This is a genomic window from Methylobacterium guangdongense, assembly GCF_038442355.1.
Classification (GTDB): Bacteria; Pseudomonadota; Alphaproteobacteria; order Rhizobiales; family Beijerinckiaceae; genus Methylobacterium; species Methylobacterium guangdongense.
Genome location: NZ_JBBXMX010000001.1, coordinates 279,095 through 334,437, shown reverse-complemented (window position 1 = coordinate 334,437; position 55,343 = coordinate 279,095). Strand labels below are relative to the sequence as shown.

The following is a 55,343-nucleotide window of genomic DNA, read 5'->3' as shown; positions in this document are numbered from 1 at the left end:
CGGCAAGGCGCAGGGCGCCTACGACATCGCCGAGCGCCTCAGCGTGCCGGGCAAGCGCGTCGCGCCGGTCTCGGTCTACCGGGCCCTCGATTTCCTGATGGAGCAGGGGCTGGTCCACCGGATCGCGAGCCGCAACGCCTTCATTCCCTGCGCGCACGATCATGCCCCCGGGGAGGGCGTCATCTTCCTAATCTGCCGGACCTGCGGCACGGTCGACGAGGCCTCCACCGAGGAGGTCGAGGGCGGCCTCGAGCGCACGTTGGAGCGGGCGGGCTTCACCCCGTCCCACAGCATCCTGGAGGTCGAGGGCGATTGCGGCCTGTGCCGGGATCAGAAGCGCGCGCCCTGATCCCGTATCCGGGGCTTCAGAACGCGTTCCTGTAGGCCCGGCGCGAGATCAGCGTCTGGATCATGATCTGGATGTCGAACCAGATCGACCAGTTATCGATGTAGTGCAGGTCGCAGGCGACGCGCCGCTCCATGTCGAGGTCGGTCAGCGTCTCGCCGCGGAAGCCGTTCACCTGCGCCCAGCCGGTGATTCCCGGCCGCACGTTGTGGCGGCGGGCATAGAGGGCGATCCGCCGCTCGAAGCTCCGGTCATGCGCGAGGGCGTGGGGCCGCGGACCCACCAGCGACATCTCCCCCTGCAGGACGTTGAGGAGCTGGGGCAGCTCGTCGAGGTTGGTCCGCCGGAGGATCGCACCCACCCGGGTGATCCGGCTGTCGTTGCGCGTGGCCTGCCGGAACACGGTGTTGGTCTCCGTCCGCATCGAGCGGAACTTGAACACCCCGAAGGGCTGCTGATTGAAGCCGTAGCGCTTCTGGCGGAAGAACACCGGGCCGGGGCTGTCGAGCCGGATCGCCAACGCGATCACGGCGAGCAGCGGCGAGAGGGCGACCAGCGCGATCGTCGCCACCGTGAGGTCGAACGCGCGCTTGAGCACGACCTCGCCCAGGTTGAGCGGCCGGCGGCCGATGTTGATGCCGGAAACGCCGCCGACCCGGGCCACCTGCAGGTCGGGGAAGCGATCGAGCATCGCTCCGGGCCGCAGGTGCAGCGCCGACGGCACGCGCAGGAACGCGTCGATGCAGCGCTCGACCTCGGCGTTGTCGGTCCAGGGCACGAGGACGAACACGTCGTCCGGGCGCAGGAAGCGCACAACCGAGACGGCGAGGTCGAGATCCTCCTGCAACTGGTCATGTCGGGCGGCGTTGTCCGCGCCCGGATCGACGCGGCGCAGGTAGCTCGTGCCGACGATTCGCAGGCCGAGCCGGTCGATCGCGTTGCTGGCGTAGAAGCGCGTGATGTCTTCCTCGTAACCCACGAGGTGGACGCGGCTCACCGAGGCCGAGCCGGCCGTGAGCCGCCGCCGCACGAGGCGGACCATCGCGGCGCGGGTCAGGATCAGGGCCGGCAAGCCGGCGACGAAGGATCCGAGCGAGACGAGGCGCGAATATTCACCGGTGGTCTTGGTCATGAAGCCGACCACGAGGACGGCGGCCCAGGCCACCAGCCACAGCGAGGCCGCCTGCTGCACGTTCGGCTTCTGGGCGATCACGGTGTCGAGGCTGTATTCCGCGCGCAGGGCGTTCGTCGCCACGATGATGAGGCCGAGGAGCGCCGCGAGCTGCACGCCGCGGGCGATGCCGGCGACCAGCATCCCGTCCGGGTAGGCGATTTCGTAGGTGAGCTCCATGACCAGCGTGACCCCGAGGATCGCCGCGAGATCGGTGGCGGCCAGCGCCGACGACAGGACGACGCGCGCCGCCGCCCGGCCGCGATGGGGCAGCAGTCCCGACCAGACGCTGCGACGGCGTTCGGCCGAACTCGGCACAGCCTGGAACGCTTCCGGGATCCGTTCGTGAAACATCTGGCGCGCCACGTCCCGTCTTGATCGGACTTTGTACCAGTCTGAAACACGAAGCGTTTCAGTGCCGGCCTGTACCGGTAACGGAGCAAGCGGCGGGCCTTGAGAGCTGCAAACCCGCTCCCCTCGAGAGGCCTCGATCTAGTACGCGTCGCATAACGCGGCAATGAACAAGTTCTCGAAAACCGCTGTTCGTCGTCTTCGACCGTACGGAGATTCAGCTTCCTTCTTTGCTCACCGCCCGTATCTCAATTTAGGCGAGTTCGTTTAGCTTCTGTTTACAACCAAGAAATGGCGGTTCGGCGGACGGGAGCGCGTGCGGCCGCGGCTCCACCACGGAGGAACACGAGCCCCTGCGAATCCGGGCGTTCAAGCCCTCCGAGCCGATTGGGTCTCGTATGACCTGCCCGCACACATCCAGTGTCGGCACAGGTGGCGGTCCGCCTCCGCCGTGAAGACCGGTGCAACGATGACCGGCTTCACGGCGGAGGCCGCCCGCGGCCGGTCAGACCGCGTCGGCGTGTTCCCGGGTGTCGCTCGATCCGCCGACGGTCTGGATCGCCTCGAAACCCTCGAACTGCGGATGGCCGATGTAGAGCGGCTTGGTCGTCGGAACGCGGCCATGGGCCTTCCGGAACTGCTCCGAGCGGGTCCACGCCTCGAAGTCGGCCCGCGAGCGCCAGATCGTGTGCGACGCGTAGAGGACATGGTCCTCGTGCTCGGGGCCGCGCAGCAGGTGAAACTCGACGAAGCCGGCCATCTCGCCGAGGTGGCTGTCGCGCCCCAGCCAGACGGCCTCGAAATCCGCCGTCGCGTCCTTGACGACCTTGAAGCGGTTCATGGCGATAAACATGTCATTCTCCTCTGCCGCGACGGAGCTTACTAGCGTTTGCGCCACCCATGCGACCCGGCGCGGCGACAGGGCGCACCCTGACAATCGGAGCAGAGATACAGGTCGACATTTAAGCAACAATGTTGCAAAGTTGTGTGTTGTTAAACTAGAAGCTGTAATCTCAGACTTGCGAAGCTTGATAACTTGGTGTCCTACTGTGGTGCGGCCTATAAGTCCGGCAGATCGGCCTTTCGCCCTCTGCGTACGACGCGCCGCTTGAACACATTCTACGGTCTCGGATGGTGGGGCGGACGGTGAAGCGGCGCGACGGCGAGGGGAGCACAGCGCACCCGCAACAGGATGCGCTCACCTCCGGCGAAAAGGAAACCTCTGCCCAGCCGATGCCGAAGCAGACCACGGATGTCGATCGTCTGGTCGGGATTCGGATCACCGCCCTGCGCAAGGCCCGGGGTATGAGCCAGACCGCCCTGGGCAATGCGGTCGGCGTCACGTTCCAGCAGGTGCAGAAATACGAGAAGGGCCAGAACCGGGTCGGCGCCGGCCGGCTCCGCGAGATAGCGCGCCTTCTCGACGTCCCGGTCTCGGCCTTCTTCGAGGAGAGCGAGCCGCGCGCCAACACGCAGGAAGACGTGTTCGGCTTTCTCAGCGGCCAGGGCGCCATCGAACTGCTGCGCGCCTACGCGCAGATCGAGGACGAGCAGATGCGCCGGGATGTCCTGGCTCTGGTCCGCAGCGCCGCGCGCCTCGCGCAGGTGCGCGATATCCCACCGCCGAGCGAGTCCGCCTGAGCGGCCAATCCGATCGCGGGACGCGATGAGGCGACCCGGCGGAATGGTCAGGCCTGATCCGTGGCCACCAGGTGGAAGAAGCTTCCGCTCACGGTCCCGATCCGATGCCCCGCGAAGCCGAGATCGGTGCCCTCCGCGTCGGTGACCTGCGCCAGGGCGTCCGGTTCCGGGGCCGCCGGCGACAACTCGCTGGCATAGTGGAACTCATGACCGATCAGGCGGGTACCGCGCAGGCCGAGCAGGCCAGCGCCGCAGAGGCGCGCGACCCGATAGCCGAGGTGCAGCTTGCGGCGGCGGTACGAGGTTTCCACCGGCAGGAGGCCGGCCATGGCGTGCGTGACGCCCTCCGCATCCTCCAGGGTGCGGCCGAGCACCATGTAGCCGCCGCACTCGCCATGGACCGGCCGGGTACGGGCAAAGCCGCGAAGGCCGTTCAGGAATCGGCTCGCTTGCGCGAGGCGGCCGGCATGCAGTTCAGGGTAGCCGCCGGGAAGCCAGCATACGTCGCATGCGTCGGGCGGCGGCTCGTCCGCCAGGGGCGAGAACGGGATCAGTTCGGCCCCCGCCTCACGCCAGCCGGCTTCGAGATGCGGATAGAGGAAGCTGAAGGCCGCGTCCCGGGCCACCGCGATCCGCTGACCGGGCGGAACGGGCAGGCTTCCCCCCGATCCCGACACGCCGCCGCCGGCCGCCGCGAGGACGGCATCGAGATCGATGCCCGCCCCCGCGAGATCGGCGAGGCGATCGAGGCGGGCTTCGAGATCGGCGGTCTCGCCGGCCTGGACCAGGCCGAGATGCCGCTCGGGCAGCACGAGCTGCGCGTCGCGCATCAGGGCGCCGAGCACCGGGAGCCCCGCGCGTTCCATCCCGGCCTCCACGAGGCGGCGATGGCGGGCGCTGGCCACCTTGTTCAGGATCACGCCCGCGATCGTCACACGCGGATCGTAGAGCCGGCAGCCCAAGGCCACCGCGGCGGCCGATTGCGCCGCCCCGGAGACGTCCACCACCAGAACCACCGGCCAGCCGTAGCGGGCCGCGATGTCGGCATTGGCCCCGGTCCGGCTCTCGCTCGGGTCCGTTCCGATGGCGTTGCAGTCGGAACGGACCCGAGCGCCCTGTTTCGCCGCGCTCTGTTGCGCCGAACCGGTATCCACTTCGGCGGAGAGCGCTCTGGCCCGGACCCCGTCGAACAGGCCCATGGAGCCCTCGGCGATCACGATGTCGGCATCGGCCGTGGTCGCGCGGGCCAGGGCGTCGAGCAGGGGCGGCGCCATGGCGAAGCTGTCGAGATTGAAGCTCGGCCGGCCCGTCGCCGCCTGATGGAAGGCCGGGTCGATGTAGTCCGGCCCGCATTTGGCGGCGCGCACCCGCAGGCCCCGGTGGGTCAGAGCCCGCATCAGCCCGAGGGCCACCGTCGTCTTGCCGGAACTCGACCGCGGGGCCGCGACGATGAGACCGGGGGCGCTCACGACCGCCCTCCGACCGCGCCGCCGGGCCGATAGCGCCTGTCGTAATCGACGGCGTAGAGCGCGCTCTCGCGAAAATTCTCTGCGCCGAGCGCCGGGCCCACGAGGATCAGCGCCGTCCGCTCCAGGCCGGCCTCCGCCACGCGGGCCGGCAAGGTGGCGAGATCGGCCGTCAGCACCCGCTCGTCCGGCCAGGAGGCGCGGAACACCGCCGCGGCCGGGCAGGACGGCCCGTAGAACGGGATCAACTCGGCGGCGACCTTTTCGACCACGTGGATCGAGAGATGGATCGCCAGCGTGGCGCCGGTGGCCGCGAAGGCCGCCAGGGTCTCGCGCTCGGGCATGGCGCTCGCCCGGCCGGATGTGCGGGTCAGGACCACGGATTGCGCCACCCCCGGCACGGTCAGCTCCCGCCGCAGCACGGCCGCCGCCGCCGCGAAGGCCGGGACGCCGGGCGTCACCGTAAAGGGGATGCCGAGCCCGTCGAGCCGGCGCATCTGCTCGGCGAGCGCGCTCCAGATCGACAGATCCCCCGAATGCAGCCGTGCCACGTCGTGGCCGGCGTCGTGGGCCGCCGCGATCTCCGCCATGATGGCGTCGAGGTCGAGGGGCGCCGTGTCGACGATCCGGGCATTCGGCGGACACCAGCGGAGGATCTCGGGTGCCACCAGGGAGCCGGCATAGAGGCAGACCGGGCAGGCGGCGACCCGGTCGCGGCCGCGCACCGTGATGAGATCGGCCGCGCCGGGCCCGGCGCCGATGAAGTGGACGGTCATGCTGGGGGCATCGGGGTCTGGCCGCGGGCGAGCGCGCAGGTGGCGCCGCCGCTGGCGATCCGGGGGAGGGCGAGGCGGCTGTCCGGGCCGGCCGCCGCCAGGGCAGCTGCTTCCGCCACGGAGCCTACCCCGCGCAGGTGCTCGATCCGCGCCGATCGCGTTGCGAGTTCGGCGTCGCGGGCCGCCAGCGCCTCCGCGATGATGGGGCAGGGCGACAGGCCGTAACGCGCCGCCGCGTCGGTAATGGCCGGCTCGGTCGCTCGGTCGGCCGCCGTGGCGATCGCCGTCAGGTCGCCGGGTACGGCGCCGACCTGTCCGAGGGCCTGGGTGATCAGCGCCGCGATCTCGTCGGCTCGGGTGCCGCGGCGAAAGCCGATCCCGGCGGCGAGGGTATTGGTCATGGCTTGGTCCAGGCCCATTGGGTCACCGGCATCGCCGGTCGCCAGCCGTGCAAGCCACCCACGGGGCTTGCCCGATCGACGGAGAAGCGGCGCAGGCTGCCACCCTGCACGGCGAAGGCCGCGAGCAGGGCCGCCTCGCCCTCCAGCGTCACCGCGTTGGCGACGCAGCGCCCGCCCGGCTTCAGGGCCGACAGGGCCGCCGGCAGGACACCCGGCTCCGAGACGCCGCCGCCGATGAACACGGCATCCGGCCGCGGCAGGTCGGTCAGGGCATCCGGCGCGGTCCCGGTCACCACGGTGAGGTCGGGCACGCCGAGGTGCTCGGCATTGCGACGGATGCGCTCGACCCGCTCCGGCCGTTCCTCGATCGCGGTGGCGCGCAGGCTCGGATGGCGCAGCATCCACTCGATGGCGATGGAGCCCGCGCCGGCCCCGATATCCCACAGGTGCAGGCCGGGATGGGGCCTCAGGGCCGCGAGGGTCAACACCCGGATCTCGGCCTTGGTGAGCTGACCGTCATTCTCGAACAGGGCGTCGTCGAGTCCTGGCGCGAGGGGCAGCGCGCGGCCGGCACCCGCTACGGCAATCGCCACGGTGTTGAGCGGATCGATGTCGGCGAGATCGAAGGCCTCGGCCCGCGCCCCGCGGATCCGCTCGCGCGGGCCGCCCATCGCTTCGAGAACCAGGATCTCGGACGCGCCGAAGCCGCGCTCGGCGAGCAGGGCCGCCAGCGCGGCCGGCGTCGTGCCGTCCCACGACAGGACCAGCAGCCGCGCCCCCGGCTGGAGATGCGGCACGATCCGCGCGAGCGCCCGGCCATGGAGGGTCACGAGTCCGCATTCGGCCAGCGGCCAGCCGAGGCGCGCGCAGGCGAGGCTGAACGCCGAGGGCTGCGGGAAGGCCCGGATCTCGGCTGGCGGAACAAGCCGGGCGATCTCGGCGCCGATGCCGTAGTGGAACGGATCGCCGGTCGCCAGGATGCAGGTGGGTTCGCCCCGGCGGGCGAGAATGTCCGGATAGGCTTCGTGGATCGGGCTCGGCCAGGGCCGGGTCTCGGCGGCAAGGGGACCGGCCAACGCGATGTGACGGCGTCCGGCGTAGACGACGCGGGCGGCATCGAGCGCCGCGGCGGCAGCGGGTGTGAGGCCGGAGCGCCCATCCTCGCCGATGCCGATGATCGACAGCCAGCGTCCCGGTGCATCCCGGCTCGACAGGGCCTCACCGCTCATGGACAAGGCCGCCATGACGGATGGTGTGATGCGGATCCTGATCCTCGGCGGGACCGGCGAGGCCAGCGCCCTGGCGCGTGCGCTCGCCGGGCGGAACGACCTGTCCGTGATGCTGTCGCTGGCCGGCCGAACCGCCGCTCCGAAGGCCGAGCCGGTCCCGACGCGGAGCGGCGGATTCGGCGGCGCCGAGGGACTCGCGCAATACCTGCAGTCCGAAGGGATCGACCGCCTGATCGATGCCACGCATCCCTTCGCGGCCCGGATCTCGGCCAACGCGGCCCGCGCGGCGGCTCTGGCCGGGGTTCCGCTGCTCGCGATCCGCCGGCCGGCCTGGAGCCCCGAGCCCGGCGACGTCTGGACCGAGGTCGCGAGCGTCCCGGCCGCCGCTGCGGCGCTCGGCGCCGAGCCCCGGCGCGTGTTCCTGACGGTCGGCCGGCAGGAGGCCGGCGTCTTCGCGGCGGCCCCGCAGCATGCCTACTGGGCGCGCACGGTCGAACCGCTCGGCGATGTGTTGCCGGTGCCCCGGCTCACGGCCATCGAAGCGCGCGGGCCCTTCGACGCGGACGCCGAGGCGGCGCTGATGCGGGACGCCGGCATCGAGATCGTGGTCAGCAAGAATTCCGGCGGGGCGGCGACCTACGGCAAGATCGCGGCGGCGCGCGTCCTGGCGATCCCCGTCATCATGGTGCGCCGGCCGGACAAGCCCGACGTACCATGCGTCCCCGACGCGGCCGGGGCGCTCCGCTGGCTCGACGCCGCCGCTCACGCGGCCTCGACCTTGCGCGACGTGTAGACGAACGGCAGGCGGCCCTCCCGGGGGATCAGCCGCGTCGTCGAGGCGCCGAGGATCACCATGGTGGCCATGTCGGCGGGTGCCGTGGGCGCCTCGGCCAGGGTGGTCACCCGGATCGCCTCGTCCGGCCGGCTGATCGCCCGGGCGAACATCACCGGCGTCCCGGGCGGGCGGATGCCGGCCGCGATCTCCAGGGCGGCGCCGAGCTGCCAGGGCCGGGCGGACGAGATCGGGTTGTAGAGGGCCACGACCAGATCGGCCCGCAGCACCGCCTCCAGCCGGGCGGTCACCACCGGCCAGGGCTTCAGGTTGTCGGAGAGCGACAGGGCGCAGAAATCGCCGCCGAGCGGGGCGCCGAGCCGCGCCGCCGCGGCCAGCATGGCGGTGATCCCGGGCTCGACCGTGATGGTGAGGTCGCGCCAGCTCGGCTCGCCGTGCTCCACCGCCTCGAACACCGCCGCCGCCATGGCGAACACGCCGGGATCGCCGCCGGAGACCACGGCGACCCGCCTCCCGGTCGCGGCGAGCTGCAGGGCGTGGCGGGCCCGGTCGACCTCGACGCGGTTGTCGCTGGCGTGCCGGATCAGACCCGGTCGCTCCGGCACGCGGGCCACGTAGGGATAGTAGCCGATGAGGTCTTCCGCGGCGTCCAGGGCCCGCCGGGCGGATTCGGTCAGCAGACTCTCGTCGCCCGGGCCGAGGCCGATAACCGTGAGAGTTCCGCCTGCACCGGGATTCACCGCGCGTCCGCCTCTGAGGTCAGCAAGAGGGCAGGGATGGCCTGCGCACCCAGTCGTTTAACAGCCAACCTGTCGAATGACACGAAGGTCTCGCCACCGAGGCGACGTCCTTCGAACGCGATGACACCGTCCGCGAAATCGCCGCCGTCCTCCAGCATCGCCAAGCCGGCCTCGACCGCCGCCCGATCGGTCACGACGTGACGGGCCGAGATCAAACCTCGTATCGCCGCTGCGATCTCCGCGCGGGGCATGGCGTAGCGACTGCGCAGGACCCAAACCAGTTCGCACACCGCATGGACGCTGATCGCGACCTGTGCCGCGGATTCCAGCATCCGAAGGGCCGCCAGCCCCTGTGCCGCGTCATCATTGACGATCAGGCGGAGCAGGACGTTGGTGTCGGGCGTGATCTTCACGGCTTGTCGAGACCGGACAACCCGGCTTCTGCCCCGGCCTGCGCGATGGCGTCACCGATCTCCTCAATGGAGCAGCGGGCGTCGTTGCCTTTGCCCGCGAGCATCCCGTGCAGTCGACGCCACGAGCGCTCGGGCTGATCGGCCTTCAGCTCCGCCCGGCCATCCGGCAGGAGTTCGAGCCGGACCTTGTCCCCCGGCCGAATGCCGAGGTGCTCGAGGATATCCCTTCGGAATGTTACTTGGCCCCGGGCCGTCACCGTCAACGTCGTCATGCACCGCCCCCGCCGGCCCAACGTAATGGGCGGCTGCGGGACCAACAAGGATCCGTCGCAACACTCACGGCCGGCGCCCCTCGCCGGGCAGCAGCACCATGGAGAAGTACGGGGCGTCGTCGTCGGCCTTGTCGGCCAGCATGACGACGCGCTCGCCCGACATCGTGCCGCGCTCGACATAGACCGCCCGCGCGAGGAGCCCCGCGGCGTCCAGGGCCGCACGCACCTTGGGCAGGTGGCGGCCGAGCTTCATCACCACGGCGGCGTCGGTGCCGCGCAGCCGCTCGGTCAGGATGTCGAGCGACAGGGTCGCGGGCAGGACGGTCAGGACATCGTCGCCCCAGGTGATCGGCGTCCCGGCCCGCGTCCAGCAGCCCGACATGCCGGTGACTCCCGGAATCACCTCGACGGGGAAGCGGTCCTTCAGGCGCCGCCACAGATGCATGAACGAGCCGTAGAAGAACGGATCACCCTCCGACAGGATCGCCACGTCGCGCCCAGCCCCGAGATGGTCGGCGAGCCGGCCGGCCGCGTCGTCGTAGAAGCCGGCCAGAGCCGACACGTAGTCCGGGTGCTCGGGGTGGATCTCGGTGGTGTAGGGATAGGCCAGCGCCAGCTCGCGGTCGGGATCGCGCAGGATCGCGTCCGCGATGGTGCGGGCGTTGCCGCGCTTGCCCCGCTTGCAGAAATGCACCAGCACCGGCGCACGCATCAGGATGCGCTGCGCCTTGACGGTCAGCAGATCCGGATCGCCCGGGCCCATCCCGACGCCGTAGAGCTTGCCGGTCACCGCCGCCACGGGGATATCCTCGGCGGGCGCGTCGAGCCGTTCGAACCCGTCCATCACTCGACCTCGCTGGCGAGCGCGTTCACCGCGGCGGCCGTCATGGCGCTGCCGCCCCGCCGCCCGTGGACGACCACGAACGGAACCCGGCCGTCCCGGGCCAGCGCCTCTTTCGACTCCGCGGCGCCGACGAAGCCGACCGGGATGCCGATCACGGCGGCGGGCGGCGCCACGCCTGCATCGAGCAGTTCCAGCAGCCGGAACAGGGCGGTCGGCGCGTTGCCCACCGCCACCACGCTGCCGGGCAGATGCTCGCGCCACAGCTCCATGGCGGCGGCCGAGCGGGTGGTGCCGAGCTGCTTCGCGAGATCCGGCACGCGCGGATCGCCCAGGGTGCAGAGCACCGGATTGGCGGCCGGCAGGCGCGCCCGGGTGACGCCGTCGGCGACCATCCGGACGTCGCACAGGATCGGCGCCCCGGCCTGGAGCGCGGCGACGCCGGCCTCGGCGAAGCCGTCCGACATCTCCACGTCGGCGGGGAGGTCGGTCATGCCGCAGGCGTGGATCATGCGCACCACCACGCGCTCGGCCGCGCCGGACCAGCGGGCGAGATCGGCCTCGGCGCGGATCATCGCGAAGGACCGCGCATAGATGGCGCCACCGTCGCGGATGTAGTCGTAGCGGGAGGGGGGCTCGTGGGCCACCGGGTCCGATCCTGCCTGGCGCAGGGCATTCTGGCTCGCGCTCATGCCGGTCGTCCGTCCCTTCTGTCGTCTGCTCGGACCGTATCCGGCGTGAATGCGGCGGAAAGCCCGACAGTCTTGGCTCTTCCTAACCGCTCCAGAACGGCCTCGATAGGGAGATGCAGCGCCGGCTCATCCCCGGGGGCGCCGCCGAGGACGATCCCATAGCGTCCCTGACTTCCGACGAGGGTCAGGTCGGCGGGGCCGGGGCGTGCGCAGCCCTTGGCGCAGCCGGAGACGTGTGCCGCGTAGCCCTGTGCCGCCAGCGGCCGGAAGATCTCGGCGACGCGCGCCGCATCGGCCAGCGTCGGCGTCGAGCCGGAGGCGCAGCCCGGTGCGCCCGTGCAGGCATCGATGCTGCGTCGAGGATCGTCGGGCGCGACGATGAAGTCCGAGGCGAGCTCCGCCAGTGCCGCGGCCGCCGGCGCGCCGGTCGGGGCGAGCAGCACGAACCCGCGCGATGGCGACAGGCGGATCGCGTCCGCGCCGATGGCGGCGGCGGCGGATGCGACGCGATCGAGGGCGTCCGCGGTGCAGCGGCCGAAGGGGGTATCCAGGGCAAGGACGTGAGCGCTTCCGCAACCATGCAGGCCTGCCGGGGGGGCAAATGGCGCCCTGCGCATCTCCCGCGCCCCTTTGCGGGGCAGGGTGGCCCCCGAAGGGAGTCGGGTCGGGACGAAGTCCCGCAAGGGGGGAACCCGGCTTCCGGAAGAGACACGCTCGTTCATGCCGGGCGCGAATTCTCCGGCACCGTCGCACCCCTCTCCCGACCCCTGCCGGCGCAGGGGCCACCCTCCCCCGCAGAGGGGAGAGGGAGGGCGCGTGGGAGCTTCAGACCACGGATTTGGTTTGTCCGCCGCTGAGGCGATCGAACAGAGCAAGCGCGCCCGCTCATCCTCCGACAGATCGCGCATCCGCCGGCGGCCGGTGCGTGCGAAAGCCGCGAACAGAGCGGTCACGAGGGCCGGTGCCTCGACCACCGAACACTCCGTCACGGTTTGCACCCCGTCCCCGGCGGCAATCACGATGGCGACCTGCGCGGCGTCCCCGGCCGTCACGAGACAATCGGCCTCCGGCACCGCCGCGCCCGGCCGCCCTTCCACCACAATGAGGGTCTTGGCCGGCAGACCGGGGATATCCCGCCCCGCCACCTCGATCGCGTGGGCGAGCGCCGGTACGTCGATCAGCTCGGTGGGATCCTGGCCTGCGAGCGGCTGCGTCAGGGTCAGACGCTGCGGGCCACCATCGGCGCGCCGGTCGCCGAGGCCGGTGTCGGTCAGCAGCTTGGCCAGAGGGGCGCGGCTCGCCTCGCAGACGCCGCGAATCTGAAGATTGGCCCGGGCCGTGATGTCGAGATGGCCGTTCCCGTGGAGCCGCGCGCCCTGCGCGACCGCGCGGGCCTGATCCAGCGACAGCACCCCCAGGGGCGGATGAACCCGTGCCAGCAGCCCGTCGCCCGTGGGCATCGGGCGGGCGAGACCGGGGCACCAGCCGCGTCGGTTGGGCGCCTCGGGGAGGACGCGGCGATGCGCAGGCGGGCTCACGCGGCGGCCTCCGGCAGCAGCGCGTCGGCCGGCAGGGCATTGCGCCGGCTGTGCCAGAGCCCACGGTCGCGGGCCTCGTCGAAGCGCTCCAGGATGGCCCGGGTCGCCGCGGGGTTGGCGGCGCGCAGGCGCTCGAATACCTCCGCGTCGGCGATCCAGGCCGCGTAGAGCCGGTCGAAGCCGGCATCGGTCACCACATCGCTCGCCGCCGCGAGGACGAACACCGCGTCGAGCCCCTGGGCCAGCTCTTGAGCCCCCCGGTAGCCGTGGCGAAGCTGCGCGGCGATCCAGCGCGGATCGGCCAAGCGGGCACCGATCAGGCGCCCCGCATCCTCCCGGGCCGTGCGGGCCTTCGGCCGCTCCGGCACGGACACGTCGAGGCTGTAGAGCGCCGGACGGGCCTCCTGCAGCGCCGCCGCCGCCGCGAAGCCGCCCATCGCGTCGACGGCGGCGTCACCGTCGAACAGGTCGCGCTCGGCGGCGTCGAACGCGTGCAGGTAGGCGTCGGCCGCGGCGACCCGGGCGGCAAAATCCGCATCCGGGCCCTCGCGGTCGCCGTAGGCATGGGTGCTGGCGGCGAGATACGCGCGGCCGAGATCGGCGCGGGTGTCCCAGGAGCCGTCGAGGGCGGTGGCCGCCGTTCCGGCGCCGTAGCGGCCCGGCGCCGCGCCGTAGACCCGGGCACCCGTCTCGCCCCGCCTGCGGGCGGCCGCGAGGGGGTTCTCGTCCTCGGCCTCGTCCCGGTCGGCCACCGCCCGGGCGGCGCGGTCGATCAGGGCCAGCGTGTCGGGAAACGTGTCGCGGAACGCCCCGGAGACCCGCACCGTCACGTCGATGCGCGGCCGGTCGAGCATCGCCAGCGGCAGCACCTCGAAGCCCGTGATCCGGGTGCTGGCATGGTCCCAGACCGGGCGGACACCCATCAGGGCGAGCGCATGCGCCACGTCCTCGCCGCCGGTGCGCAGGGTCGGCGAGGCCCAGAGATCCATGACGATCCGGGCCGGATAGGTGCCCTCGTCCTGCAGGTAGCGCGTCACCACGGCCTCGGCGGCCTTCGTGCCGAGGAACGCGGCGGCGCGGCTCGGGATCGCCCGCGGATCGAGGGTCGCGAGGTTGCGCCCGGTCGGCAGCACGTCCGCGCGCCCGCGCGACGGCGAGCCGGACGGTCCGGGCTCGACGAACCGCCCGTCGAGGGCGGCGAGTAGACCGGCCCGCTCGGCGACGGCACTCGCCGCCACCGGGGCGGGGGCTTCGTCGGGCGCGCGGCCGAAGACGTGCAGGCCATCGCGAAAGCTGGTCTCGCCGAGGTCGCAGAGATGGGCGTCGAGCCGGGTCAGCGCCTCGTCCATCGGGGTGTCGGCGCCGATGCCGGCGCCGTCGAGCAGGCCGGAATCGCGCGCCTCGTCCAGGATGGATTGGGCGATCAGGGTCGCCCGGCGCGGATCGAGGACGCTGGCGGCGGCGTATTCCTCCACGAGTTCGCGCAATCGGGCGGCCTCGGGCGACAGGTCGTGGGTGGCGACCTGCGGCGTGAGATGGCCCAGGGCGACGCCGCCGAGTCGGCGCTTGAGCGGGGCGGCCTCGCCGGGATCATCGACGATGAACGGGTAGACCACCGGCAAGGCACCGACGCACAGCGCCGGGAAGCAATCCGGCGACAGGGCCACGGCCTTGCCGGGCAGCCACTCGGTCGTGCCGTGGGTGCCGAGCTGGACCAGCACGTCGAAACGCTGCCGGAGTCCGAGATAGAACGCCAGATAGGCGTGGGTCGGGACACGCTCGGGGTCGTGGTAGCCGGCCTTGCGGTCGGGATCGCGCCCACGGTCGGGCTGGAGGAAGGCCGTCAGGCCGCCGCGTGCCGGACAGGCGCTGCCGCCTGATGCCATCCGGAAACGAAACGCGTCGTCGGTGCAGGCCGCATCGGTCTCAGGCTCGCCCCAGGCCTCGGTGATCGCGCCGCGGGTCGCCTCCGGCAGGCCGTCGAGCCAGGTCCGGTAGGCGGCGAGCGGCACGCGGAACGTCGCCGGCCCCTCGGTGAGCGCCGTCATCAGCGTGTCGGCCTCGGGCAGGTCGCATCCCGCATAACCGGCGGCGGCGAGGTCCGCGGCGATCGCCCGGGCGCTCTCCGGCGTGTCGAGGCCGACCGCGAAGCCGGCGCGGCCGCCCCGGGCAGGATAATCGGACAGGACCATCGCGACGCGCCGCTCGGCCCGGGGCAGGGCGGCCAGCCGCAGCCAGCCGGCGGCCCTGTCGGCAAGCGCCGCGATGCCCGGCGCGTAGGGCACGGCCCGGCGCTCGGCGAAGCCCGCGATCTCGGGCGCCTCCTCCTTGAAGGAGATCGGGAAGCCCGAAAGCCGGCCGTCGAATTCCGGCAAAGCCACCTGCATGGCGAGATCGGCCGCGCCGAGGCCCCGGGCCGAGGCTTCCCAGGCCGCCTGCGGGGATCCGACCGTGAAGGCCTGGAGCACCGGGCAATCGGCGCCGTCGAGGACGAAGTCGGTGCCGTCCTCCCGGGCCGAGAACGCGGTGGCGGCGATGACGAGGTCGGGCCGCCGCGCGCGCACGGCCTCCGCGACCGCGGCGGCGGCTCCGGGCTCCTTCAGGCTCGACACCGCCATCGGGAGGACGCCGATCCCGCGGGCGCGCAGGGCCGCGATCAGGGCGACGAACGGCGCGGTCTCGCCGCCGAGCACCGCCGAGCGGTAGACCAGCAGCAGCGCGAGGGGCTCGACCTCTGTTTCGCCAAGCGGAACTGCGGTCCTCGCAGCCGCGAAGGCCTGTTCGAGGGGCGGCGTGATGCAGCCCGGGCACCATGCGAAGCCCCGGGGCAGCGGCAGGGGCGGCTCGACCGGGAGGTCGGTGCCCGTCCGGGCGGCGAGCAGCCGCAGCATGCGGCGCAGGTTCTCGGGGCCGCCGGCGCGGAAGTAGCCGTCGAGCTGGTCCGCCAGCGCGGGATCGGTCGAGAAGGCGGAAAGCCGCGGATCGGGTCGGTCGTCGCCCGGCAATACCGCCAGCACGACCCCGTGCGCCCGGGCCGCTTCGGCGCAGCGCTCGATCCCGTACCGCCAGTAATCCAGGCCGCCGAGGCAGCGGATCACCACGACTTTAGCGTGCGCGACGATGCGCTCGATATAGAGATCGACCGAGAGCGGGTGCCGCAGCTTCGCCAGCTTGGCGAGGCGCAGGCTCGGCAGGTCCGGCTCGGCGGCGTGCGCCCGCGCGATCCCGGCGAGGTCGCTGTCGGTGAAGGACAGCACCACGCAGTCGCCGGGCTCCTGCCCGAGATCCACCGCCGCCTCGCCCTCGTCGAGGGAGACGGCATCGATGCGCACCAGATGCATCGCGCGTGTCCCTAGGCCATGTCCGGACCGGCGCGCGCGACGGGTCTCATCCCGCGAGCGCCGCGGCCACCGCGTTCCGGTCGAACCCCGTCAGCCCGATCACCACGAGGGCCCCCTCGCGGGCCTCGCCCGCCCGCCAGGGCCGGTCGAAATGGTGGGTGACCCGGCGGCCGACACCCTGCACCACGAGGCGCATCGCCTTGCCCTCGACTTCGGCAAACCCCTTGATGCGCAGAACGCCCGCGGTCTCGGCCGCCTTCTCGACACGCGCCGCGAGATCCGCGGCCGTCACCGCCGGGCGGATCGGCAGGGCGACCGTCTCGAAATCGTCGTGGTCGTGATCCTCGCCCTCGCCGTGATGGGAGGGGCGGGATTCCAGATCGTCCTCGGCGGCGGCGCCGAGGCCCAGCAGCACCCGCGGATCGATCGCGCCCTTCGCGGTCTCCACCACCTTCACGGCGCGGGGGAGGTGCCCCTCCACCTCGGCCCGGACCCGCGCACGAGTGGCGGCGTCGATCAGGTCGGCCTTGTTGAGCACGACGAGGTCCGCACAGAGGAGCTGGTCCTCGAACACCTCCTCCAGCGGATTGTCGTGATCGACCGACTGGTCGGCGGCGCGCTGGGCCGCCAGCGCCTCCGGATCCTCCGCGAAGACGCCCGCGGCGACCGCGGGGCCGTCGACCACTGCGACCACCCCGTCCACCGTCACCCGCGAGCGGATCGCCGGCCATTGGAATGCCTGGACCAGCGGCTTCGGCAGGGCGAGGCCGGAGGTCTCGATCAGGATGTGCTCCGGCGGCTCGGCGCGGCCGAGCAGGGTCTCGAGGGCCGGCACGAAATCGTCCGCCACCGTGCAGCAGATGCAGCCGTTCGGCAGCTCGACGATCGCGTCCTCGGTGCAGCCCTCAACCCCGCAGGCGGCGAGGAACGACTTGTCGAAGCCGACATCGCCGAACTCGTTGACCAGGATGGCGAGGCGGCGGCCCTTGGCGTTCTCGATGACGTGGCGCACGAGCGTCGTCTTGCCGGCGCCGAGGAAGCCCGTGACGATCGTGCAGGGGATCTTGGCGACAATCGTCATTCGGCGGCCTCCAGGGTGCCGGCCGGAAGCGGGCGCGGGGCAGGGAAGGGGGGAATTCGGGCGATCACGCCCTTCTTGAATTCGGTCGGCCGTTCGCGCCAGGGCACGATGCCGTCCGGCGTCGCGGCATAGGCGGCGAGCCCCGCCAGGATGGTCTCGGCGGAGGCGGCCGGATCCATGTCGCCGTACACGTAGGTCCAGCGGTCGGCCGCAGCGACGGCGACCGTGCAGGGCCGCTTGCACACCGACAGGCATTCCACCGCCTCGACCCGCAGGTCCGGCGTGCCGCCCGCGCGATCCCGCAAAGCGTCGAGGAGGCGGGCGCCGGCCCGGGGCCCGTCCGGGTCGTCGCCCTCGCGGCGGCAGGTGGTGCAGACGTACAGGATGGTCTCAGGCACGGGCCGTCCCCCGCGCCGTCTCGCGCCCGAACACCTGCCACGCGCGGCCGAGCCCGAGACCGAGCAGCACCCAGAACACGAAGCTGATCGCGAGGGAGCGCGCGGCGAATTGCGCCGCCAGGGCCGCCGGTAGCGCGGACGCGCCCTCCGGCGCCTGCGGGGCGCCGACCATGTGCGGGGCGATGAGCAGCACGAGGCCACCCAGGATGGCGATCAGGGATCGGCGCACCGCGATCAGGTAGAGGCCCATGGCGGTGGCCGCCGCGGTCATCACCCACCAGGCCTGCCGGACGGCCAGCGGCGCCGCCTCGCTGCCCGGCAGCTCGGGCGGCAGGCCGAGACCCGGGGCCAGGGCGACGCTGGCGAATCCGGCGACCGCGAAGGCGAGGGCGACCACGGGTGTCGGCTCCCGCCCGCAGGCGAGCATCACGGCGCCGAGCAGCAGCGCGTAGCCGACGGCGCCGACGAGCGTCGCTAATCCGGTGAACGCCATGCGCGGCAGGCTGGCGCCCGGCTGCCATTCCGGCGCGGCGTCCGGCGCCGCGTGATCGTGGCCGGCATGCGCCAGGACGATCGGCAGAGCGCGGGTGGCCTGATGGCTGGGCTCGGCCTGCTCGTAGCGTTCGGCCGCCACGATCAGGGGCGAGGTCAGCGTGAGTTCGAGGCCCGTCACGACGACGGCCGCGAAGAAGCCGGCGGCGAGCGCCGCCGACAGAAGCCGGATGATCATCCCTGCGCCGATGGCGTCAGTGACAGGGGAAGTTCTGGGTATGCCGGAAGTCGTGCGCCGCGTTGTGGAACGCGATCGCCGGCGAGAAGCCGACCATGAACAGCAGGCCGAGGCCGAGAAGGCCCGCGAGCGCCACGGCGATCGGGCGCTCCGACGCGCGGGTGCCGGCAGCGACGGGGGCGAGGGTCGAGGTGGTCATGCGTCTGTGTCTCCAGCCGCCCCACCGGCGGCAACGCGGGATCCTGTCGTGACGGCAGGTCTCCTGGCTCGCGGCTCGACGCCCCTGCCGCCTTCCCGGATCGCTCCGGTGGCCCTCGGCAGACGCTCGCCGCTCACAGTTGCGGGGGCAGCCGCGGATTCGAGGCTTGCGCCCCTCACCGCATTCCCTTTTCACCCCGTCGCCGGGGCACCGTCACGCGATCGTTGTAGACGCATGACAGCTCTCGCACAACGGAGGCGCGGCGGAATCATATCCGCGGCGTTGCAAACGGCGGGGATCCGCCGGCGGGAGGCGTATCCTCACCGCCGCGGCGGTCGCCCGGAGCCCTGAAGCGTGATCGTGATGAGAACCCTGTCGCTGGCCCTCGCCCTCCTCGCGGCGGCCTCCCTGCCGGTCCGGGCCGGCGATGCCGAAGCCGGGCTCAAGGCGGGGGGGCTCGTCCTCGAACCGGGCAGCGCCATCACCGTGGCGGCGGAGGAACTCACCCTCTCCGAGCAGGGCGTGCGGGTCGCGTATCGGTTCCGCAACCCGACGGGCGCCGATATCGAGGCCACCCTGACGTTCCCGATGCCCGACCTCAACGGCGCGTCCACGACGGAGGATTCCATCCCCGATCCGGGGCAGGCCAATTTCCTCGCCTTCGACGCGACGGTCGATGGCCAATCCGTCCCGTGGCAACTGGAGCAGCAGGCGTTTTCGGTGCGCGACGGCCAGCCGGTCGCGATCACCGACGAGCTCCGGAGCCTGGGGATCCCCCTGATGCCGACCGTCGCGGCGACGGCGGCGCCCCTGCGCCGGCTCTCGGAGCGGCGCCGTCACGCCCTGATCGAGGCCGGATACCTCGATCGTCAGGTGCACCGGGACGGGACGATCGCGGATGTCCCGCTCTGGAAGCTGAAGTCGCGGTTCTGGCGCAGGCAGGCCTTCCCGGCCGGGCGTGAGGTCGCGGTCCACCAGAGTTACACGCCGAGCCTCGGCGGCCAGCCGAGCCTGTCGTTCGGTTCGCCGGATCTCGATCCGGGGCAGATGGCGCGCTACGCCGACCGGTTCTGCACGGATCCGGCCTTCGCGCGGTCGGCCCAGGCCCTGTACCGGCGGGCGAGCGCCGACGGCAGCCCGTCCTTCCAGGCCTCCGAGCAGTATCTCACCTACGTCATGCCGGCCGGGTCCGGGCCGATCGGCACGTTCAAGCTGATCGTGGACAAGGGCGATCCCGCCACGATGGTCTCGTTCTGCGGCAGCGCTCTCAAGAGGACCGGCCCGACCACGATCGAGATGGTGGTGAAGGATTATGTGCCGGACCGCGCGATCGACGTGCTCTTCCTGAAGAGCGCAACCCGGATTTCAGCCATACCGCCGCTCTGAGGGCGGACGCGGTGCCGTGATCGGCGCAGCTTCAACGACCCTCTCGAGAATCGCGCGACGGCGGCAGGATCGGGGATGGCCTTCGGTGCCGGACACGCCCTGCGGGCCGGTCGCGCGCCGGCGTGCCGCTCATGCGGATTGGCGGAGCGCCGACGTGGCTCCGAAGCGTAGGATCTCCTGCGCGATCCGGTCCAGCGGCAGAACCTTCATCGCCGCGCCCCGCTCGATCGCTTCCTTGGGCATGCCGAAGACGACGCAGCTCTCCTCGTCCTGCGCCACCGTGACCGCCCCGGCGCGGCGCATCTCCAGGAGGCCGGTGGCGCCGTCATCGCCCATGCCGGTCATCAGGATGCCGAGCGCATTCGCGCCGGCGCAGCGCGCGGCCGCGCGGAACAGCACGTCCACGGACGGCCGGTGCCGCGAGACCAGGGGGCCGTCCTTCACCGACACGCTGTAGCGATTCCCGGTCCGCTGCAGCAGTAGGTGCCGGCCCCCGGGGGCGATGAGGGCCCGGCCGGGCAGCACCGCATCCCCGTCCTCCGCCTCCTTCACCGCGACGGCGCAGAGGCTGTCGAGCCGCCGGGCGAAGGCCGCGGTGAAATGCTCGGGCATGTGCTGGACGATCACGAGGCCGGGGCAATCCGGCGGCAGCGCTTCGAGCACGTCGCGCAGCGATTCCGTGCCCCCCGTCGAGGCGCCGATGCAGACGATCCGGTCCGTCTCGGCCACCGCCCGATTGGGGGTCGGGGCGGGCAGCACGGCATCGGCCGTCAGCTTCTTCTCGATGCGGTGCGGCTTCGGGCGGCCCGGGCGCAGTTTCGCCCGGGCGGCGGCCCGGACCGCGTCGCAGACCCGCACCGAGGATTCCACGAGGAACTGGCGGGTGTCGATCCGGGGCTTGGGCACGACATCGACGGCGCCGGCCTCGAGCACGTCGAACAGCGTTTGCGAGCCCGCCTCGGTCAGGGCGGAGCAGACGATCACCGGGATCGGCCGCTGGGCCATGATCTTCCGCAGGAAGGTCAGCCCGTCCATGCGCGGCATTTCGAGGTCGAGGAGGATCACGTCCGGCACCTCCTCCTGAATACGCCGCGCCGCGATGAACGGGTCCGCGGCGGTACCGATGACCCGGATGTCGGGCGCGCCCTCCAGGATGGTCACGAGGGTCTGCCGGACCGAGGCGGAATCGTCGACGATCAGGACGCGGGTCGGATCGCGTGGCTTCATTGGATCAGATCCTGCGCCCTGCTGAAGACGGTGGAGGACACCTGATCGAGGTCCGGCACGCCGGTCACGGCCATGGATTCCGAATGCCCGACGATCAGGAATCCGCCGGGGCGCAGATGCTGGGCGAGGCGGCCGAGCACCGCCTTCTGGGTGTCCTTGTCGAAGTAGATCAGCACGTTGCGGCAGAGGATGACGTCCACATCCTGATCGACCGGATAGGACGCATCCATCAGGTTGAGGCGCTGGAACTGCACTTGGCTGCGCAGCTCGGGCACGATCCGCCCGAGCTTCCGCGCCGGGTCCCGGGAGGTCATCACGTAGCGGCGCCGGATGGCCGGCGGGATCTGGGTCAGCATCTCCTCCGGGTAGATCGCCTCCGCGGCGACCCGCAGCACCTCCGTGGAGATGTCGGTGCCGAGGACCGCGTAGCTGAACCCGTGTCCGGCCACGATCAGGTCCTGCAGGATCATCGCCAGGGTGTAGGCCTCCGCCCCGGTCGAGGCGGCGGCGCTCCAGAGCTTGAGGCGCGGGGTCCCGCCCCGCCGTCGGCAGAGCAGCGGCACCAGATGGTCGCGCAGGAGCTCGAAATGGGCGGGCTCCCGGAAGAAATCCGTCTTGTTGGTGGTGATGCAGTCGATGATGTGGACGAACTCCTCGGCGAGGTGTCCGGCGTCGAACAGGTGGTCGCCGTAGGCCTTGAGGCTGTCGAGGTCGAGCGCCCGCATGCGCTTGCGCAGCCGACCCTCGACCATGGTGCGCTTGGTCTCAGGGATCTGGATGCCGATCCGGGCTTGGATCAGATCGGCGACCGTGTGGAAATGGCGGTCTTTCAGCTGCGGCATGGCATCGATCCCTGGCAGTCAGGCGGCGAGCGGCGGATCGATCAGGGCGGGATCGTCGCCCGCCATGAGTGCCTCGAGGTTGAACACCACCACGAAGGCCTCGCCCTTGCGGCCGATGCCGGCGATGTAGTTCGAACGCCAGCGGCCCCCGACCTCGGGGGCCGATTCCATCTCGGCCCGGTCGAGTTCCGTCACCTCGATCACCCGGTCGGCCACGAAGCCGACCCGCAGGGCACGGTCCCGCATCGCGATGTTCAGGAGGATGATGCGGGTGGCGGACGTCACCGGGATCGCCGGCAGGCCGAGCTTGGTCCGCAGGCCGATGACCGGATAGCTCTGCCCGCGGACATCGATCATGCCGACCAGGAAAGGCGGCGCATGCGGCAGGGCGGCCGGCGCGCGGTAATCCAGGATCTCGTGAACGGACTCGATATTGATCCCAAAGATCTCGCGATCGAGGCCGAGGGTCAGATACTGCCAGACGCTGGACATACGGGTCTCCGGCTCGGTCGCCGCCTGTCGGATCCCCGCTTCGGGCATCCGCCTATCGGTGGGGGGTCGGTGGCTTCGGGGTCCGGGCCCTTGCGGGTCCGGACCCGGCGCGCGTGCTGATCAGGCCGCGCGGACGAACTCGGCGTCGCGGGCATCGCGGATCTCGCCCTCGCCCATGTCTAGGGCGAAGCCCGCCGACCCGGCCGTCCGCACCCGCGCCTTCGGCGCGACCGCCTGGCCCGGTCGGGCCGGTGCCGCCATCTTCGACGCCGCCGCCCGCAGGTGCGGGGCCGCCGCCTCCACGCGCGACGCCGCCGTCGCGATCCGGAAGTAGGCGATGGTCGCCTGAAGCCGCTCGGCCTGTGCGGCCAGTTCGTCCGAGGTCGCCGAAACCTGCTCGGAGGCGCTGGCGTTCTGCTGGGTCACCTTGTCGAGCTGCTGGATCGCCTGGTTGATCTGGCCCGAGCCGACATCCTGCTCCCGGCAGGCCGCCGAGATTTCCTCGACCAGACCCGCGGTCTTCTTGATGTCGGGCACGAGCCGCCCCAGCATCTCGCCCGCCTGCTGGGCCGCCTTGACGGTGTCGACCGACAGGGTCCCGATCTCGGCCGCCGCCGCCTGGGAGCGCTCGGCGAGCTTGCGCACCTCGGAGGCCACCACCGCGAAGCCCCGGCCGTGCTCGCCGGCGCGTGCGGCCTCGACCGCCGCGTTGAGCGCCAGCAGGTCGGTCTGGCGGGCGATCTCCTGCACGATGGTGATCTTCTGCGCGATCGTCTGCATCGCCTCGACCGCGCGGGCCACCGCCGCACCGCTGGCCTCGGCATCCTGGGCCGATTGCCGGGCGATCGCCTCGGTCTGGCCGGCATTCTCGGCGTTCTGCTTCACGTTGGCGGCCATCTCCTCCATGGAGGCGGAGGCCTCCTCGGTGGACGAGGCCTGCTCGGTCGAGCCCTGCGACAGCTGTTCGGCCGAGGAGGACAGCTCCTCCGAGCCAGCCGACACGTTGCTGGCCGCCGCGCTGGCCTGTCCCACCACCTCGCGCAGCTTCAGGGTCATGGCCTGCACGGCGCGCAGCAGGTCGGTGATCTCGTCGCGGCCGGTGGGCACCACGTCCTCGGTCAGATCCCCTTGCGCCACTCGGTTCGCCGCCCCGAGGGCCTTCTGCATGCCGCGGGAGATCGAGATCGACAGCCAGATCGCCATGGCAAGCCCGATCGCCACCGCGCCGGCGACGACGCCGATGAGCATCATGCGGGTCGTGTCATAGGCCGCCTGGGTCTCCCGCACATAGGTCTGCGCGACGCTGTCCTCGTGGGCACAAAGCTTCTTGACCTCCTCGATGAGGGCCATCCGCGCCTGGGTGAACGGGCCGACATAGATCTGGAGCGCCTTGGCGTCGGTATTGGCGAGGCCGAGCGCGAACACCTGTTCGCCCGCGGCCTCCCAGGTGCGGAATGCCGTGCCGATGGCCGCGATGGCGTCGGCAAGCCCCTCGCTACGCCCCGCCTCGCTCAGCTTGGCGAAGTCCTCATCGAACTGGCGGCGATGCTGGTGGTATTCGTCGGTCAGCTTCGCGAGGAGCGCGTCGTCGTTGATCACCACCTCGCGATAGACGTCGGCGACGAGGCGCGTCGCGCGCGTCTCAAGCACCGCGGTGAGCCGGCGCGTCTCCGGTGAGAGATCGGGCCGGGACGCCAGATCCTGGATGCGGGTGATCACGGCCCGGTAGGCCGTCAGCTGCTCCCCGCCCGCGATGCCGATCGCAACGTTGTTGCCGTTCTTGACCGAAAATTCCGTGCCCTTGGCGGCGGCATCGGACAGCTTGTCCCAGGCGTCGCGCAGGGCCTGGAGGCGCACCCGCTCCTCGGCGGTGGTTGCGTCGGAATAGTCCTTCAGAAGCCGGCGAAACGTCCCGTCCTGCTGCTTGATGTCGGCGGCGAGCTTCGCGCGGGCCGCTTCCGTCGGCTCGAGCAGCGACCGGGCGAACATGCGCGCAGTATCAACGGACAGCGTCTCGAAGCGCAGCGCCCGTTGGACCTGAGCGAAGGGACCGGACGCGAAGGCCTGCATCCGGTCGTTGGCGTTGCCGAGGCTCGTGATCGCCAGGAAGCCCGCTCCGCCGAGAAGCAGGAGGATCAGGCCGAATGCCGTGCCCAGCTTGGTGCGGATCGTGAGACGCATGGGAGACTTCTTTCGTAAACTCAGGTGGGATGTTCGAGATGTCTTGGGGGATCGCGGTTGGCGCCGCCTTGGCGGCCACGCCAACCGGTTAAGTTCGGCATCCGCATCGCTCAGGCCGCGCGGACGAACTCGGCGTCGCGGGCATCGCGGCTCTCGCCCTCGCCCATGTCTAGGGCGAAGCCCGCCGACCCGGCCGTCCGCACCCGCGCCTTCGGCGCGACCGCCTGGCCCGGTCGGGCCGGCGCCGCCATCTTCGCCGCCGCCGCCCGCAGGTGCGGGGCCGCCGCCTCCACGCGCGACGCCGCCGTCGCGATCCGGAAGTAGGCGATCGTCGCCTGAAGCCGCTCCGCCTGTGCGGCCAGCTCGTCCGAGGTCGCCGAAACCTGCTCGGAGGCGCTGGCGTTCTGCTGGGTCACCTTGTCGAGCTGCTGGATCGCCTGGTTGATCTGGCCCGAGCCGACATCCTGCTCCCGGCAGGCCGCCGAGATCTCCTCGACCAGACCCGCGGTCTTCTTGATGTCGGGCACGAGCCGCCCCAGCATCTCGCCCGCCTGCTGGGCCGCCTTGACGGTGTCGACCGACAGGGTCCCGATCTCGGCCGCCGCCGCCTGGGAGCGCTCGGCGAGCTTGCGCACCTCGGAGGCCACCACCGCGAAGCCCCGGCCGTGCTCGCCGGCGCGTGCGGCCTCGACCGCCGCGTTGAGCGCCAGCAGGTCGGTCTGGCGGGCGATCTCCTGCACGATGGTGATCTTCTGCGCGATCGTCTGCATCGCCTCCACCGCGCGCCCGACCGCGGCGCCGCTGGCCTCGGCATCCTGAGCCGATTGCCGGGCGATCGCCTCGGTCTGGCCGGCGTTCTCGGCGTTCTGCTTCACGTTAGCGGCCATCTCCTCCATGGAGGCGGAGGCCTCCTCGGTGGAAGCGGCCTGCTCGGTCGAGCCCTGCGACAGCTGCTGGGCCGAGGAGGACAGCTCCTCCGAGCCAGCCGACACGTTGCCGGCCGCCGCGCTGGCCTCGGCCACCACGGCGCGCAGCTTCTCCAGCATCTGCTCGAGGGCGATGCCGAGCACGTCCTGGTCGGACAGGCGCCGGGTCTCGACGGTCAGGTCCCCCGAGGCGATCGCGGTGGCGACGCCGGCGATCGTCCGCAGGTTGTCGGTCATCGCGCGGAGATTGCCCTCCACCTCGCTGCTGAGGCCGCCGAAATCCCTCGACAGCGTCTTGCTGAAATCGCCGACCGAGGCCGCCGCGAGGACCCCCGAGATCTCCCGGAAGGCCTGCTCCACCGCCTGGGCGGTCCCCTGGATCCGGCCGACCTCGTCCAGCCGCCCCGTGTCGAAGGGCGTGGCGAGATTGGCCAGGTTGGCGCTGATCTGGGTGACAGGCCTGGCGACCGTGCGGACCAGAAGGAGCCCGATCGCGGCGGCGATCACCAGATTGACGGCGATGCCGAGCAGGATCATCTGCGTCGTCGTGTCGAAGGCCGCGTTCTGCGCGGTCCGGCGCGTGTCCATCAGCCCGGCTTCGACGCCGATGATCTGGCCGATCTCCCCGCGCAAACCGTCCATCGCGGCCTTGCCGGCGCCGGCGATCTCGGTCTGTCGGGCGGCCTCGCGGGTCCGGGGATCGGCCATCAGGGCGATGCCCTTCTCGGCCACGCCGGCATGCCAGGATTCCGCGAGGCGGTGGACCGAGGCGAGCCGCTCCTGCTGGGCCGGATTGTCGGCCGTCAGGGCCTTGGCCTGCTGCCACGCGGTCTCGAACGCGGTCCAGCCCTTGCGGTAGGGCGCGAGGAACTTGTCGTCCCCCGACAGGAGGAACCCGCGGTAGCCGGTCTCCTGATCGATCATGGCGGCCATCGCCTGATTGGCGGCGTCCATCACCTGGATGGTGTGATCCGTCCACGTGACCGTCTGCCGGATCTCGTTCGATTTCCAGTAGACGATGCCGTTGATGCCGAGGCCGACCGCCAGCATCAGGGTAAAGGACAGAAACAGTTTTCGTGGTATGGAGATATTGTCGAATAGTGTCATCGATCGACCCTCACTGCTTGATTCCGTGGATCGGGAACGTCGACCCGGGGGTCGCATCGTCGCTCTGTCGTGCGGTGGCCGCGGCCGACCGCTGCTCTCCCGCTGTTGCGTTCCGTCAGGCCGCGCGGACGAATTCGGCGTCGCGGGTGTCGCGGGCCGCGCTGTCGCCCATGTCGAGCACGAAGCCCGGTGTCCCGGTCACGCGCGTGCTCGCCTTCGGCAGCGCGCCCTTGTCGGCCGATGCCTTGTCGAGGGGTTTGCCCGCCCAGGTCAGGGGAACCACCGGTGCGCGCCTGTCGGTCCGGAAGTAGGCGATGGTCGCCTGAAGCCGCTCGGCCTGCAGGGCCAGCTCGTCCGAGGTCGCCGAGACTTGCTCGGAGGTGCTCGCGTTCTGCTGGGTCACCTTATCGAGCTGCTGGATCGCCTGGTTGATCTGGCCCGAGCCGACATCCTGTTCCCGGCACGCCGCTGAGATCTCCTCCACCAGACCCGCAGTCTTCTTGATGTCGGGCACGAGCCGCCCCAGCATCTCACCCGCCTGCTGGGCCGCCTTGACGGTGTCGGCCGACAGGGTCCCGATCTCGGCCGCCGCCGCCTGGGAGCGCTCGGCGAGCTTGCGCACCTCGGAGGCCACCACCGCGAAGCCCCGCCCGTGCTCGCCGGCGCGCGCGGCCTCCACCGCCGCGTTGAGCGCCAGCAGGTCGGTCTGGCGGGCGATCTCCTGCACGATGGTGATCTTCTGCGCGATCGTCTGCATCGCCTCCACCGCGCGGGCCACCGCCGCACCGCTGACCTCGGCATCCCGGGCCGATTGCCGGGCGATCGCTTCGGTCTGGCCGGCATTCTCGGCGTTCTGCTTCACGTTGGCGGCCATCTCCTCCATGGAGGCGGAGGCCTCCTCGGTGGAAGCGGCCTGCTCGGTCGAGCCCTGCGACAGCTGCTGTGCCGAAGCGGACAACTCCTGCGAGCCCGTCGACACGTTGTTGGCCGCGGCGACCGCCTCCGCCACCACGGCGCGCAGCTTCGACAGCATCTGCTCCAGGGCGTGGCCCATCGTGTCCCGGTCGGAGAGCGGCACGGCCTTCACCGTGAGATCCCCTTCGGCGATCGCCCCCGCCAGGGCCGCGGTGGCCTTGAGATTGGCGGTCATCCGGTTCATGGCGGCGATCAGGTCGCCGATCTCGTCGTCGGCGCGCACCCTGATCGTCTGGTCGAGATCGCCGACCGCCACGGCTTCGGCCAGGGACACGGATCGGGCGAGGCCGCGCGCGATCGAGATGGCGAGCCAGCCGGCGATACCGAGGCCGATGAGGAATGCGCCGGCCACCGTGCCGAGCAGAATCCTCTGCCCATCGCGGGAGGCGGCGTTCGCCTGCTCGACCGCCGCCGCCAGGCGCTTGTCCTCGTAGCGGGTCAGTTCGTCCAGCGCCTGAGCCGTCTCGGTGGTGGCAACCGAGTAGTCGCCGGCCGCCAGGGCGACGGCCTGCACCGACGCACCGGTCTCCACCGTGGAGAGGATCTTGTCGGCCACGCCGTTCCAGGTGTTGTAGGCCTGCCGGACACCTTCGATCGTCACGCCGTTCGCGGCGTGGATCAGCGCGTCCAGGCGTTCCGGAAGCTTTGCGCGGCTCCGTTTTATGGCGTCCAGCCGGTTCGCGAGCGTGGCCGGAGTGCCCGCCGCGGCGGCCGCCTGCATCTGGCCCCAAGTCCGTTCGATCTGGATATGAAAGGCCGTCACGGCCCGCAGTAGGCCGAGGCTCGCCGGGCTGCTGGCCTTCGCGGCGATCCCCTCGAGTTCGTTGCGCAGGGCCACGATCGCCGGGCGGCCTTCGGCGTCGAGCTGAGTCCAGGTTCGGGACGCGGCGTCGACGCGCGTCAGTTCGATGACACGGTTGCCGAGCGCGCGCTGCTTGTCGAACTTGATGGACGCCGCATCGAGAAATTGGCGCGCCTCGTCGGTCATCAACAGGGATCTCACCTTGCCGAGTTCCGCCGCAGCCTCGGCGTCATATTCCGAGACCCGGTTGGCAAAGTGCTCCATCTGTTCGGTGCTGGTGCTGATCACCGCGGCGCGCGTGTTGGAGACAGCCCGGATCGCCATCGCCTTCGCCGCCCGGACGTGGTTCTCCACCTCGGCGCGCCCGACGACGAAGTGCAGGGCCTCGTCGGCGGCGAGCAGGCGCTCATAACCGACGCCGCCGGCCAGTCCGGTCAGCAGGAGAATGATACCGAACCCGCCGGCCAGCTTGGCCTTGATCGAAACCCGCATCTCTACGACCCCCCGGTCAGTTCAAGATCTGCTGCATGTCCGGGATGATCACGAAATCATCCCCGGATTTGACGATCGAATGGATGTATTCGGGCCGCCACGCCGTGCCGATCGCGGGCATCTGCTGGCGGGTATCCAGGGCGACCGACGTCACCTCGAAGACCCTGTCGGCCACGAGGGCCACCAGGATCGCGTCGCCGTCGAAATCGACCTCGATCACCACGAACCGGGTGTCGGCCGTCGCGGCGGTCGCCGGCATGCCGAAGCGCTGGCGGATATCGGCGAGCGGCACCACGTTGCCGCGCACGTTCACGATGTGGGCGAGGTGGGGCCGCGCCCCGGCCACCCGCGTGGTCGGGATCGGATCGATGATCTCGCGCACCATCCCGGCGTCGAGCGCGAAGGTCTCGGTGCCGATGCCCAGCATCACCACCTGAAGGGTGCCGTGGGTCCGGCCGGCCTCGACGATGTCGGTCATCACGCCACCTCCCGGTATTCTTGCGGCCCGTCCAGCTGGCCGGCCGTGTGCCCGCCTGCCGCGATCTGGGCGGGGTCGATGATCAGCGCGGCCGTCCCGTCGCCCAGGATCGTGGCGCCCGAGAAGGTCACCGCGTCGGCCTGGAGCTTCGACAGGGACTTGATCACCGTCTGGTGGTTGCCGAGGATCTGGTCGGCCACCAGACCGATCCGGCTCTCGCCCACCGCGACGATGATCACCTTCTGATAGGGGTCGGGCTCGCCCGCCGCAGCGAACAGGTTGCGCAGCCGCAGGAACGGCACGAGGCCGCCGCGGATGTTGAGGAAGTCCCGGCCCTGGCCGCGGCTCTTGTCGGCGGGCAGCTCGACGCATTCCTCAACCGCCGCGAGGGGCACGACGTAGCGCGCCTCGCCGACCCGGATCAGCAGCCCCTCGATGATCGCGAGCGTCAGGGGCAGGCGCAGCACGATGGCCGTGCCGGCGCCGGGCTCGGTGCTGATGTCGATCGAGCCGCGCAGGGCCTCGATGGTCTTCTTGACCACGTCCATGCCGACCCCGCGCCCCGACAGGGCCGAGACCGCCTGCGCGGTGGAGAAGCCGGGCGCGAACAGGAACTGGTAGACCTGCTGGTCGGTGAGGGGCACGCCCGGCTGAACGAGGCCCCGCTCTTCCGCCTTGGCGCGGATGCGGGCGACGTCGAGGCCGGCGCCGTCGTCGCGGACGGTCACCAGGACCTGAGCGCCGGCATGCTCGGCCGTCAGGGCGATGCGGCCCGTCGGGTCCTTGCCGGCCGCCCCGCGCCGCCCGGGCGCCTCGACCCCGTGGTCGATCGCGTTGCGGATCAGGTGCACGAGCGGATCGGCCAGCCGCTCAATCACGGTCTTGTCGAGTTCGGTCTCCTCACCCTCGGTGACGAAGGCGACGGGCTTACCGAGATCGCGCGACAGGTCGTGGACGAGGCGCCGGAAGCGGCTGAACAGCGCGCCGATCGGCACCATCCGGATGCCCATCGTGGTGTCCCGCAGCCGGGCCGACAGGCGCTCGATCTCCTCCGCGATGGTCTTGATCCCGACATCCGTGTGCAGGCCGGCCAGCTGGCTGAGCCGCGCCTGGGCGATGACCAGCTCGCCGACCCGGTCCATCAGCTCGTCGAGCCGCTCCGCCTCCACCCGCATGGTGGTGGTGCCCTTCGGCGGCCCGCGGCGCTCGGACGGGCCGCGCACCGGCGCATCCCGCGTCGCGGCCGGCACGGGGATGGGGACGGGCGCCCACGCGACTTCGGCGGCCCGCGCGACCGGATCGGAACCGACTGGCGAGACCGATTCGGGCGCCGTGGCGGGAAGCCCGGGGGTGAGCGGCGCGAGGGTGAGCTCCATCGCGTCCTGCACGAACAGGAACACATCCTCGATCGTCGCCCGCGCGACGGGACCGACCAGGGTGACGTCCCAGCCGATATGCAGGCGCTCGGGCTTGAGATTCTCGAGATCCGGCAGGCCCTCGAGGCGGGGCACGACGGTGCAGGCGCCAAGCTCGCGCAGCTCGTCCAACAGGGCCAGCGGATTGGTGCCGTTCTGCAGGATCTCCGGCGCGAAGCCGATCCCGATCTGCCACCCGGTGGGCACGGACTCGGCCGGCGGCACCGCCACCGGCGCGGCCGTCGGCGCCGAAGCGCCGCCCACGAGCCGACCGAGCTCCGCCAGGATCGCGTCCCCGATCACCGCGGCATCGGGATCGGGGTCCTCGATCAGCGTGCGGATATAGTCCTTCGCCGAAAGGGCGACGTTGACGAGTTCCGCGCTGGTCGCGATTGCGCCACGCCGGACGAGGTCGAAGGCCGTCTCGAAATCGTGCGTGAAGGCGGCAACCCGGTCGAAGCCGAACATCGCGCCGGAGCCCTTGATCGTGTGCAGCGCCCGGAAGGCCGTGTCGATCAGCGTCGTGTCGTCCGGGCGGTCGCCCAGATCGAGCAGCGTGGTTTCCAGACGTTCGAGAAGCTCGTTGGCTTCCGCCAGAAAAACCTCTCGGGGATCCAGTGTGGTCATGGTCAAGCAGATCCGAGTACAGCGACATCGAACGCGGTCAGGCAATCGTCGGATCGACCGGCCACGTCTTTAGACAGTAGAAACAGATAATATTTTTGCGATGCGCTGGTGTTTCTGGCTAGAAGTCGCCGAACGAACGGCCAGCTCGAAGCCTACGCTTGTTTGTCTATGCCGATCATGAGTTCGAGTCTACAAAATTTCATTCAACGAACCGTGAGTCATGGAGGAACTTTACTGAGACCGTAAATGAATCTGGAACAAACAAATTGATCGCGCGACGGAGCGGAACTGTGATGCTTTTGCTATTAGCGGGGCATGAGTAATTTCGGCCGAAAGACTCAAAAACTATCTCGTCCGGCTTCACCGTAGAATTGGGTCGATTCTTGCTCTGCCGCTCTTCGCAAGGCTGCCGAGCGCAAACGGGACCGGCTCAAAACAGGTCTACCCCCGCGAGGGGATCGGTGCTGGACGCATCCGAACACGGCGCGGCGGGTGCTCCGAGCAGGCGTCGAGACATCCGGTCCCGGATCTCGCCGAGGGTGCAGGCCGCGATTGCCTCCGCGATCCAGGGTGATTCGGCTGTCGGGCTCAAACGAGGCCCGGCCGCCGCGCTGGTCTCTTCGGAGCGGTGGTGCAGGCTGGCCTCCGCGGCCCGGAGCAGAAGCTGCAGATTCTGCAGGCGCTGCTTCGCCAGATCCTGGAACTGCATGGTGACGATCGCCCCGGAGACGTCCCCGGCGATGGCCTCCGTGGTCCGAACGGTCTGCGACAGCACGTCGGCGAATCGCCGATTTTGATCGACCAGGGCCTCCATGACGAGGCGCACCCGGGCATCGGCCGCCTGGCTCTCCGCCGACATGTCGATCGTCGCGATGTCGTGCAGCAGGCTGTGGCTGCCGCGCAGGCCGGTCGCGATCGAGCCGATCTGACCCTTGATCACTCTCGAAAGCGCGTTGATGGAGCCCGCGAGCGCGCGGACCTCGTCGGCCACCACCGCGAAGGCTCGCCCGGCCTCCCCGGCGCGGGCCGCCTCGATCTTGGCGTTGAGCGCAAGGAGGTTGGTCTGGCGGTTGATCGTCTCGATCTGCGCCACGCTCCCGTCGATGGAGCCGAGTTCGCCGAGCACGGCGCTCAGCGCGTCCGTCAGGGTCGTTCCGCGGGAGGACAGCCAGATGATCTTGCCGATCAGCGCGGACAGGATCGTGCCGAGGCCCGACGCGACCTCCGCCAGGGGCTGTTCGGCCCCGTCGATCCGCACCGACTGGATCGCGCTCGCCAGCCCCTGCACGATCTCCGATTGGCCGCGGGTCGTGTCGGCGATCCGCTGGAACCGCTCCGACAATCCGTCGACGTGGCTCTCGATATCCGTCGAGACGATCCCGAGTTCGTCGATGACGGCGTCGAGCATGGCCCGCTGCCGGTCGGACAGGTCGAGCCAGACGTGAAGCTGGTCGGCCAGGCCGCGCGGTTCGGCGGCTGCTTCCCGGGATGGCTCCGCGTTCGGCCGGTTCACCGACCAAGGCTGCGCCTCCGCAGCGATGAACCCCGTCTCGTGGTGACTGAGTTGCGCGCGATCCCGGACGGACATCCGCGGGTATTCCTTACGCTCTGCCCGAGCAACCGACGGCGCCATACCATCGTTCTCCATCGTGTCCCAAGTGCTCGGCATCGTGGCCTGGGCAAACGATCCTTTCCCTCGGATCCCATTAAAAATGTATGCTCTAGTTTGCAATGAACCAAACTCCAGGATGGTGATTTTTCTTCGGCGTTAAATATCAATATTGAATCGTATATTTGGCGACACCGCTTTCGAGGGCAGAATGATCGCATCTAAATATATTAAAAGGTATTGGATATGCAAAACTAAATATTGATGGCTGTGCTTGAATACGCGAAGGTGCTGATTCAGCTCGGATGGAACGGTGGGTGTCGATTTTGTTTGACCGATGCGGGCCGATGGGGGAAAGCTTAAGCTATCCCATTGTTGAGGTGATCGGCGGGGATCGATCCGCGCACGCACATCCATCCGAGGCGTCATGTCCGAAGTCCGAACACTGAGAATGCCGGCGCACTGTGATCTTCGATCGGTCCAGTCGCTCCGGGACGAGATGCTCGCCGCCCTGGACGACACGACGGCGGTCACACTGGATTGCGGCGCCGTCGAGCGCGCCGATATGGCCTTCGTTCAGCTCGTCCTATCGGCCGGGCGGTCGGCGGCACGTCGCGGTTCGTTCCTCGCGTTGGCGAATCGGACCCCGGGTCTCGACGTCGCGTTTCACCGGGCGGGTTTCGATCCGTCCGCCCCGCCTATACCCGCCCTCTGACGCGCAGATCCGGATCACGCCATGGCTACCGTTCTCACGGTCGACGATTCACCGAGCATCCGCCAGATGATCAAGGTCGTGCTGGGACCAGCCGGTCATCGGGTGGTCGAGGCAGGCGACGGCGCGGAAGGCCTCGTCAAGGCCAAGGCCGAGCCGATCAATCTCGTGATCACCGACCTCAACATGCCGGTGATGAACGGGATCGAGATGATCCGGCAGCTCCGGCAGGTGCCCGCCTGCACAGGCGTGCCGATCCTGTTCCTGAGCACCGAGTCGGACGAAGGCATGAAGCAGCAGGACAAGTCCGCCGGCGCCACCGGGTGGATCACGAAGCCGTTCAAGCCGGAGCAACTCCTCGCAGTGGTCGCGAAGTTGATCCGCAGCTGAGCGGGGCCTGTCGCAAACCCGCGGTATTCGCCTTCTCGGCCGGAGGTCCGGCGCGCGTCTTGTATTGGGAGGGCGCCCGCAATCCGATCCGCCATCGCCGCCCTGCCTGCGCGGGACTGCTTCGATGACGGTCGGCCGCGGGCGTGCCGCGCGCTGGCGGTGGACAAGGCAATCTCCGGGTTCAGCACCACGGCGATCACAGTTCTGGCGGCTCCCGCCTCGGTCGGCGCGTCCGGGATGCCGTCGATCGCCTGGCGCCCGACTCCGGTATTCGCGTGGGGCGAACGCCGGTAGCCACAGCGGCAGGACGACAGGGCGGGCGACCCCAAGCGATACGGGGTGTTCCCGCTTCAGGGCGTATCCTGCCCGCCCCCGGGTGCCGCGCCCCTGTCACGTGCCTTGAGTGCATCCGCGAAGAGGCGGGCCACATCGCGATGGAACGCCGCCCGCGAATCGGGCCGCGTGTAGAACATGTGCCCACCCGGATAGACCGCCAGATTCAGGCGGCCGTTGGCGTAGGCCGGGACCTGCGCGAGCAGGAGTTTCGAGGCGAAGTACGGAGTCACCAGATCGGTGAAGCCGTGCGCCACGAGGACGCGCAGCCGCCCGTCGAGGGCCAGCGCGCCCTTGAGGTTGGACAGCACCTCCGGCGCCTGCCGTCCCGAGCCCCAGCTCCAGCCGTGGTTCACGGCGTTGCTCAGGAGCTCGTAGCGCATGTTCGGCACGGGCCATTTCAGCGTCCGGGCATACAGGTCGAGCATCGCGCTGGTGAGCGGCGCCTGAAGCGCGGTGAGTTGTGGATCTTCGAAGCTCGATTGCGCGGCGTCCGGGTTCGGGTCCCAGCCGGTGATGCCGGTGTCGTAGGCGCTGGCGACGCGGCCCTCGGCCCGGTCGATCTCCCGCTGGACGCTCCGCGTCGACAGCCGGGCCGCCTGGGCCCGCACGAGCGCGGCGTCGAGCCCGACCAGGGGCGCCACCTTGTCGGTCATCCGCGCCACTGCGGCGGCATCGGACGGGCCCTTCAGCAGGTCCGTCAGGTAGGGGCCGGAGGCGTAGGCCTCGGCCTCGCCGAGAAGGGCCGGGGTCGGCACGGTGCCCTTCCGCTCCAGCGCTCCGGCCGCGAGGGACGGGAGCTTGAGCACGTAGCCCCACGGATTGGCGCGGGGCGTCTCCAGCCATCCGAAATCCAGCACCGGCGAGAGCAGCACCATCCCGGAGAGGCCGACGCCGATCTCCTCCTGCAGCTTCTCGGCGATCAGGGGCCCCCGGAAGCCGCCGTAACTCTCCCCGACGAAGAATTTCGGCGCCGCCATGCGGTCGTTGATCCGCAGATAGCGGGCGATGGCCGCCGCCAGCGTCGAGGCGTCGGAATCGACCGACCAGTAGGCCTTGCCGTTGCCGTCCGCCGCGCGGCTGTAACCGGTGCCGACCGGATCGATGAACACGAGGTCGGTGAAGTCGAGCCACGTGCCGTCGTTGGGCGTGAGCGCCACGGCCTGCGACGGGCTGATGCTGTCCGTGCCCGTGGGCAGACGCCAGGGGCCGATCGCCCCGATGTTCAGATAGGCCGAGGCCGCCCCGGGGCCGCCATTCACCGCGAAGGTGACGGGTCGCGTGCGCCCGGCCTCCGGCGCCATCGTGTAGGCCACGTAGGCGATCTCGGCCTGGAGCTTGCCGGACTCGTCGACCAGCGGCAGGCTGCCCGCGGTGGCGGTGAAGGCGAGGCTCCGGCCATCGGGCAGCGTCACGCTCTGCTGCGTCACCGAATCGGGCGGCAGGCGGCGCCCCTCCGGGCCGCGCGGGGCCTGCTTGGATTCCGCCTGGGGATGGCCGTGCGGGGCCTCCTGGGCGCCGAGCGGCGGGCTTGAGCCCAGCGCCAGGGCGAGGCCGAGTGCGGCGCCGGCAAGTCGTCTGCTAAGGGTCACGGTCACGCCTTCTTGTTCCAGCGGCCCGAATCGTCCTGCTGCCAATAGGCGACCGCGTGGCCCGCCTCCTTGGCCTGCTTCCACTGCTCGCGGGCGCGCAGCAGCGCGTCCTGATCGGTCCCGTCGAACAGGATGCAGATCCGCGCGTAGGCATCCGCATCCGGCGGGAGATCGGCGCCCTCCACGAGGAAGCGGATCGAGGCCGCGTTGGGATTGACGTCCCGCAGGGTCAGCACCACCGGCTGGCTCCCCGCGTCGGGCTCGCGGTCGGTGCTGTGGGGCAGGAAGCTCTCGTCGGAATAGGTCCAGAGGTGGTCGTCGAGCGCCTGAAGGCGCTCCTCGCTGGCGGCCTGGATCGCGGCCTGCCAGCCGCGGTCGAGGGAACGCTCGACGAGGTTCGGCAGCACCTTCTCCAGGGGCTGTCGCTGCATGTGGTAGAACAGGATCTCGGTCACGGCGGCAGGCATATAGGGTCCCGCGCGCCGGCGCGAGGAGCGGCGCGCCGCCGCGGCCTCAGACCAGCCGGCTCTGCTCGATCGCCGCGCCGACGAACCCCTTGAACAGCGGGTGCGGCTCGAAGGGCCGCGACTTCAGCTCCGGGTGGAACTGCACGCCGATGAAGAACGGGTGCCCGACATGCTCCACCGTCTCGGGCAGGAGCCCGTCCGGCGATACGCCCGAGAAGCGCAGACCCTGGGCCTCCAGTCGCTCGCGATAGGCCATGTTGACCTCGTAGCGGTGTCGGTGCCGCTCGGAGATCTCCGCGGACCCGTAGATCTGCGCGATCTTCGATTCGGGATCGAGCTTCGCCTCGTAGGCGCCGAGCCGCATGGTGCCGCCGAGATCGCCGGCGGCCGCGCGCCGCTCCAGCTCGTTGCCGCGCAGCCACTCCGTCAGCAGGCCGACCACGGGCTCGGCGGTGTCGCCGAACTCGGTCGAATTGGCGTCCGGCAGGCCGGCGAGGGAGCGCGCCGCCTCGATCACCGCCATCTGCATGCCGAAGCAGATGCCGAGATAGGGGATGCGCTTCTCGCGGGCGAAGCGGGCCGCGCGGATCTTGCCCTCGGCGCCCCGCTGGCCAAAGCCCCCCGGCACGAGGATGCCGTTCAGGCCTTCCAGGAACGGCGCGGGGTCCTCACGCTCGAACACCTCGGCCTCGATCCATTCGAGGTTGACCTTCACCCGGTGGCTGATGCCGCCATGGGTCAGGGCCTCGGTAAGCGACTTGTAGGCGTCCTTCAGCCCCGTGTACTTGCCCACGATGGCAATCGACACCTCGCCCTCGGGATTGCGCACCCGCTCGGCGATGGTGCGCCAGCGGCTGAGGTCCGGCTCGCCGCCGTGCTCCAGCCCGAAATGGCCGAGCACCTCCCGGTCGAGGCCGGCATTCCGGTAGGACAGCGGCACCTCGTAGATCGACGCCACGTCGCGCGCCTCGATCACCGCCGTCTCGCGGACATTGCAGAACAGCGCCAGCTTGCGCCGCTCGTCGACGGGGATGTCCCGGTCGCAGCGGCAGAGCAGGATGTCGGGCTGGATGCCGATGGAGCGCAACTCCTTCACGGAGTGCTGCGTCGGCTTGGTCTTCAGCTCGCCCGCCGACGGGATGTAGGGCAGCAGCGTCAGGTGGACGTAGCAGCAGGTGCCGCGCGGCAGCTCCTGGCCGAGCTGGCGGATCGCCTCGAAGAACGGCAGCCCCTCGATGTCGCCCACCGTGCCGCCGATCTCGACCAGCACGAAGTCGAACGCGTCGTTGCCGTCGAGGACGAAGTCCTTGATGGCGTTCGTGACGTGGGGAATCACCTGGATGGTGGCGCCGAGGTAGTCGCCGCGCCGCTCCTTGGCGATGATGTCCTGATAGATCCGGCCCGTGGTGATGTTGTCGGCCCGGCTCGCCGGCACGCCGGTGAAGCGCTCGTAATGGCCGAGGTCGAGGTCGGTCTCGGCGCCGTCGTCGGTGACGAAGACCTCGCCGTGCTGAGTCGGGCTCATCGTGCCCGGATCGACGTTGAGATATGGGTCGAGCTTGCGCATCCGAACCCGGTAGCCGCGGGCCTGGAGCACCGCCGCGAGGGCCGCCGAGGCCAGTCCCTTGCCCAGGGAGGAAACCACGCCGCCGGTGATGAAAACGTACCGCGTCATGGGCCTTGATCCATAGAGAAGGTGCCGGCGTTTGCCAAACACCAATGACCCCGGCCCGTGCGAGGGCTGGGGATCGCTGGACGCATGGACGGGCCGGCCGGGGCCGGTCCGTCAGGGCTCGCGTGAGTCGTCGGGCCGCGCGGTCAGCGCGACTGCGGCGCGTCCGGCACCGTCGGCTGGGCCGGAGCCGCGGGCGGCGCGGCAGGCTGAGCGGGGGCAGGCTGAGCGGGGGCGGGCTGGGCCGGCGCCGTGGCTGGCGCCCGGTCCTGCTGCTGGCGCAGCGTGTCGAGCAGGTTGTCGGCCCCCGTCGGCTGCTTGGCGGGCTGGCCCGCGCTCTGCGGTGCGCCGGTGTCGAGGATCGACTTCGGCGCCTGCGAACGGTGCGACATGACGGCCAGCAGCAAACTGGTGGCGAAGAACAACGCCGCCAGGATGGCGGTGGCCCGCGTGAGGGCGTTGGCCTGGCCGCGGCCGGTCATGAAGCCGGCCACGCCGCCGCTGCCTCCGCCGCCGAGTCCGAGGCCACCCTCGGAGCGCTGCAGCAGCACGACGCCGATCAGCGCGAGCACGATGATGAGGTGGACGACGATCAGGACGGTCTGCATCGGTGTTCCGGAAGCGTACTCTGGTCCGCGCGTCGCTCCCCGAGGGCCGGCCGCAGGACCGGAAGGCGGGCGCGCAGGCGGCCGATGCGCAGGACAACAGCCACAGATGATCCCGGGCGCATACACCAATCGGGGTCCGGCGCCAACTCGCTGATCGGCCCGCGCCTGTCACGCGCATCCCTCGCGCCGGCGCGCCCGCTGTGCTCTGTCTGATGCGGAGGACGGATCTCACAAACCACCGTCCCATCCGGGAAGGACGCCATGCCGATCTCACGCCGCGCCGCGCTCGCCGCCGCCCTCGCAACATCCGCATTCATGGACACAGCGCTCGCCGCCGGGCAGCCCGGCGATCAGAAGGACGCCGTCGAGGGGCAGGTCGATGCCCTGACCAAGGCCATCCTGGCCGGCGACGGAGCCGCCCTCGACGCGCTCACCCTCGACGGGCTCAGCTATGGCCATTCGAGCGGCCTCGTGCAGGACAAGAAGGCCTTCATCGCGCCGCTGGCCAGCAAGCGCCAGACCTTCCCGAGCATCACCCTGTCGGACCGCTCGGTCTCGATCGTGGGCGACGATGCGATCGCCCGCCACGTCTTCACCGGCGAGGTGGTGACGGACGGCAAGTCCGCCCCCGTGCATATCGGCGTCCTGCAGGTCTGGCACCGCGACGGGGATCGCTGGCGCCTGCTCGCGCGTCAGGCCTTCAAGATCTGAGGTCGGCTCTCAGTACTTGGCCGGGACGTGCATCTCCGGCGGGATCGGCGCGCGGATGTAGTCCGCGTGCCGGACCCGATCGGGCAGCTGCACGGGCGGATGATCGACCTCGCCGTGGGGGATCTGCTCCAGCAGGTGGCTGATGCAGTTGAGCCGCGCGCGCTTCTTGTCCACCGCCTCGACCACCCACCAGGGCGCCTCGGGGATGTGGGTGCGCATCAGCATGTCCTCCTTGGCGCGGGTGTAATCCTCCCAGCGCCGCCGGGATTCGACATCCATCGGCGAGAGTTTCCACTGCTTCAGCGGGTCGGTGATGCGCATGTTGAAGCGCAGGGCCTGCTCCTCGTCGGTGATCGAGAACCAGTACTTCAACAGGATGATGCCGGAGCGGACCAGCATCCGCTCGAACTCGGGCACGGAACGGAAGAACTCCTCCACGTCCGCCTCGGTGCAGAAGCCCATGACGCGTTCGACGCCGGCGCGGTTGTACCAGGACCGGTCGAACAGCACGATCTCACCGCCCGCCGGCAGATGCGCGATGTAGCGCTGGAAGTACCACTGGGTGCGCTCGCGCTCGTTCGGCGCGGGCAGCGCCGCAACCCGGCAGACGCGGGGGTTCAGGCGCTGGGTGATCCGCTTGATCACGCCGCCCTTGCCGGCCGAATCGCGCCCCTCGAACAGCACGACCACGCGCAGCTTCTCGTGCTGGACCCAGTCCTGAAGCCGGACCAGCTCGTGCTGGAGGCGCAGCAATTCATGGAAGTAGAACCGGCGGTCGAGGCCGGATCCGGCGGCGCCTTCGAGGCTGTCGAGGCGATCCTCCTCGAAGCCGAGCTCGATCTCCTCATCGTAGCTGTCGAGGATCTCGCGGCGGATCGTCTCCAACAGAGCGGGGTCGGCGGGGGAATGGGCGTCCGTCATGATCCGAATCGCGGGTGGTGGAACACCGCGACCGTTAAACAGGATCGTGTGACAGCCCCGAGAACCTTGCGCGGGACCTCGGTGGGACGTCCGGCGAGCGTCCTTCTGCCTTCACGTGTAGGCGGAACAGATCCCGAGGAAATCCTCCGCCACGAGGCTCGCGCCCCCGACCAGCGCCCCGTCGACATTCTCCACCGACAGGAGCTCCCGGGCGTTGCCCGGCTTCACGGAGCCGCCATACAGGATGCGGATCTTCTGCGCCTCGTCGCCCACGAGCTTGTCGAGCATCTCGCGCAGCGACGCATGGACTTCCGCGATGTCGCGCGGGGTCGGGGTCCGGCCCGAGCCGATCGCCCAGACCGGCTCGTAGGCGATCACCGTGTCGGCCGCAGTGGCGCCCTTCGGCAGGCCGATGGCCAGCTGGGCGCGGACGATGTCGAGCGCGCGGCCCTGCTCGCGCTCCTCGATGGTCTCGCCCACGCAGATGATGCCGCACAGGCCGGCCCGCCGGGCCCCGAGCGCCTTGGCGTGGACGCCGTCATCGGTCTCGTGGTGGTAGGCGCGACGCTCGGAATGGCCGACGATCACGTAGCGGGCCCCGAGATCGGCCAGCATCTCGGCCGAGATCGAGCCCGTGAAGGCCCCGTTCGGCCGGGCGTGCAGGTTCTGGCCGCCGATGGCGATGGGCGAACCGGCCGCCGCCGCCACGCAGGCGCTGATCAGCGTCGCGGGCGGGCAGATCAGCACGTCGATTCGCTCGGCCAGCGCCGGGGTGAGGCCGTTGCGGATCGCCTCGACCACCTGGATCGACGCCCGCGTGCCGTTCATCTTCCAGTTGCCGGCGACCAGCGGTCTGCGACCCGACTGCGTCATTCCCGTCCCGCCTCGCTTTTGCCGTTCGCAAGTTGCCGCGGCCTACCAGAGCGAGCTTGAGCGTGCAAACCGCGGCAGACAGCGGAGCCTTTGCCTGTGGACGCGAATGGTCTATCGCGGTCGCCTTTCAGGACACGCGCCGGCCCGGCGACGGGGCGGCCGCCGCAGGTATCCAAGCGCAGATCATGCTTCAGGGCATCCGCAACGCCAGCCAGCACTGGCTCGGCAAGATCGTCTTGACGATCATCTTCACCCTGCTCATCGCGGGCGTGGGGATCTTCGGTGTGGAAGAATTCTTCCGCGGCGGCGCCAGCAATCAGGTGGCGAAGGTCGGCAGCACGCCGATCACCACCGAGCAGGTGCGCCAAGCCTACCAGAACCAGCTGCAGCGCTATCAGGCGCAGCTGAAGCGTGCGCTCACCCCCGATCAGGCGCGGATGCTCGGCCTCGACCGGCAGGTGATGGCCCAGCTGATCACCGAGGCCGCCCTCGACCAGAAGACCCACGACCTCGGCCTCGCGGTGCCGGATTCGGCGGTGATCCGGGCGATCCACGACGAGAAGAGCTTCCAGAACGCGCAAGGCCAGTTCGAGCCGCAGCTGTTCTACCAGACGCTGCAGCGTGCCGGCCTGAACGAGGGGATGTTCGTGCGCGAGCAGCGCTCGGTGATCGCCCGGCTGCAGCTCGCCGAGGCCGTTTCGTCCGATCTGCACGTGCCGGTGGCCCTGCGCGAGGCGGTCCACCGCTACACCACCGAGCGCCGCGCGGCGTCCTACCTGATGCTGACCCCCTCGACCGCCGGCCAGATCCCGGATCCGACCGAGGACGAACTCAAGACCTGGTACGAGGCCAACAAGTCTGGCTTCCGTGCCCCCGAGTTCCGGTCCGCAAACCTGCTGGTGGTCGATCCGGAGGCCATGGCCAAGCCCGACGCCATCAGCGACGCCGACGCCCGCGCCGCCTACAATCTCAACAAGGAACGCTTCGGCAGCCCGGAGAAGCGCACGATCCAGCAGATCGTCTTCCCCGATCACGCCGCCGCCGAGGCGGCCCGCAAGGCGATCGAGGATGGCTCCAAGACCTTCGAGGCCGTCGCGACCGAGCGCGGCACCGACGACAAGGACCTCACCCTCGGGACGCTGAGCAAGGCCGAGCTGTTCGACACCACGGTGGCCGACGCCGCCTTCGCGCTGCCGGAGAATGGGGTGAGCCAGCCGGTCCAGGGCCGGTTCGGCACGGTGCTGCTGCGCGTCACCAAGATCAAGCCCGGGACCGTGAAGCCGTTCGAGGAGGTCGAGGGCGAGATCCGCAAGGGCCTGGCGCTCGCCCGTGCCCGCGACGCCATGGAGACCACCCGCGACGCGATCGAGGATCAGCGCGCCGGCGCCAAGCCGCTCACCGATATCGCGGCCGAGCGGAACCTCAAGCTGATCACCGTGAAGGCCGTGGATCCGAACGGCAAGGATCCCGAGGGCAAGAAGGTCACCGACATCCCGGATGCCGACACCACGCTGCCGGCCCTGTTCCGCGCCGAGATCGGCGGCGACAACGAGCCCCTGCGCACCAAGGCCGGCGGCTACGTCTGGTACGACGTGACCAACATCGATCCGGCCCACGACAAGCCGCTCGACCAAGTGAAGGACGGCGTGAAGGCCGGCTGGACCGCCACCGAGATCGCCAAGCGCCTGCAGGCCAAGGGGCGCGAGCTGGTCGAGAAGGTCAACAAGGGCGAGTCCATGGAGGACGTCGCCAAGGAGGTCGGCGTCAACCTGCAGGACGCGCAGGATCTGACGCGCAACCAGGCCAAGGACATGCTGACCGCCGATGACGTGAACCTGATCTTCGCGACGCCGGTGGGCAAGGCCGGCACCGCGGCGGCGAACGATTCCCGCGCGGTGTTCAAGGTGACGTCCGCGACGATGCCGGCCTTCGTGGCCGACAGCCCGAGCGACCGGACGGTCAGCCAGAACTTCCAGGCCGCCCTCGCCGACGACGTGCTGTCCGAGTACATCACCGAGGTCCAGAAGAACGCCGGCGTGACGGTCGATGCGACGGCCCTGCGCCGGGCCATCGGCGGCGAGTATTGAGGCGATGGCCGAGGCTTCCGATTACGCGGCCTTCGCGGGGCGCTACGAGGCCGGGCAGCCGAGCGTCATCGCCCTGAGCCTCGTCGCCGATCTCGAAACGCCCGTCGCGGCCTTCCTCAAGCTGCGGGCGCGGCATCACGGGCCGGCCTTCCTGCTCGAATCCGTCGAGGGCGGCGCCGTGCGCGGGCGCTACTCGATGATCGGCCTCGATCCGGACCTGATCTGGCGCTGCCGGGACGGCGCGCCGGCCATCGCCCGTGGCGCCGACCTAACCGCCTTCGAACCCGACGACCGGGCGCCGCTCGCGAGCCTGCGCGCGCTCATCGCCGAGAGCGCCATCGGTGACGAGGGCCAGGACCTGCCGCCCATGGCGGCGGGCCTGTTCGGCTATCTCGGCTACGACATGGTCCGCGCCATGGAGCGGTTGCCGGAGCCGAATCCCGATCCGCTCGGCGTGCCGGACGCGATCCTTGTGCGTCCGCGCGTGATGGTGGTGTTCGATTCCATCCGCGACATCATCACCGTGGTCTCGCCGGTGCGGCCTGCCGCCGGTATCACCGCCCGCGCGGCCTACGAGGACGCGTTGCAGCGCCTCGACCGGGTGGCGGAAGCCCTCGAAGGGCCGCTGCCGATCGAGGCGCGGATCGACCTGTCGGCGGTCGCCCCTCCCGAGCCGGTCTCGAACACGACGCCGGACGACTTCTTCGCCATGGTGGCGCGGGCCAAGGAGTACATCGTCGCGGGCGACGTGTTCCAGGTGGTGCTGTCGCAGCGCTTCTCGGCGCCGTTCACCCTGCCGGCCTTCAGCCTGTACCGGTCGCTCCGGCGCACCAACCCGGCGCCGTTCCTCTGCTACCTCGACTTCGAGGCCTTCCAGATCGTCTGCTCCTCGCCGGAAATTCTGGTGCGGGTGCGCGACGCGATCGTCACGGTCCGTCCGATCGCCGGCACCCGCCGCCGCGGCGCGACGCCGGCCGAGGACGTGGCGCTCGCCGAGGAGCTGCTGGCCGACCCGAAGGAGCGCGCCGAGCACCTGATGCTGCTCGACCTCGGCCGGAACGATGCCGGCCGGGTCTCGCGGATCGGCAGCGTGCGGGTGACGGATTCGTTTTTCATCGAGCGCTACAGCCAGGTGATGCACATCGTGTCGAACGTCGAGGGCGACCTCGATCCGCGCCACGATCCCCTCGACGCCCTGGCGGCGGGCTTCCCGGCCGGCACGGTCTCCGGCGCCCCGAAGGTGCGGGCGATGGAGATCATCGACGAGCTGGAGCGGGAGAAGCGCGGGCCGTACGCCGGCTGCATCGGCTATTTCGGTGCGCGGGGCGAGATGGATACCTGCATCGTGCTGCGCACCGCGGTGGTGAAGGACGGGCGGATGCACGTCCAGGCCGGCGCCGGGATCGTGTACGATTCCGATCCGGCCTCCGAGCAGCAGGAATGCGTCAACAAGGCCAAGGCTTTGTTCCGGGCCGCCGAGGAGGCGGTGCGGTTCGCGGCGCAGGCGAAGCGGGGGCAGTAGGCACATGGGCTGATGAGCCGCTTCGCGGCTTGTTTTGTGCCGGATCCCGGATCAGGTTCCGCTGTCGCTCCACCTGTCCGGGAAAAGGGGCGGAGCAGAATGAAGCGCCGACCCTTTCCCGGGCGCATGCAGCGAAAGCGGAATGCGATACGGGATCTAGCACAGGAACCGCCGCACAGCGGCGCCAGATAAAATCCAAGCACCCGGCACGGTTGACCGCTCGCCCACGAGCGGTCACATCGCCCCCATGCCCGAGCGTGCCGCCGCGATGTCCAACGTCCTCGTCATCGACAACTACGATTCCTTCACGTGGAATCTGGTCCACCTGATCGGCCCGCTCTGCGGCGCGATCGACGTGGTGCGCAACGATGCACTGACCATCGACGACATCCGCGCGAAGGCCCCGGACGCGATCGTGCTGTCGCCCGGCCCCTGCACGCCCAACGAGGCGGGCATCTGCCTCGACGTGGTGCGGGATTTGTCCGAAGAGATTCCGATCTTCGGCGTCTGCCTCGGCCTTCAGGCGATCGGGCAGGCCTTCGGCGGGGACGTGGTGCGGGCGCCGTTGCCCCTGCACGGCAAGGTCTCGACCATCCGCCATGGCGCGAGCGGCTTGTTTCGCGGCCTCAACGACAGTTTCGAAGCGACGCGCTACCATTCCCTGGTGGTCGATCGCGCGAGCTGCCCGGCGGCCCTGAAGGTCACCGCCGAGGCGGACGGCCTGATCATGGGGCTGGAGCATGCCGAGCGCCCGCTCCACGGCGTGCAGTTCCATCCGGAGAGCATCCGTTCGCAGCACGGCACCGAGATCGTGAAGAATTTTCTGGATCTCGCCGCCGCCTGGAACGCGGCGCGTGACAGGACCCGCGCCGACGTGCATTGACCGAAGGAGGCCGGGGCGGCCCTCCGACAGAGCGCATGGACAGTTTCAGACCCCATCTCGCGAAGGTCGCCGGGGGCCTCGCCCTCGACCGCGCCGAAGCGCGCGCGGCCTTCGACGACCTGTTGTCGGGCGAGGTGACGCCGGTCCAGGCCGGCGCCTTCCTGGCCGCCCTCAAGGTGCGCGGCGAGACCGTCCAAGAGATCGTCGGCGCCGCCGAGGCCATGCGGGCGCGCATGACCCGCGTCGCGGCGCCCGAGGGCGCCATCGACGTGGTCGGCACCGGCGGAGACCATTCCGGCAGCGTGAACGTGTCGACGCTCGCCGCGATCCTGGTGGCGGCCTGCGGCGTGCCGGTCGCCAAGCACGGCAATCGCGCCGCAACCTCCCGCTCCGGCGCCGCCGACGTGCTGGCGGCCCTCGGTGTGCGGCTCGGGCTCGATGCCGCGGGGCAGGCGCGCTGCCTGGAGGCGGCCGGCCTGTGCTTCCTGTTCGCCCAGACCCACCACCCGGCAATGCGCCACGTCGCGCCGGTACGCTCGGAACTGCCCGTGCGGACGATCTTCAACCTGCTGGGGCCGCTGAGCAATCCGGCCGGTGTCGCCTATCAGCTGTTCGGCGTGGCCCAGGAGGCCCTGGCCGAGCCGTTGACCCGCGTGCTCGCCGAACTCGGCAGCCGCCGGGTCTGGACCGTCCACGGTTCCGACGGGCTCGACGAGATCACCGTCACCGGGCCGACCCAGGTCGTTGCCCTGGAGGAAGGCCGGATTTCGCGCTTCTCGATCGATCCGCGCGACCTCGGCCTGACGCTGCGCGCGCCCGACGAGTTGCGCGGCGGCGATCCCGCCGACAACGCCCGGGCGCTGGAGGCGGTGCTTGCCGGTGCGCGTAACGCCTACCGGGACATTGCGGCGCTCAACGCGGGCGCCGCACTCGTCGTCGCGGGGGCCGCGCCGACCCTGGCGGACGGGCTCGCGCGGGCGCAGGATGCACTCGATTCCGGGGCGGCTCGGGCGACGCTCGCCCGCCTTGTCCGGGCTTCGAACGACCACTCCAACGGGCAGGAGGGCCGATGAGCTCGCTGACGCAAGAGCCGACCCATGAGACCGGCGTCGCGGCGGCGCCCGAGCGGCCGAACGTGCTGGCCAAGATCGAGGCCTACAAGCGCCGGGAGATCGCCGAGGCGAAGCTGCGCGTGCCGCTGGCGAAGCTCGAACGCAAGGTCGCGCAGGCCGATCCGGTGCGCGGCTTCGCGGCGGCGATCCGGGCGCATCTGACGGAGGACCGTCCGGCGCTCATCGCCGAGGTGAAGAAGGCCTCGCCCTCGAAGGGCCTGATCCGGGCCGATTTCGACCCCGCCACCCTGGCGGCCGCCTACGAGGCCGGGGGCGGCACCTGCCTCTCGGTGCTGACCGACGAGCCCTCGTTCCAGGGCCGGCCCGAATACCTGACCGCGGCCCGCGCGGCCTGCGGCCTGCCGGTCCTGCGCAAGGACTTCATGTTCGAGCCCTATCAGGTCTACGAGGCCCGGGCCTGGGGGGCGGACTGCATCCTCGTCATCATGGCCTGCCTCGACGACGACGAGGCCGTCGCCCTGGTCGAGACGGCGCATCTCCTCGAGATGGACGTGCTGGTTGAAGTCCACGACGAGGCCGAGCTCGCCCGGGCGATCCCGCTCGGCACCGCGATGATCGGCATCAACAACCGCAACCTGAAGACCTTCGAGGTTTCGTTCGACACGGCGATCCGCCTCGGCGCCGGCATCCCGTCGGACCGGATCGCGGTGGCCGAGAGCGGCATCGGCGACCATGCCGACGTGGCCCGCCTCGGGAAGCACGGCCTCGGCGTGGTGCTGGTCGGCGAGAGCCTGATGCGGCAGGCCGATGTGACGGCGGCGACCCGCGCGCTGCTGTTCGGCACCGGCAAGGCCGGCAAGGCCGGGAAGAAGGGCTGAGCGATGGAGCCCGGCGCGACGCTCACCCATCTCGACACCAGCGGCGCGGCCAACATGGTCGACGTGACCGATAAGCCCGCCACCGATCGCACGGCCCGGGCGGAGGGCGCGATCGTGATGGAGCCGAACACGCTGACCTTGATCCGCGAGGGCGATGCCAAGAAGGGAGACGTCATCGGCACCGCGCGCCTCGCCGGCATCATGGCGGCCAAGCGCACCCACGAGCTGATCCCCCTCTGCCACCCGCTGCTGCTGTCCAAGGTTCGGGTCGAGATCGAGCCCGATGATGCGCTGCCGGGCCTGCGCATCGCCGCCGAGGTGCGGGTGCAGGGGCCGACCGGCGTCGAGATGGAGGCGCTCACCGCCGTCTCGGTGGCGTGCCTCACGGTCTACGACATGGTGAAGGCGGTCGACCGCGGCATGCGGATCGAGGGCATCCGGCTGATCGCCAAGGATGGCGGACGCTCCGGGGCCTACCGGGCGCCCGGGGCATGAGCGGCCTGATCCCGGTCGCCGAGGCGCTGGCGCGGGTCCTGGCGAGCGTGACCGGCCCGGTCGAGGCCGAGCGCGTGACGCTGTCGCAGGCCGCCGGGCGGGTGCTCGCGGCCGACATCGTGGCCACCCGCACGCAGCCGCCCTTCCCGGCCTCCGCCATGGACGGCTACGCGGTGCGCAGCGCCGAGGCCGCCGCCGCGGGGGCGTCCTTGCGCGTGATCGGGACCAGCGCGGCCGGCCACGGTTTTTCCGACACGATCGGTCCCGGCGAGGCGGTGCGGATCTTCACCGGTGCGCCGGTGCCCGAGGGCGCGGACGCGATCCTGATCCAGGAGGATGCGCAGGCCGAGGGCGAAACCGTGCGCGTCGTCGAGCCGGTCGAGCCGAAGCGGTTCATCCGCCGGGCCGGGCTCGACTTCACGGCCGGCGAGACGTTGCTCACCGCAGGCCTGACCCTGGACGCAAGGCGCCTCGCCCTGGCGGCGGCGGCGGGCCATCCGCGCCTTCCGGTCCGGCGTCGGCCGCGTGTGGCGATCCTGGCGACCGGGGACGAGTTGGTCGAGCCCGGCGCGACGCCGGCCTGGGACCAGATCGTCGCCTCGAACAGCCTCGCCCTCGGGGCGCTCGCCGCCGAGGCGGGGGCGGAGATCATCGACCTCGGCATCGCGGCGGACGATCACGCCGCCCTGGAAGACGCGTTCCGGCGCGCCCGGGAAGCCCGCGCCGATCTGCTGATCACGCTCGGCGGCGCCTCGGTCGGCGACCACGATCTCGTCCAGGCGGCGCTGGCTCGGGAGGGTCTGGAACTCGGCTTCTGGCGGGTCGCGCTCCGGCCCGGCAAGCCGCTGATGCACGGCCGCCTCGGCGACATGCTGGTGATCGGGCTGCCGGGGAACCCGGTCTCGTCCATCGTCTGCGGGCTGCTGTTCGTCGTGCCGGCGATCCGCGCGCTCCAGGGCGACCCCCAGGCGGGGGCCGACCGCAGCGAGCCGGCCACGCTCGGCCGCGACCTCGACGCCAATGACGGGCGAGCCGATTACATGCGTGCCCGCCTCGCGGTCGAGCCGGGCCGGCTTCCGGTGGCGACGCCCGAACAGCGCCAGGATTCCTCCATGCTGGCCGTCCTGGGCCAGGCCGAGGCCTTGCTGATCCGCGCGCCGCACGAGCCCGCCGCCCGGGCCGGCGATCCCTGCCGCATCATCCGGCTCGATCGCCGCCTGCTCTGAGCGGGTCGGGGACGACCCGCCACACCTTGAGGGGACCGGGCAAGTCCAGGCGCTCCAGCCGACCGGATCGCGCCGTGCCCTCGGCCAGCCGCGTGGCGAAGGCCGACTCCGGCTGGAGATCATCGGCCGGCCGGGCCGGGCAGGCGACGAGGTAACGGACGCCGAAGCGCGTCAGCACCTGCTCCAGATCCGCCTGCGTACCGCCCAGCCCTTCGATCGCCGCGGTGAGCCCGGGGATCGCCCGATGATAGGGGGCCGCCACCACCGCGTGCGGCGTGTGCAGCAGGATCGCGGGCCCCATGAAGATCGGCGCCAGGACGGTGCCGGCCGGCAGGGTCTCAAGGGGGGCCAGCGCCGCCTCGCTGCGGCAGGCGATCGCGCCGGCCGGATCGGGCGCCGTGCGCGCGGTGGGCATCAGCGTCTCGGCCACGACCGCGGGCGCCATCCAGAGCGTGCTCACGAGGCACCCGCCGAGCAGCGCGACGCCCCAGCGGGGCAGCTCGGTTCGCCCCGCGTCGCTTCGGAGCGCTCTGTCGAGGACGGCACCCGCGACCAGCGGCACGAAGCCCGACGCGATGTAGAGGCCGCGGAACTGGAACAGGCCGAGGATCAGGCCGGGCCAGAGGAACAGGGCTGTCACCGCCCAGGCACGCCGCCGCTCCCCGCGCCATGCCATCCCGGTCGCGACCGCGGTGGCGAACAGAACGACCGGATAGAACACCAAGGCTTCCCACTGCCCCCGGGCGACGAGTTTCGGGAGCGAAGCCATCTCGTTCACCGTCAGCAGCCAGTGGTCCCGCACCAGGGGCGTCATGTCGGGGAACGGGCCGCCCAGGCAGACCGGGAAGGCGACGGCAAAGCCCGCGAGCAGGATCACCCCCAGGAGGCCGGCGAGCGTGACCCGTGCCCGAACCGAAGCGAGACGCTCTCCGGCCGCAACGGCGCAGACGGTGAGGAGCAGGCCTCCGAGGGCGAGCCAAAGCCAGGGTGGCGAGAGCGCGTCGCAGCGCGTCGTGGTCCAGTGTTCGGGCCCCGTCTGCGCGACGAACAGCACCGGCGCGGCGAGCCCGAGGCCCAGGCCGAAGCCGGCGAGCAGCGGCAGAGCGGGGCGCCCGCGCAGGCACCAATCCCCCATGAGAAACAGGGCCGCCGCGGTGATCGATGGCAGCCCCTCCAGACCGATCGCCAGCGACAGGGCCGCGAGCCCGCCGCCGATCAGGCCGCTCCGAACGCCGCCCCGGATCATGCAGAAAGCCAGCCCAATCATCGTGATGATCTGAACATTGTGGTGATCGACCCGCCCGGCCGCGAACTGGATGGTCACCCCGAAGGTCTGCGTCGCCACGATCAGGGCGAGCACGGCGGCGCGGCTGCCGAACTGTGTCCGCACGCCGCGATGGAGCACGCCGCAGAACAGCCCGAACAGCAGCAGCGGCCACAGGACGGCCGCGAGCCCCTCCGCGAGGCTGCGGCCGGCCAGCGGCGTCAGAGCCAGGATCAGCCCCGCGATCGGGGCATCCACCAGGCGCGACCAGTGGCTCGGCACGCCCGCGGGCGGCAGGAAACGATGCTGGATGATGTCGTACCAGCCCTGGCCGGACAGAAGATCGCGCACCTCCGCGAGGCGCATGGCGTCGTCGGTATCCGGCACGCGCAGATGGTGGATCGTGGCCCACAGGTCGGCGGGCGGCACCATCGTCACGACGCCCAGGATGACCAGCGCCCACAGGATGGTGCTGGGCTCGATCCGAGGGATCGGCCGGGCGGTCGGCTGTGCCGGAGCGGACATGGTGCGTCTTCAAGGCGGGCGGCCGGGGCCCTCCGGCGGCGAGGATGCGGCGACAGGCTTAACGACCGGTCAAGACTTCGCGCTTTCCTCCGCTTCGGGAGCTCGCGCGAACCGGAGATCGCCGGCGAGCGACGATTTTGCACGCCGGACATTGGCATTCGCCAGCGCGATACGCCTGTATCGCCAGCGATTCCTTAACCATGCCTCCGCATCCTGCCCGAAGGTCGGCGCTGCGCGCGTCGTGCGACTTACGAATCGCCGGAGCACGGGATGAGCCACCACACCGAGACGCTGGTGATCGGCGCGGGGCCCGCGGGCCTCACCGCCGCCTACCTGCTGTCGAAGCAGGGCCGGTCCGTCACGGTTCTGGAGCGCGATCCGGCCCGGGTCGGCGGCATCTCACGCACGGTCTCGCACAACGGCTACCTGTTCGACATCGGCGGCCACCGATTCTTCTCGAAGTCCAAGGCCGTGGTCGATCTCTGGGACGAGATCCTGCCCAACGACTTCATCGAACGCCCGCGCCTGTCGCGGATCTACTATCGCGGCCGCTACTACGCGTATCCGCTCAAGGCCTTCGAGGCGCTGAAGAATTTGGGCATCTTCACGAGCGCGGCCTGCATGGCGTCCTATGCCTGGGCCCGTCTGCGCCCGGTTCGGGAGCCGAAAACCTTCCACGCCTGGGTGCGCAACCAGTTCGGCGAGCGCCTGTTCGCGATCTTCTTCAAGACCTACACCGAGAAGGTGTGGGGCATGTCGTGCGACGCGATCTCGGCCGATTGGGCGGCCCAGCGCATCAAGGGGCTCGACCTCGGCGCGGCGATCCGCGACGGGATCAAGCGCTCGCTCGGCCTGCGCAAGCCCGCCAAGGCCGGCGGCCCGGTGATCAAGACGCTGATCGAGTCGTTCCGCTACCCGCGGCGCGGCCCCGGCATGATGTGGGAGGCCGCCGCCGCCAAGATCCGGGCGCAGGGTGGCAAGGTGCTGCTCGACCGGGGCGTCGATTCCCTCACGTACGATGCCGGCACCGGCATCTGGACCGTGGCGGCCCGCAGCGCCGATGGCAGCCGCGAGACCTTCACGGCCCGCCACGTGGTCTCGTCGGCCCCGGTGCGCGAGTTGGTCGATTCGATCCGGCCGCGGCCGCTGAGCACCTTCAACGCCCGGTCGCTGAAGTACCGCGACTTCCTCACGGTCGCCCTCATCGCCAAGTCCAAAAACGATTTTCCGGACAACTGGATCTACATCCACGATCCGTCCGTGAAGGTCGGGCGGGTGCAGAACTTCCGCTCGTGGTCGCCCGAGATGGTGCCGGACGAAGACCACACCTGCCTCGGCCTCGAATATTTCTGCTTCGAGGGCGATGGGCTCTGGAACGCCGCGGATGACGACCTCGTGGCCCTCGCCAAGCGCGAGATCGGGCAGATCGGCCTGATCGATCCTGCCGAGGTGGTCGATGCCTGCGTGGTCCGGCAGGCCAAGGCCTATCCGGTCTACGACGAGGAGTATGCCGACCACATCGCCACGGTGCGCCGGGAGCTGGAGCGGGATTTCCCGACCCTGCACCTCGTCGGCCGCAACGGCATGCACAAGTACAACAACCAGGACCACGCGATGATGACCGCGATGCTCACCGTGGAGAACATCCTGGCCAACAAGCGCCGGCACGATGTCTGGCGGGTCAACGAGGATGCCGAATACACCGAGGCCGGCGTATCGGGGGCCGAGGCGGCGCTGGGTAGCGAAAGGCTCGTGCCGCGCAAGGTCGCCTGAGCGGCGACAGGGTGCGGGCCGCGTCACCGGCGCGGCTTGTCCCTCGAACTGTCGGCTCTATCGTCGCTCCCGGACACGCCCAACACCAGGGCGGCCGGGAGGAAGTAGTACGATGCGATCATTGATCATCGCCGCCCTGTTGGCGGGCGTCGCCGCGCCGGCCCTGGCGCAGGGCGTCGCCCCCGCCGAGACCAAGGCCAAAGCCGACGACCTGCAGAAGCTCGAAGGCATGCACAGCACCAACACGCAGGCCGCCCCCGAGATTCCGCAGACCGGCCGGCGTGCCGACGCGATCCGCAAAAACCTGTCGAAGATCAAGCTTCCGGACGGCTTCAAGATCGACCTCTACGCCGTGGTGCCGGATGCCCGCGCCATCGCGGTCGGCCCCAATGCCGGGGTGCTGTTCGTCGGCACGCGCAAGAGCAAGATCTACACGGTCACCGACCGCGACAAGGATCGGGTCGCCGACGAGGTCCGCGCCTTCGCGCCGGGCATCGAGTTCAAGATCCCGAACGGCGTCTGCTTCTCGAAGGACGGCGTGCTCACCGTGGTGGAGCAGAACCGCGTGCTGGCCTTCCCGGCCGCCGAGTTCTTCTATGAGAACCCGGATGTCGCCGCGGGCGTGCTGATCAAGCAGGGCGATCTGATCCCGGCCGCGGAAGAAAGCTTCAACCACACCGCCCGGGTCTGCCGGGTCGGCGCCGACGGCAAGACCTACATCGCCCTCGGCCAGCCCTACAACGTGCCCCCGGCCGAGAAGATGGACCTGTACAAGAAGGTCGGCATCGGCGGCATCATCCGCATCGACGCCGACGGCAAGAACCGCGAGGTCTACGCGACCGGCATCCGCAACTCGGTGGGGATGGATTTCAACACCGACAAGACCCTCTGGTTCACCGACAACCAGGTCGACGGTATGGGCGACGACAAGCCGCCGGGCGAGCTGAACCACGCCACCAAGGCGGGCGAGAATTTCGGCTTCCCATGGTTCGGCGGCGGCGCGGTCCGCACCGTCGAGTACAAGGACCAGACGCCCCCCGCCGACGCGGTCGCCCCGATGGCCGAATTGCCGCCGCACGCAGCCGATCTCGGCATGACCTTCTACAACGGCAAGCAGTTCCCGGCCTCGTACAAGGGCGGGATCTTCATCGCCGAGCACGGCTCGTGGAATCGCACCCAGCCGATCGGCGCCCGGGTGATGTTCGCCAAGCTCGGGGCCGACGGGAAGGTCGAGTCGGTCAAGCCGTTCGCGGAGGGTTGGCTCACGGGTGACGGCGAGTATCTCGGCCGGCCGGTGGACGTGGCGGTGATGCTCGACGGCTCGCTGCTGGTCTCGGACGATTCCGCCGGGGCGATCTACCGGATCTCTTACGAGAAGTAGCTTTTTGTGACTCGGCGCCTCCCTGCGCGGGAGGCGCTGCCGTTGCTGGCCAGCGCAACCCGCCCCCTCTCCCGTGCGGGAGAGGGTTGGGGTGAGGGACGAGAAGGTTCAGGACTGAGCACAGCCTGACGGCATGTGCCGGTCGCGCCGCTTTCTGAGAGTTCTCATCCCTCACCCTGTCCCTCTCCCGCACGGGAGAGGGGACCCGCGCCTCGCTCGGAGGCGATCGGGCTTGTATCCAATGGTCCTTGAGTTCGCCCGATGATCCGTCCGCTTCTCGTTCTGCTCGCCACCCTCGTCCCGCTCGCGGCCCAAGCCGGCGATGCCGCCGCGGGCAAGAAGCGCGCGACCGCCTGCCAGACCTGCCATGGGATGGACGGACTCTCGAAGCTGCCGGAGGCGCCGAACCTCGCCGGGCAGGTCGAGCCGTATCTCGTCAAGCAGCTGACCGACTACCGCGACGGCAAGCGGCAGAACGAGATCATGAACGTTGTCGCGAAGGAGCTGTCGGACGCCGATATCGCGAATCTGGCGGCGTACTATTCAGGGATTCAAGTCGACGTGCTGCCGCCGGGATGAGGGGGCGTCTCCCTCCCCCGCAGAGGGGGGAGGGGATGCACGTGGTGGATCAATCGTCCATCTTCAGCGCCGCGATGAACGCCTCCTGCGGGATCTCCACGCGCCCGAACTGGCGCATCTTCTTCTTGCCTTCCTTCTGCTTGTCCAAAAGCTTGCGCTTGCGCGAGATGTCGCCGCCGTAGCACTTGGCGGTGACGTCCTTGGACAGGGCCTTGATGGTCTCGCGGGCGATGATCTTGCCGCCGATCGCCGCCTGGACGGGGATCTGGAACAGGTGGCGGGGGATCAGGTCCTTCAGCTTCTCGCACATGGCCCGTCCGCGCGACTCGGCGCGGGTGCGGTGGACCAGCATCGAGAGGGCGTCGACCGGCTCGGCGTTGACGAGGATCGACATCTTCAC

Annotated in this window: 51 protein-coding genes and 1 riboswitch (2 of these 52 running past the window's edge); of the genes, 17 read left to right on the top strand and 34 right to left on the bottom strand. The window is 70.4% G+C overall.

All coding sequences use genetic code 11. The features are described 5' to 3' along the window. On the top strand, positions 1-349 hold the 3' portion of the coding sequence (locus AAHG09_RS01625; protein WP_342104912.1) for a transcriptional repressor. The gene continues 137 nt to the left of window position 1, outside the view; the window shows 349 of its 486 coding nt (coding positions 138-486); its start codon lies off the left edge, out of view; the stop codon is at positions 347-349. A 16-nt stretch (positions 350-365) separates the two neighbouring features. Here the strand turns inward: AAHG09_RS01625 and AAHG09_RS01620 are convergent, their stop codons facing one another. Continuing rightward, positions 366-1,871 (bottom strand): exopolysaccharide biosynthesis polyprenyl glycosylphosphotransferase, encoded by a 1,506-nt coding sequence (locus AAHG09_RS01620; RefSeq protein WP_342104909.1) that lies wholly within the window; start codon positions 1,869-1,871, stop codon positions 366-368. A 502-nt stretch (positions 1,872-2,373) separates the two neighbouring features. Further along, a complete protein-coding gene (locus AAHG09_RS01615) occupies positions 2,374-2,721 on the bottom strand; it encodes an antibiotic biosynthesis monooxygenase family protein (protein WP_342104907.1) in 348 nt (115 codons plus the stop codon). A 380-nt stretch (positions 2,722-3,101) separates the two neighbouring features. Here AAHG09_RS01615 and AAHG09_RS01610 point away from each other — a divergent pair, with 380 nt between their 5' ends. Next, positions 3,102-3,509, top strand: coding sequence for a helix-turn-helix domain-containing protein (locus AAHG09_RS01610; protein WP_342104905.1), 408 nt, complete (start codon positions 3,102-3,104; stop codon positions 3,507-3,509). 47 nt (positions 3,510-3,556) lie between these two features. Here AAHG09_RS01610 and AAHG09_RS01605 read toward each other — a convergent pair whose 3' ends face one another. Genes AAHG09_RS01605 through cbiE form a run of 4 tightly spaced genes read right to left on the bottom strand, consistent with a single transcriptional unit; the run spans position 3,557 to position 7,381 of the window. Next, positions 3,557-4,978 carry a cobyrinate a,c-diamide synthase gene (locus tag AAHG09_RS01605; protein WP_342104902.1) on the bottom strand — a complete coding sequence of 474 codons (1,422 nt, stop codon included), beginning with the start codon at positions 4,976-4,978 and terminating at the stop codon, positions 3,557-3,559. After that, positions 4,975-5,751 (bottom strand): precorrin-4 C(11)-methyltransferase, encoded by a 777-nt coding sequence (gene cobM, locus AAHG09_RS01600; protein WP_342104899.1) that lies wholly within the window; start codon positions 5,749-5,751, stop codon positions 4,975-4,977. Before cobM ends, AAHG09_RS01605 begins: the two co-directional genes overlap by 4 nt. Then, positions 5,748-6,152, bottom strand: coding sequence for a cobalamin biosynthesis protein (locus AAHG09_RS01595; protein ID WP_342104897.1), 405 nt, complete (start codon positions 6,150-6,152; stop codon positions 5,748-5,750). Before AAHG09_RS01595 ends, cobM begins: the two co-directional genes overlap by 4 nt. Then, entirely contained in the window at positions 6,149-7,381 is a 1,233-nt protein-coding gene (gene cbiE, locus AAHG09_RS01590; RefSeq protein ID WP_342105456.1) for a precorrin-6y C5,15-methyltransferase (decarboxylating) subunit CbiE, read from the bottom strand. The genes AAHG09_RS01595 and cbiE overlap by 4 nt, the downstream gene beginning before the upstream one ends. 28 nt (positions 7,382-7,409) lie before the next feature. On the opposite strand from cbiE, the gene AAHG09_RS01585 reads away from it, so the two are divergent. Continuing rightward, the gene (locus AAHG09_RS01585; protein ID WP_342104894.1) at positions 7,410-8,174 is read left to right on the top strand and encodes a cobalt-precorrin-6A reductase; all 765 of its coding nucleotides are present in this window, start codon (positions 7,410-7,412) and stop codon (positions 8,172-8,174) included. On the opposite strand, the gene cobJ is transcribed toward AAHG09_RS01585, so the two are convergent. The 11 genes from cobJ to AAHG09_RS01530 all read right to left on the bottom strand — a co-directional run bounded on the left by cobJ (position 8,144) and on the right by AAHG09_RS01530 (position 18,419). Then, the gene (cobJ, locus tag AAHG09_RS01580) at positions 8,144-8,914 is read right to left on the bottom strand and encodes a precorrin-3B C(17)-methyltransferase (protein ID WP_342104892.1); all 771 of its coding nucleotides are present in this window, start codon (positions 8,912-8,914) and stop codon (positions 8,144-8,146) included. The genes AAHG09_RS01585 and cobJ overlap by 31 nt on opposite strands. Continuing rightward, complete coding sequence (locus AAHG09_RS01575) at positions 8,911-9,327, bottom strand: type II toxin-antitoxin system VapC family toxin (protein ID WP_342104890.1); 417 nt, start codon at positions 9,325-9,327, stop codon at positions 8,911-8,913. The genes cobJ and AAHG09_RS01575 overlap by 4 nt, the downstream gene beginning before the upstream one ends. Next, positions 9,324-9,599, bottom strand: a complete 276-nt coding sequence (locus tag AAHG09_RS01570) for an AbrB/MazE/SpoVT family DNA-binding domain-containing protein (RefSeq protein ID WP_342104888.1) — start codon at positions 9,597-9,599, stop codon at positions 9,324-9,326. The genes AAHG09_RS01575 and AAHG09_RS01570 overlap by 4 nt, the downstream gene beginning before the upstream one ends. Positions 9,600-9,663: 64 nt before the next feature. Beyond that, positions 9,664-10,443: a precorrin-2 C(20)-methyltransferase gene (locus AAHG09_RS01565; protein ID WP_342104885.1), complete on the bottom strand. Its 780-nt coding sequence runs from the start codon at positions 10,441-10,443 to the stop codon at positions 9,664-9,666. After that, a complete protein-coding gene (locus tag AAHG09_RS01560) occupies positions 10,443-11,132 on the bottom strand; it encodes a precorrin-8X methylmutase (protein WP_342104883.1) in 690 nt (229 codons plus the stop codon). The genes AAHG09_RS01565 and AAHG09_RS01560 overlap by 1 nt, the downstream gene beginning before the upstream one ends. Then, positions 11,129-12,592 carry a precorrin-3B synthase gene (locus AAHG09_RS01555; RefSeq protein ID WP_342104881.1) on the bottom strand — a complete coding sequence of 488 codons (1,464 nt, stop codon included), beginning with the start codon at positions 12,590-12,592 and terminating at the stop codon, positions 11,129-11,131. Before AAHG09_RS01555 ends, AAHG09_RS01560 begins: the two co-directional genes overlap by 4 nt. Positions 12,593-12,666: 74 nt before the next feature. Continuing rightward, a complete protein-coding gene (gene cobN / locus AAHG09_RS01550) occupies positions 12,667-16,011 on the bottom strand; it encodes a cobaltochelatase subunit CobN (RefSeq protein ID WP_342104878.1) in 3,345 nt (1,114 codons plus the stop codon). A 46-nt stretch (positions 16,012-16,057) separates the two neighbouring features. After that, complete coding sequence (cobW, locus tag AAHG09_RS01545) at positions 16,058-17,092, bottom strand: cobalamin biosynthesis protein CobW (RefSeq protein WP_342104875.1); 1,035 nt, start codon at positions 17,090-17,092, stop codon at positions 16,058-16,060. After that, positions 17,089-17,490 carry a DUF1636 domain-containing protein gene (locus AAHG09_RS01540; RefSeq protein WP_342104872.1) on the bottom strand — a complete coding sequence of 134 codons (402 nt, stop codon included), beginning with the start codon at positions 17,488-17,490 and terminating at the stop codon, positions 17,089-17,091. Before AAHG09_RS01540 ends, cobW begins: the two co-directional genes overlap by 4 nt. Beyond that, the gene (locus tag AAHG09_RS01535) at positions 17,483-18,220 is read right to left on the bottom strand and encodes a CbtA family protein (protein ID WP_342104869.1); all 738 of its coding nucleotides are present in this window, start codon (positions 18,218-18,220) and stop codon (positions 17,483-17,485) included. Before AAHG09_RS01535 ends, AAHG09_RS01540 begins: the two co-directional genes overlap by 8 nt. 16 nt (positions 18,221-18,236) lie before the next feature. Beyond that, positions 18,237-18,419: a CbtB domain-containing protein gene (locus tag AAHG09_RS01530; protein ID WP_342104867.1), complete on the bottom strand. Its 183-nt coding sequence runs from the start codon at positions 18,417-18,419 to the stop codon at positions 18,237-18,239. Positions 18,420-18,455: 36 nt separating this feature from the next. Next, positions 18,456-18,649: riboswitch (cobalamin riboswitch) on the bottom strand. 133 nt (positions 18,650-18,782) lie between these two features. On the opposite strand from AAHG09_RS01530, the gene AAHG09_RS01525 reads away from it, so the two are divergent. Beyond that, entirely contained in the window at positions 18,783-19,805 is a 1,023-nt protein-coding gene (locus tag AAHG09_RS01525) for a DUF4424 family protein (RefSeq protein ID WP_342105454.1), read from the top strand. Positions 19,806-19,934: 129 nt separating this feature from the next. Here the strand turns inward: AAHG09_RS01525 and AAHG09_RS01520 are convergent, their stop codons facing one another. The 9 genes from AAHG09_RS01520 to AAHG09_RS01480 form a co-directional block, all read right to left on the bottom strand. After that, positions 19,935-21,032: a protein-glutamate methylesterase/protein-glutamine glutaminase gene (locus tag AAHG09_RS01520; RefSeq protein WP_342104865.1), complete on the bottom strand. Its 1,098-nt coding sequence runs from the start codon at positions 21,030-21,032 to the stop codon at positions 19,935-19,937. Continuing rightward, positions 21,029-21,874 (bottom strand): CheR family methyltransferase, encoded by an 846-nt coding sequence (locus tag AAHG09_RS01515; protein WP_342104862.1) that lies wholly within the window; start codon positions 21,872-21,874, stop codon positions 21,029-21,031. Before AAHG09_RS01515 ends, AAHG09_RS01520 begins: the two co-directional genes overlap by 4 nt. Positions 21,875-21,892: 18 nt before the next feature. Beyond that, positions 21,893-22,366: a chemotaxis protein CheW gene (locus AAHG09_RS01510; RefSeq protein ID WP_342104860.1), complete on the bottom strand. Its 474-nt coding sequence runs from the start codon at positions 22,364-22,366 to the stop codon at positions 21,893-21,895. A gap of 120 nt (positions 22,367-22,486) precedes the next feature. Next, the gene (locus AAHG09_RS01505; RefSeq protein WP_342104859.1) at positions 22,487-24,547 is read right to left on the bottom strand and encodes a methyl-accepting chemotaxis protein; all 2,061 of its coding nucleotides are present in this window, start codon (positions 24,545-24,547) and stop codon (positions 22,487-22,489) included. A gap of 110 nt (positions 24,548-24,657) precedes the next feature. Further along, positions 24,658-26,580, bottom strand: coding sequence for a methyl-accepting chemotaxis protein (locus AAHG09_RS01500; protein ID WP_342104857.1), 1,923 nt, complete (start codon positions 26,578-26,580; stop codon positions 24,658-24,660). Between the two features lie 115 nt (positions 26,581-26,695). Further along, positions 26,696-28,849 (bottom strand): HAMP domain-containing methyl-accepting chemotaxis protein, encoded by a 2,154-nt coding sequence (locus AAHG09_RS01495; protein ID WP_342104855.1) that lies wholly within the window; start codon positions 28,847-28,849, stop codon positions 26,696-26,698. Positions 28,850-28,865: 16 nt separating this feature from the next. Further along, on the bottom strand, positions 28,866-29,327 hold the full coding sequence (locus tag AAHG09_RS01490; RefSeq protein ID WP_342104853.1) for a chemotaxis protein CheW: 462 nt from the start codon (positions 29,325-29,327) through the stop codon (positions 28,866-28,868). Then, positions 29,327-31,369, bottom strand: coding sequence for a chemotaxis protein CheA (locus tag AAHG09_RS01485; protein ID WP_342104851.1), 2,043 nt, complete (start codon positions 31,367-31,369; stop codon positions 29,327-29,329). The genes AAHG09_RS01490 and AAHG09_RS01485 overlap by 1 nt, the downstream gene beginning before the upstream one ends. A 430-nt stretch (positions 31,370-31,799) precedes the next feature. Further along, the gene (locus tag AAHG09_RS01480) at positions 31,800-32,957 is read right to left on the bottom strand and encodes a methyl-accepting chemotaxis protein (RefSeq protein ID WP_342104847.1); all 1,158 of its coding nucleotides are present in this window, start codon (positions 32,955-32,957) and stop codon (positions 31,800-31,802) included. A 448-nt stretch (positions 32,958-33,405) separates the two neighbouring features. Here AAHG09_RS01480 and AAHG09_RS01475 point away from each other — a divergent pair, with 448 nt between their 5' ends. Both AAHG09_RS01475 and AAHG09_RS01470 read left to right on the top strand, forming a co-directional pair. Further along, the gene (locus AAHG09_RS01475; RefSeq protein ID WP_342104844.1) at positions 33,406-33,693 is read left to right on the top strand and encodes an STAS domain-containing protein; all 288 of its coding nucleotides are present in this window, start codon (positions 33,406-33,408) and stop codon (positions 33,691-33,693) included. A gap of 21 nt (positions 33,694-33,714) precedes the next feature. Continuing rightward, a complete protein-coding gene (locus AAHG09_RS01470) occupies positions 33,715-34,080 on the top strand; it encodes a response regulator (RefSeq protein ID WP_342104841.1) in 366 nt (121 codons plus the stop codon). 350 nt (positions 34,081-34,430) lie between these two features. Here AAHG09_RS01470 and AAHG09_RS01465 read toward each other — a convergent pair whose 3' ends face one another. The 4 genes from AAHG09_RS01465 to secG form a co-directional block, all read right to left on the bottom strand. Continuing rightward, positions 34,431-36,005 (bottom strand): S10 family peptidase, encoded by a 1,575-nt coding sequence (locus AAHG09_RS01465; RefSeq protein ID WP_342105453.1) that lies wholly within the window; start codon positions 36,003-36,005, stop codon positions 34,431-34,433. Between the two features lie 2 nt (positions 36,006-36,007). After that, positions 36,008-36,460, bottom strand: a complete 453-nt coding sequence (locus AAHG09_RS01460) for a DNA polymerase III subunit chi (RefSeq protein WP_342105452.1) — start codon at positions 36,458-36,460, stop codon at positions 36,008-36,010. Between the two features lie 58 nt (positions 36,461-36,518). Beyond that, a complete protein-coding gene (locus AAHG09_RS01455; protein ID WP_342104838.1) occupies positions 36,519-38,147 on the bottom strand; it encodes a CTP synthase in 1,629 nt (542 codons plus the stop codon). Positions 38,148-38,290: 143 nt separating this feature from the next. After that, the gene (secG, locus tag AAHG09_RS01450; protein ID WP_342104835.1) at positions 38,291-38,752 is read right to left on the bottom strand and encodes a preprotein translocase subunit SecG; all 462 of its coding nucleotides are present in this window, start codon (positions 38,750-38,752) and stop codon (positions 38,291-38,293) included. Between the two features lie 261 nt (positions 38,753-39,013). Between secG and AAHG09_RS01445 the strand changes: the two genes are divergently transcribed. After that, positions 39,014-39,463, top strand: coding sequence for a nuclear transport factor 2 family protein (locus AAHG09_RS01445; protein WP_342104833.1), 450 nt, complete (start codon positions 39,014-39,016; stop codon positions 39,461-39,463). Between the two features lie 9 nt (positions 39,464-39,472). On the opposite strand, the gene ppk2 is transcribed toward AAHG09_RS01445, so the two are convergent. Together ppk2 and tpiA are read right to left on the bottom strand one after the other, a co-directional pair. Further along, the gene (gene ppk2 / locus AAHG09_RS01440; RefSeq protein WP_342104831.1) at positions 39,473-40,384 is read right to left on the bottom strand and encodes a polyphosphate kinase 2; all 912 of its coding nucleotides are present in this window, start codon (positions 40,382-40,384) and stop codon (positions 39,473-39,475) included. Between the two features lie 111 nt (positions 40,385-40,495). Then, positions 40,496-41,257 (bottom strand): triose-phosphate isomerase, encoded by a 762-nt coding sequence (tpiA, locus tag AAHG09_RS01435; RefSeq protein ID WP_342104828.1) that lies wholly within the window; start codon positions 41,255-41,257, stop codon positions 40,496-40,498. 185 nt (positions 41,258-41,442) lie between these two features. On the opposite strand from tpiA, the gene AAHG09_RS01430 reads away from it, so the two are divergent. The 7 genes from AAHG09_RS01430 to AAHG09_RS01400 all read left to right on the top strand — a co-directional run bounded on the left by AAHG09_RS01430 (position 41,443) and on the right by AAHG09_RS01400 (position 49,421). Further along, positions 41,443-43,344, top strand: a complete 1,902-nt coding sequence (locus AAHG09_RS01430; protein ID WP_342104825.1) for a peptidylprolyl isomerase — start codon at positions 41,443-41,445, stop codon at positions 43,342-43,344. 4 nt (positions 43,345-43,348) lie between these two features. Continuing rightward, a complete protein-coding gene (gene trpE / locus AAHG09_RS01425; RefSeq protein WP_342104823.1) occupies positions 43,349-44,866 on the top strand; it encodes an anthranilate synthase component I in 1,518 nt (505 codons plus the stop codon). A 268-nt stretch (positions 44,867-45,134) separates the two neighbouring features. Further along, a complete protein-coding gene (locus AAHG09_RS01420; protein WP_342104821.1) occupies positions 45,135-45,749 on the top strand; it encodes an anthranilate synthase component II in 615 nt (204 codons plus the stop codon). Between the two features lie 35 nt (positions 45,750-45,784). Beyond that, complete coding sequence (gene trpD / locus AAHG09_RS01415; RefSeq protein WP_342104819.1) at positions 45,785-46,822, top strand: anthranilate phosphoribosyltransferase; 1,038 nt, start codon at positions 45,785-45,787, stop codon at positions 46,820-46,822. Next, entirely contained in the window at positions 46,819-47,700 is an 882-nt protein-coding gene (trpC, locus tag AAHG09_RS01410; RefSeq protein ID WP_342104817.1) for an indole-3-glycerol phosphate synthase TrpC, read from the top strand. The genes trpD and trpC overlap by 4 nt, the downstream gene beginning before the upstream one ends. Positions 47,701-47,703: 3 nt before the next feature. Next, positions 47,704-48,195 carry a cyclic pyranopterin monophosphate synthase MoaC gene (moaC, locus tag AAHG09_RS01405; protein ID WP_342104815.1) on the top strand — a complete coding sequence of 164 codons (492 nt, stop codon included), beginning with the start codon at positions 47,704-47,706 and terminating at the stop codon, positions 48,193-48,195. Next, on the top strand, positions 48,192-49,421 hold the full coding sequence (locus AAHG09_RS01400) for a molybdopterin molybdotransferase MoeA (RefSeq protein ID WP_342104813.1): 1,230 nt from the start codon (positions 48,192-48,194) through the stop codon (positions 49,419-49,421). The genes moaC and AAHG09_RS01400 overlap by 4 nt, the downstream gene beginning before the upstream one ends. On the opposite strand, the gene AAHG09_RS01395 is transcribed toward AAHG09_RS01400, so the two are convergent. Beyond that, positions 49,393-51,210, bottom strand: coding sequence for a hypothetical protein (locus tag AAHG09_RS01395; RefSeq protein WP_342104810.1), 1,818 nt, complete (start codon positions 51,208-51,210; stop codon positions 49,393-49,395). The two genes, AAHG09_RS01400 and AAHG09_RS01395, sit on opposite strands and share 29 nt — an antisense overlap. 270 nt (positions 51,211-51,480) lie before the next feature. On the opposite strand from AAHG09_RS01395, the gene AAHG09_RS01390 reads away from it, so the two are divergent. The 3 genes from AAHG09_RS01390 (at position 51,481) to AAHG09_RS01380 (ending at position 54,943) form a co-directional block, all read left to right on the top strand. Beyond that, entirely contained in the window at positions 51,481-52,983 is a 1,503-nt protein-coding gene (locus AAHG09_RS01390) for an NAD(P)/FAD-dependent oxidoreductase (RefSeq protein WP_342104808.1), read from the top strand. A 112-nt stretch (positions 52,984-53,095) separates the two neighbouring features. Further along, positions 53,096-54,364, top strand: coding sequence for a PQQ-dependent sugar dehydrogenase (locus tag AAHG09_RS01385; RefSeq protein ID WP_342104806.1), 1,269 nt, complete (start codon positions 53,096-53,098; stop codon positions 54,362-54,364). Between the two features lie 261 nt (positions 54,365-54,625). Next, the gene (locus tag AAHG09_RS01380) at positions 54,626-54,943 is read left to right on the top strand and encodes a c-type cytochrome (protein WP_342104804.1); all 318 of its coding nucleotides are present in this window, start codon (positions 54,626-54,628) and stop codon (positions 54,941-54,943) included. 49 nt (positions 54,944-54,992) lie between these two features. Here the strand turns inward: AAHG09_RS01380 and lepA are convergent, their stop codons facing one another. Further along, positions 54,993-55,343, bottom strand: partial view of a translation elongation factor 4 gene (gene lepA / locus AAHG09_RS01375; protein WP_342104801.1) — the 3' end only. The gene runs 1,452 nt beyond the window's last position; 351 of the gene's 1,803 nt are visible here — the last part of the coding sequence; the start codon falls outside the window, past its right edge — the gene reads right to left on this strand; the stop codon is at positions 54,993-54,995.

Excerpts from the sequence above, each read along its gene's own strand:
- AAHG09_RS01620 (WP_342104909.1), bottom strand. The coding sequence starts at position 1,871 with ATGTTTCACGAACGGATCCCGGAAGCGTTCCAGGCTGTGCCGAGTTCG.
- AAHG09_RS01615 (WP_342104907.1), bottom strand. The coding sequence starts at position 2,721 with ATGTTTATCGCCATGAACCGCTTCAAGGTCGTCAAGGACGCGACGGCG.
- AAHG09_RS01610 (WP_342104905.1), top strand. The coding sequence starts at position 3,102 with ATGCCGAAGCAGACCACGGATGTCGATCGTCTGGTCGGGATTCGGATC.
- cobM (WP_342104899.1), bottom strand. The coding sequence starts at position 5,751 with ATGACCGTCCACTTCATCGGCGCCGGGCCCGGCGCGGCCGATCTCATC.
- AAHG09_RS01595 (WP_342104897.1), bottom strand. The coding sequence starts at position 6,152 with ATGACCAATACCCTCGCCGCCGGGATCGGCTTTCGCCGCGGCACCCGA.
- cbiE (WP_342105456.1), bottom strand. The coding sequence starts at position 7,381 with ATGAGCGGTGAGGCCCTGTCGAGCCGGGATGCACCGGGACGCTGGCTG.
- AAHG09_RS01585 (WP_342104894.1), top strand. The coding sequence starts at position 7,410 with ATGCGGATCCTGATCCTCGGCGGGACCGGCGAGGCCAGCGCCCTGGCG.
- AAHG09_RS01570 (WP_342104888.1), bottom strand. The coding sequence starts at position 9,599 with ATGACGACGTTGACGGTGACGGCCCGGGGCCAAGTAACATTCCGAAGG.
- AAHG09_RS01565 (WP_342104885.1), bottom strand. The coding sequence starts at position 10,443 with ATGGACGGGTTCGAACGGCTCGACGCGCCCGCCGAGGATATCCCCGTG.
- AAHG09_RS01560 (WP_342104883.1), bottom strand. The coding sequence starts at position 11,132 with ATGAGCGCGAGCCAGAATGCCCTGCGCCAGGCAGGATCGGACCCGGTG.
- AAHG09_RS01555 (WP_342104881.1), bottom strand. The coding sequence starts at position 12,592 with ATGCCCACGGGCGACGGGCTGCTGGCACGGGTTCATCCGCCCCTGGGG.
- cobN (WP_342104878.1), bottom strand. The coding sequence starts at position 16,011 with ATGCATCTGGTGCGCATCGATGCCGTCTCCCTCGACGAGGGCGAGGCG.
- cobW (WP_342104875.1), bottom strand. The coding sequence starts at position 17,092 with ATGACGATTGTCGCCAAGATCCCCTGCACGATCGTCACGGGCTTCCTC.
- AAHG09_RS01535 (WP_342104869.1), bottom strand. The coding sequence starts at position 18,220 with ATGATCATCCGGCTTCTGTCGGCGGCGCTCGCCGCCGGCTTCTTCGCG.
- AAHG09_RS01530 (WP_342104867.1), bottom strand. The coding sequence starts at position 18,419 with ATGACCACCTCGACCCTCGCCCCCGTCGCTGCCGGCACCCGCGCGTCG.
- AAHG09_RS01525 (WP_342105454.1), top strand. The coding sequence starts at position 18,783 with ATGAGAACCCTGTCGCTGGCCCTCGCCCTCCTCGCGGCGGCCTCCCTG.
- AAHG09_RS01520 (WP_342104865.1), bottom strand. The coding sequence starts at position 21,032 with ATGAAGCCACGCGATCCGACCCGCGTCCTGATCGTCGACGATTCCGCC.
- AAHG09_RS01515 (WP_342104862.1), bottom strand. The coding sequence starts at position 21,874 with ATGCCGCAGCTGAAAGACCGCCATTTCCACACGGTCGCCGATCTGATC.
- AAHG09_RS01510 (WP_342104860.1), bottom strand. The coding sequence starts at position 22,366 with ATGTCCAGCGTCTGGCAGTATCTGACCCTCGGCCTCGATCGCGAGATC.
- AAHG09_RS01505 (WP_342104859.1), bottom strand. The coding sequence starts at position 24,547 with ATGCGTCTCACGATCCGCACCAAGCTGGGCACGGCATTCGGCCTGATC.
- AAHG09_RS01500 (WP_342104857.1), bottom strand. The coding sequence starts at position 26,580 with ATGACACTATTCGACAATATCTCCATACCACGAAAACTGTTTCTGTCC.
- AAHG09_RS01495 (WP_342104855.1), bottom strand. The coding sequence starts at position 28,849 with ATGCGGGTTTCGATCAAGGCCAAGCTGGCCGGCGGGTTCGGTATCATT.
- AAHG09_RS01490 (WP_342104853.1), bottom strand. The coding sequence starts at position 29,327 with ATGACCGACATCGTCGAGGCCGGCCGGACCCACGGCACCCTTCAGGTG.
- AAHG09_RS01485 (WP_342104851.1), bottom strand. The coding sequence starts at position 31,369 with ATGACCACACTGGATCCCCGAGAGGTTTTTCTGGCGGAAGCCAACGAG.
- AAHG09_RS01480 (WP_342104847.1), bottom strand. The coding sequence starts at position 32,957 with ATGTCCGTCCGGGATCGCGCGCAACTCAGTCACCACGAGACGGGGTTC.
- AAHG09_RS01475 (WP_342104844.1), top strand. The coding sequence starts at position 33,406 with ATGTCCGAAGTCCGAACACTGAGAATGCCGGCGCACTGTGATCTTCGA.
- AAHG09_RS01470 (WP_342104841.1), top strand. The coding sequence starts at position 33,715 with ATGGCTACCGTTCTCACGGTCGACGATTCACCGAGCATCCGCCAGATG.
- AAHG09_RS01455 (WP_342104838.1), bottom strand. The coding sequence starts at position 38,147 with ATGACGCGGTACGTTTTCATCACCGGCGGCGTGGTTTCCTCCCTGGGC.
- secG (WP_342104835.1), bottom strand. The coding sequence starts at position 38,752 with ATGCAGACCGTCCTGATCGTCGTCCACCTCATCATCGTGCTCGCGCTG.
- AAHG09_RS01445 (WP_342104833.1), top strand. The coding sequence starts at position 39,014 with ATGCCGATCTCACGCCGCGCCGCGCTCGCCGCCGCCCTCGCAACATCC.
- ppk2 (WP_342104831.1), bottom strand. The coding sequence starts at position 40,384 with ATGACGGACGCCCATTCCCCCGCCGACCCCGCTCTGTTGGAGACGATC.
- tpiA (WP_342104828.1), bottom strand. The coding sequence starts at position 41,257 with ATGACGCAGTCGGGTCGCAGACCGCTGGTCGCCGGCAACTGGAAGATG.
- AAHG09_RS01430 (WP_342104825.1), top strand. The coding sequence starts at position 41,443 with ATGCTTCAGGGCATCCGCAACGCCAGCCAGCACTGGCTCGGCAAGATC.
- trpE (WP_342104823.1), top strand. The coding sequence starts at position 43,349 with ATGGCCGAGGCTTCCGATTACGCGGCCTTCGCGGGGCGCTACGAGGCC.
- AAHG09_RS01420 (WP_342104821.1), top strand. The coding sequence starts at position 45,135 with ATGTCCAACGTCCTCGTCATCGACAACTACGATTCCTTCACGTGGAAT.
- trpD (WP_342104819.1), top strand. The coding sequence starts at position 45,785 with ATGGACAGTTTCAGACCCCATCTCGCGAAGGTCGCCGGGGGCCTCGCC.
- trpC (WP_342104817.1), top strand. The coding sequence starts at position 46,819 with ATGAGCTCGCTGACGCAAGAGCCGACCCATGAGACCGGCGTCGCGGCG.
- moaC (WP_342104815.1), top strand. The coding sequence starts at position 47,704 with ATGGAGCCCGGCGCGACGCTCACCCATCTCGACACCAGCGGCGCGGCC.
- AAHG09_RS01400 (WP_342104813.1), top strand. The coding sequence starts at position 48,192 with ATGAGCGGCCTGATCCCGGTCGCCGAGGCGCTGGCGCGGGTCCTGGCG.
- AAHG09_RS01395 (WP_342104810.1), bottom strand. The coding sequence starts at position 51,210 with ATGTCCGCTCCGGCACAGCCGACCGCCCGGCCGATCCCTCGGATCGAG.
- AAHG09_RS01390 (WP_342104808.1), top strand. The coding sequence starts at position 51,481 with ATGAGCCACCACACCGAGACGCTGGTGATCGGCGCGGGGCCCGCGGGC.
- AAHG09_RS01385 (WP_342104806.1), top strand. The coding sequence starts at position 53,096 with ATGCGATCATTGATCATCGCCGCCCTGTTGGCGGGCGTCGCCGCGCCG.
- AAHG09_RS01380 (WP_342104804.1), top strand. The coding sequence starts at position 54,626 with ATGATCCGTCCGCTTCTCGTTCTGCTCGCCACCCTCGTCCCGCTCGCG.